Source organism: Bacillus sp. Root131, from assembly GCF_001429475.1.
GTDB lineage: Bacteria > Bacillota > Bacilli > Bacillales > Bacillaceae_G > Bacillus_A > Bacillus_A thuringiensis_S.
On the sequence record NZ_LMJQ01000001.1, the window covers coordinates 1633709 to 1691158 of the forward strand.

The following is a 57450-nucleotide window of genomic DNA, read 5'->3' on the forward strand; positions in this document are numbered from 1 at the left end:
CCTTGAGGTCCAGTGGCACCCGTGTTACCTTGAAGACCTTGAGGTCCAGTAGCGCCAGTAGCACCTGTGTTACCTTGAASACCTTGAGGTCCAGTAGCGCCAGTAGCACCTGTGTTACCTTGAASACCTTGAGGTCCAGTRGCGCCRGTAGCACCCGTGTTACCTTGAACGCCTTGAGGTCCAGTGGCACCCGTGTTACCTTGAASACCTTGAGGTCCAGTAGCGCCAGTAGCACCCGTGTTACCTTGAACACCTTGAGGTCCAGTAGCACCAGTAGCGCCGGTAGCACCCGTGTTACCTTGAASRCCTTGAGGTCCAGTAGCACCTGTGTTACCTTGAACACCTTGAGGTCCAGTRGCACCCGTAGCACCTGTGTTACCTTGAACACCTTGAGGTCCAGTAGCACCGGTAGCGCCTGTGTTACCTTGAGGCCCCTGAGGTCCGGTAGCACCGGTAGCACCCGCAGGTCCTTGAGCGCCTGTATTGCCGGTAGCGCCTGTGTTACCTTGAGGCCCCTGAGATCCAGTAGCGCCGGTAGCACCCGCAGGTCCTTGAGCGCCTGTATTGCCGGTAGCGCCTGTGTTACCTTGAGGYCCCTGAGGTCCAGTAGCGCCGGTAGCACCCGCAGGTCCTTGAGCGCCTGTATTGCCGGTAGCGCCTGTGTTACCTTGAGGTCCCTGAGGTCCAGTAGCGCCCGTGTTACCTCGAGGTCCAGTGGCACCAGTAGCGCCTGCTGGTCCAGTAGGCCCAGTAGGTCCGGTAGGTCCTTGAATGAACGAAGCAGAATTAACTAGAGCAGTTTGTAATGCTGCTATTAATTTAAGAAGCTCTTGAAGTGTGCAAGGGTCAATTCGGAATAATTTTGTAATGTATAGTAAATAGTTAATGAGATTTTGAAGCTCAATAAATACAGCGCTTGCTACAAAGGTTGGATTTCTTAATATAGTTATTAAGTTTTTAATAATAGCTAACCCTTGTGCTTTCAGGGAGGAAGTAGCGTCTAGTGAACAAATAAATTTACTTAGTAGGTTCAATGTATCGATTAGATCTTCAATGTTTTGGGGAGATGGATTTGCGAAAAGTTTTGGGATTATTTTTGTTAAATCAATAATAATCGCACGAAATGTTCTAAGTTGAGCTTTAGTAATTGGGATTGATGGAGTATTTGGGATTCGTCCGGCGCTACTTGGAAAGCATGGTTTGGAGAATTTGTTTTGACTGTCGTTATAACGAGACATTAAATCTCTCCTTTCTCATGAAAATGTGAACGAAACTCATCATAGTAGATGCAGAAATTAGTTAAATGGTCATAGTAAAATCGTTTGTTTAAAGAAAAAATAGAAAAAACGCCTTACAATAAGGCGTTTTTTCTATTTTCTGCGTATTGATAATATCGCTTTAATGAAATTTTTGATTTGAATCCAGCGAGTTTTATAATTTCTGATTCAGGAGTTTCTTTTTTTATTAAGTTTAAAATATAGGTGTTACGAAAATGTTGTCCTGAAATTCCTTTACGTAAATTGGCTCTAGCCACTTCGAGGCGAATCATTTTTTGTATAGCAATTTCCGTTAATGCCTTTGGTGCATCATTTTCATATACCCACCTGTATGTTCCGCGGTTAAAATCAAATGCGACAAACAATGAATCATCACTATGATACTTAGGGCGAACTGGTTCTGGGATACTTTTGTAATAATTATATAGTTGTTTTTTGTCTTCTTTTGCTAATGTAATTGTTCTTTCTACACCTGCGGTTGCTGGGATTGACAATGTGTTAGTTTCAAAGTGAACGTGATGCATTGTTAATGCTGTAAGTTCCTGTAAGGATAAACCGTAGTCGATCAATAGATTTAAAATAGCAATATTGCGATCCATTAATAAAAGGCGCACAGGAAGTTGTTTTTCTGAAAGTCCTTCTAATGAAGTGACTATATACTTTAATCTTTTTTCTTCATCAGGTGAAATGAAATCTTCGTTACGAAGTGTACGGTCTGGTTGAATAGATATTTCCATATTCTTCAATGGATTGGGAATGTTTAGAAAGTGATGCATTCTATTTAATACAGTAAATACACGATGCATCGTTTTTTCTGAGTAATGTCGATTCGTTTTTAAATCGGAAAAGTAATCTTCGTAGTCTTTTGTACAAAGTGTAGCCCATATATTACTGGAAGGGAGCTTTTTGTTTTTTTCTAACCAATGTCCGAAGTCTTCAACGTCATAAACATAACGTTTAATAGTTGAGGGTTTTCGGCCTTTATTCAATAAAAAAATAGAAAAGGCTTGTATTGTATCATGGAATTCCGTTGTCTCCATAGTCCCACCACCTTAATTATTTCTTATATTATAGCAAACTTTTCTGAAAATAGGCATTTACAAGGGGGACAGGAATAATAATATTTGGTGAGTGGATAAAGTGAAACTATAATCAGTGGGGATTTTGTTCATCCTCTGCGATTATTAGTTGAACCAATCGGGCATTTACGGGCGGTTATCTCCCGCTTAAATACCAAACGTTTGCTGAATGTCGAGGTGGGAGTCTTACTGCCCGCAAATAGCGGGATAAAATGAGGTGATTGTATGGAACAATCGATGCGAAAGAAAAACAACAATCAAATTAATATTGTGTTAAACCATCGAAAGAAAATTTCTTTGCCAGCCACAGAAAATAAAACGGTAATTTCAAATGAAACTACAATTAAACATGAAATGCTGCAGAGAATTGAAGAAGAGATGGGGAAGCTTGTTGGGATGGATGATATAAAAAAGATAATAAAAGAAATATATGCTTGGATTTATGTGAATAAAAAAAGACAAGAGAAGGGATTGAAGTCTGAGAAGCAAGTACTTCATATGTTGTTTAAAGGGAATCCGGGTACAGGGAAGACAACTGTTGCTAGAATGATAGGGAAATTGCTGTTTGAGATGAATATTCTATCGAAAGGCCACTTGGTTGAAGCTGAACGTGCTGATCTTGTAGGAGAGTATATCGGCCATACAGCTCAAAAAACAAGAGACTTAATAAAAAAAGCAATGGGAGGTATTTTGTTTATTGATGAGGCTTATTCTTTAGCTCGAGGAGGAGAGAAGGACTTTGGAAAAGAAGCAATTGATACGCTTGTAAAACATATGGAAGATAAACAACATGGTTTTGTATTGATTTTAGCTGGATATTCAAGAGAGATGAATCACTTTCTTTCATTAAATCCAGGGCTGCAATCTCGTTTTCCATTTATTATTGAATTTGCGGATTACTCGGTAAATCAGCTATTGGAAATTGGAAAGAGAATGTATGAAGATCGTGAATATCAGTTATCAAAAGAAGCTGAATGGAAATTTAGGGATCATTTACATGCGGTGAAGTATTCGTCGCAAATTACATCGTTTAGTAATGGGCGGTATGTACGGAATATTGTTGAAAAATCAATTCGTACACAGGCGATGCGGTTGTTGCAAGAAGATACGTATGATAAAAATGATTTAATTGGAATATCGAGTATGGATTTGATGCTCGAAGAGGAGACGCACAGTACATAAACTGTGCGTCTATTTTTGTGTATAAGTTCGTTTACTCTTTTTTTGCTTTTTCTTGGTGCGCTTTATGGAAGCGTTCCATTTTAGCGCTCTTTTCGTGTGCTGAATTAGGGTCGTGTCCAAATTGGTTTACTGAACTTTTTTGAGCTCCTTTATTAACGTGGTTTGTCATTTGTATTCACCTCACTTTAAAAATTAGTATAAACATTATATAAAGAAAAAATCGTTAGAAAAGAAAAACCTCTTTACGATATGTAAAGAGGTTAGATTGCTATTTATGCATTGAACGTTCTTTCGTTTCGATACGTCTGTGCGGTAAATGCCATTTGTAATGAATAGAAACCATGCGGAAGCAAACAATTAAAATGAATAAAATGTAAAGAGCCCAATCGCTAACAATAATTTGAGCGCCAATTAAGAAACCTGCTAAAATTGTCCAAAAGGCATATACTTCAGCTCGAAGAACGAGAGGTTTTCTGCGGGCTAAAAGGTCGCGAATGATACCGCCGCCGATACCAGTTAAAACAGCTGCCACGATTGTGGCGCTAATTGGTAAATTTAATTTTTGAGCATATAATGCTCCTTGTACAGCAAATGCTGATAAGCCGATAGCGTCAGTGATATTTTCCCACTTTTTCCAATGTCTAATTAACTTATTTGGAAAAAGAAAAATAATAGTCATTGATAAAAGTGCGATTTGGAATAACATGTCTTGTTGCCAAAACGCGACAATCGGATAACCGATTAATAAATTACGAAGGGCACCTCCCCCAAATGCGGTTGCCATTCCTAAAATATACACCCCGAAAATATCATAATCCTCTTCCATTGCAACAATGGCTCCGCTTAGTGCGAAAGCGATTGTGCCTATGATGCTAAAAATCTCCCATGCCATGAATTTTCTCCCCCGCTAACTAGATGAAATGTGCTTCCTCTGCTATTATATTAGAAGGTTTAAATTTCGAAAAGGATGAGTGAACATATTTGATGGAAGAAAAAGAAAAAGTCATATTAGTAGGCTGTCAATTGCCGCAAGATGATGATGAAAAATTTATGCATTCCATGAAAGAGCTTGCATCACTAGCTAAGACTGCGAGAGCGGAAGTGTTAGTTTCAACAACGCAAAAACGACCAAAGTTTCATCCGGCAACTTACATAGGTAAAGGGAAATTAGAAGAGCTTACAATGCTAACTGAAGAATTAGAGCCGGATGTTATTGTATTTAATAATGAATTAACGCCGAGTCAAATTCGGAATTTATCCTCAGTATTAGATGCGAGAGTAATTGATCGAACGCAACTAATACTAGATATTTTTGCGCAACGTGCGAAGTCGAGGGAAGGTAAGCTTCAAGTAGAATTAGCTCAGTTGCAATATACAATGCCACGTCTTATGGGTCAAGGGTTGTCCTTATCACGTCTTGGTGGTGGTATTGGAACGAGAGGACCGGGTGAGACGAAACTTGAGACGGATCGTCGTCATATTCGATCGCGTATTGATGAAATAAAGAAACAACTTGCAGTTGTTGTGGAACACCGAAAAAGATATCGTGAGAGAAGAAAAGACAATAAAGTATTTCAAGTTTCATTAATAGGCTATACAAATGCAGGGAAATCGACACTGTTTAATAGATTAACGGAAGCTAATACGTTTGAAGAAAATCTTCTGTTTGCAACACTAGACCCAACGACGAGGAAGATGCCGTTACCTTCTGGTTATACAGTATTACTAACTGATACTGTTGGTTTTATACAAGATTTACCCACTTCATTAATTGCTGCTTTTCGTTCAACACTGGAAGAAGCGGGGGAAGCAGATGTTATTTTACATGTAGTTGATTCTGCGGATCCTAACTACATAGGGCATGAAAGAACAGTAAAACGATTATTATCAGAACTTGAAATTAATCATATTCCTATTATTACGTTATATAATAAAAAAGATGAATTACATCAAAACTTTATTCCGTTTCCGAAAAGTGATTTCTTAATGACTAGTGCTTTTGAAGAAAGTGATTTATTGCGTATAAAAGAAGCGATAGAAATGAAAATGAAGAAAGAAATGGATCGTTATCGAGTAGAAATCCCTCCGAGTGAAGGTAAGTTATTAACGCTTTTAAAGACGGAAACGCTATTAGCAAAGATGGAGTTTCTGGAAGATAAATTTGTATATGATTGTGCAGGGTATATTTTTACTCATTCATCGCTTAATGTGCAATTAAAGAGATTTTTAGTGGAAGAAGGAGAAAATAAAAATGTTTGATCGTTTGAAAAATGGAGAAAAAATTGCTCCAATCGTAAAAGAAGTAGAGAGTCAGATTACAGAAGTACATAAACGTGCGGATGAAGTAATTGAAAGTAATCAGTTTCGTGTATTAGAAAGTTTTCGTAAACATAAAATTAGTGACTCGCATTTTATCCCGACGACAGGTTATGGTTATGATGATATTGGCCGTGATTCGTTAGAAAAAGTGTATGCTGATGTGTTTGGAGCGGAAGCTGGACTTGTTCGTCCGCAAATTATTTCAGGTACTCACGCTATTTCTACAGCGTTATTCGGTATTTTACGTCCAGGAGATGAGTTATTGTACATCACTGGAAAACCGTATGATACGTTAGAGGAAATCGTTGGCGTGCGTGGGAAAGGTGTAGGTTCATTTAAAGAATATAATATTGGTTACAATGCAGTTCCGCTAACTGAAGGTGGGCTTGTTGATTTTGAAGCTGTTGCAGCAGCGATTCATAGTAATACGAAAATGATCGGTATTCAGCGTTCGAAAGGTTATGCTACTCGTCCATCGTTTACTATTTCTCAAATTAAAGAGATGATCGCGTTTGTTAAAGAAATTAAACCTGATGTTGTTGTGTTTGTAGATAACTGTTATGGTGAGTTTATTGAAGAGCAAGAGCCGTGTCATGTTGGTGCAGATTTAATGGCGGGTTCGCTTATTAAAAACCCAGGCGGGGGAATTGTAAAAACTGGTGGTTACATTGTCGGTAAAGAACAGTATGTTGAAGCGTGTGCATATCGTTTAACATCTCCGGGAATTGGTGCGGAAGCTGGAGCGTCTTTATACAGTCTGCAAGAAATGTATCAAGGGTTCTTCTTAGCGCCACATGTTGCAGGACAAGCGCTGAAAGGTGCAATTTTTACAGCTGCGTTTTTAGAAAAGTTAGGAATGAACACGTCACCAGCGTGGAATGCACCAAGAACAGACTTAATTCAATCTGTTCAATTTGATGATAAAGACCGTATGATTGCCTTCTGCCAAGCGATTCAATATGCATCTCCAATTAATTCGCATTTTACTCCGTATGCAAACTATATGCCAGGTTATGAAGATGATGTAATTATGGCGGCGGGAACGTTTATTCAAGGTGCAAGTATTGAATTGTCTGCTGATGGTCCGATTAGACCACCGTATGTTGCATATGTGCAAGGTGGATTAACGTATTCGCATGTTAAAATTGCGATTTGTTCTGCGATTGATGAATTGATTGAAAAGAATTTATTAACAATTTCTTAAAGGGGAGCTGTCGATATCGGCAGCTTTTTTCGTATAAAAGTAACGATTTATGCGATTAGAAAAAAGAATGAAAAAATTTATAAAAAAATCATGTAAGAAAAGCTAACATCTATTGACACTAAACATAACATGTTATAAAATGAGAAGCAGTTAAGGCGAAGGAGGAACTGAAAAATGAAAGAAGATAGACGTTCTGCCCCGCTGTTTCCAATTGGTATTGTTATGGATTTAACACAATTGTCTGCACGTCAAATTCGCTACTATGAAGAGCATAATCTTGTTTCTCCAACCCGTACAAAGGGGAATCGTAGATTATTTTCATTTAACGATGTAGATAAGTTGTTAGAGATTAAAGATTTGTTAGATCAAGGCTTGAATATGGCTGGTATTAAGCAAGTGTTACTAATGAAAGAAAATCAAACAGAAGCAGTGAAAGTAAAAGAAGAAACAAAAGAAATTTCAAAAACTGAGCTTCGCAAAATACTTCGAGATGAACTACAACATACAGGTAGATTCAATCGAACTTCATTGCGACAAGGTGACATTTCAAGATTTTTTCACTAAAGATAACTGATTCTGAAGGCGATTAGAGGGACTAAGGAGGAATTTATAATGTCTAGATACACAAAAGAAGATATTTTCCGTTTGGCGAAAGAAGAGAATGTAAAGTATATCCGTTTACAATTTACGGACCTTTTAGGGGTAATTAAAAACGTAGAGATTCCAGTGAGACAACTAACGAAAGCTCTTGATAACAAAATGATGTTTGATGGATCTTCGATTGAAGGTTTCGTACGTATTGAAGAATCTGATATGTATTTATATCCTGATTTAGACACTTGGGTAATTTTCCCTTGGACAGCTGAAAAAGGTAAAGTAGCTCGACTAATCTGTGATATTTACAATGCAGATGGCACTCCATTTGATGGAGACCCACGTAACAACTTAAAACGTGTGTTAAAAGAAATGGAAGCTTTAGGATTTTCAGACTTCAATCTTGGACCAGAGCCAGAATTCTTCCTATTTAAGGTTGATGAAAAAGGAAATCCAACATTAGAATTAAACGATAACGGTGGATACTTCGACCTTGCGCCGATGGATCTAGGGGAAAACTGTCGTCGTGATATCGTTCTTGAACTTGAAGAAATGGGATTTGAAATTGAAGCATCTCACCATGAGGTTGCTCCAGGACAGCACGAAATTGACTTTAAATATGCAAATGCAATTCGCTCATGTGATGACATTCAAACATTCAAACTTGTTGTAAAAACAATTGCTCGTAAACATGGTTTACACGCAACGTTTATGCCAAAACCACTATACGGTGTGAACGGTTCAGGTATGCACTGTAACTTATCATTATTTAAAAATGGTGAGAACGTATTCTTTGATGCAAACGGTGACTTACAATTAAGTGATGATGCTCGTCACTTCATCGCAGGTATTTTAAAACATGCACCAGCATTTACAGCGATAGCAAACCCAACTGTAAACTCATACAAACGTCTAGTACCTGGATATGAAGCGCCTTGTTACGTAGCGTGGTCTGCACAAAACCGTAGCCCGTTAGTACGTATCCCTGCATCTCGTGGTATTAGTACACGCGTAGAAGTACGTAGTGTTGACCCAGCTGCAAACCCATATTTAGTAATGGCTACATTATTAGCTGCAGGTCTTGATGGAATTAAAAACAAATTAACTCCACCAGCTGCAGTAGACCGTAACATCTATGTAATGACAAAAGAAGAGCGCGAAGAAGCAGGTATCGTTGACTTACCAGCAACATTAGCGCAAGCGTTAGTTACATTACAATCTAATGAAGTAGTATGCGGTGCACTAGGAGAACACTTACTTGAGCACTTCATCGAAGCGAAAGAGATTGAGTGGGATATCTTTAGAACACAAGTTCACCAATGGGAACGCGATCAATATATGTCTCTATACTAAGAGGCTTGAACCCTTGATACAACTCGTATCAAGGGTTTTTTAATTCCCTATTATTACAATTTTATATGGTTGCAAAATGAAAAACAGCCACATAAAAGCCAACAATTAATAACAAGTAGTGATATCATAGAAAAACATTATCAGATAAATGTAAGTTTTATATAATTTGTGAAATGAAAAAGCCTTGATACTACGGTATCAGGGCTTTTTTAGTGAAGTTATTGGATATGTTAACTACTAGATAATGGATTGTTTTTGGTTATTTTGAATCATGTTACTAAGAAAATCTTTTCAAAAGAATCGATCTTATCTTTTTTTAAAATCACTTGTGCTATGACTTAATAATTCTTTACTGCCTGTACAACGCGACCAATGATTTTTACATCTTCAGCTGAAAGATCGTAAGTTTTTGGTTCGTGGATAGGGTCATTACTCAATGGTATTAAAGTAATGATGCTTCCAGATTTTGAAATCTTTTTCACGGTAGCATCATAACCATTGACTTTTACAACAGCAATTTGTCCGTTTTCAACATAAGGAGTTTCCTCTACTAAAACATAAGAACCATCAGGGAATTCGAGATTCATGCTAGTGCCTTTTACAGTAAGGTAAAAATACTTTTTACGCTTGTTTAAAAATGTACTTAGCATTGGTAAATAGCCTTCGATATTTTCTTCAGCGAATATAGGTGTACCAGCTGCTACAGAACCAATGATAGGAATATGAATAATATTTGATTGATCGTTTTGGATGGTTTCATAAATAGAAACTTCTTCTTTAACAGTATTGTCCTCTTGGGTTGCGAGTTTTTCTAAATCATCAGTAGTGATTCCTAATCCCTTACAAACTTTTATTACATTATCAACAGATGCTTTACCAATCCCTCTTGATAACATGGATTGCAGTGTTGTGGGGGGGAGACCTATTTTTTCGGCGAAGGCTCTTTTGCTATAGCCAGCTTCTTTTATTAAGCGTGTTACAACCTCTGCTTTTTTCATTACTTTCACCATCTTTCGTATTAAAATGTATACGATATTGCGTATTTCTGTATATATCATAACCTAACTGAATTTGTTAGTAAATAGAAATATATACGAAATTGAGTTTATATTTAAATGGAAATGAACGCAATATCGTACATAAAATAGGTGGTGAGTCGATGTATCCGGATTTGCGTGCAGAGATGGCGAGAAAAAGAATTATGATTACACAAATTTCTTCGCATCTGAAACTTCGCCACGCAACAGTGAGCGACAAAATAAATGGTAAATTTCGTTTTTATTATGATGAAGCTTTTGAAATTAAGAAAACTTTTTTTCCAGAACATAATTTGGAATATCTTTTTGAATTTGAAGAAAACGAAGCGAATTGAAATCGGAGGAGAATTGCTTAAAATGGATAACCGAATTATTGAATAATGACTTAATAAAAGGGTTCATATTATAGTATTTATATTAAATTTCGATAATTAGTTAATCTGTAAAAAGAAAGCAACGAATTATGCGTAGTGCGAAATTATCTCAATACAATAAAGATAGTTCAAAATTAGTAGTGAGGAGGAGATGAGGATGGGGCAATTAACTGACTCATCAGTACATAGTTCATTAGTATTTGAAGTTAATGGCAAAGTAGTAACGGATAGTTTGGTAATTGCAAAGATATTCAAAAAAGATCACTTCGACGTTTTGAAGGAAGTTCGAAAACAAATTGTATATGTAGATGAAGAGTTTGGAGGAGAAAATTTTCACGAGTCCACTTATGTTAATTCAAAGAACAGGTGGATCCCTAAATATGATTTAACAGAAGAAGCATTCACGTTACTTGTTATGGGATATACCACTAGAGAAGCGGTTGGAATGAAAATTAAATTTATGAAAGAGTTCAAACGAATGAAGCAGTATATACAAAATCAACAAAATGTGCCAAAGGATCCAATGGGGGTTTTAAAGTTAACATTTGCTGCGTTAGAAGGGCATACTCAGGAGATACAAGAGATTAAGTCTGAGGTGAAGGAATTGCGAGAAAATACGCCGCTTTATGCTATTGAGTGTGAAGAGATAATAAGGGCTGTAAAGAGGTTAGGTGTTATGTTATTGGGAGGTAAAAATTCAAATTCTTATCAGGATATCGGCCTTAGAAGAAAGTTATATAGAGATATTTATAGTCAGTTACATCGGGAATTTGGTGTGAATAGTTATAAAGCTATTAAACGTTATCATTTGGATAGAGCGATACAAATTATTAATGAAGAATATTCAATTCCAACTGTTTTAAATGAAGAAATTACAGTTAAAAACTCACAAATAAATATGGCAGAAATTCAGTAGGAGGAAAGAACATGCAAAGAAAGATTTTAGTCATTACTAGCAGTTTAGCAGGACTACCAACTGTCAGTGAATTTAAAACAAAAGAAGATGCAAAAGAGCAGGTTAGAAAGCTTATTCAAAAAGGAGTGAGTCAAAATGTGATTCGTATAACACAAGAAATTCCTATGAATATCGAAATTCAAGTGGATGTTGAATTTGAGGAATAAGAGAGGTTTAGGAGAAAATTGATACGGATAGCATAATTGTTTTGAATGAATGTATAAGAAAAGAATCCGTTGCAGCGGATTCTATAAGAAAAAATATCTCTAGATAAGTATACCATTGAATACCGTTTTTGAGAATTTATGAGGTGGCTAGTATGGGAATTATTCGAGTGAAAAAAGATAGTAATTATTCCGTTATAAATAATACTGGTTTAAAAGATGAAAGGTTGTCTTGGAAAGCGAAAGGAATCTTAGCCTATGCGCTTACATTACCAGACGATTGGACTTTTCATATTAGCGAATTAGCTCGACATGCTAAGGATGGAGAAGATTCGCTCCGTACAGGTTTTAAGGAATTAAAAGAATTAGGTTATGTAAAACGTTATCCTGTTCGTGATGGGAATACCAAAAAAATTACAAGGTGGGATACGGAAATTTACGAAACGCCACAAAGGAACATGCCACAAGTGGAAAACCAAGATGTGGTAAAGCCATATGAGGAAAATCAAGCACTACTAAATACTAATAGAATAACTACTAATAAACGAAATACTAATATACAAAATACTAATCATTATGATGATATTGATAAATTAGATTCTTGTGTATCCAGCAATGAGAAGGTTAAAGTAAGTTGCAACTTTATTAAGGGGACGGGCATTCCGTTAAGTGAAATTGCAATTGCAGAGTTGGGGGATTTTTGTAATTTGTTTAGTGATGAATTAATTCAGCATGCAATTAATAAAGCCGTTGATGAGAATGCACCAAGATGGAACTACATTAAGGCTATATTGAGGAATTGGAAGGAGCAAGAAGTTAAAACATTAGTTGATGTGGCCATACTAGATAGACGTTTCGAAATGAGCAAGAAAAAGAAATATAATGGGATAGGTAGGAAGTATTCAAATAGAAAAGAGATTGTACCTGATTGGTTATACAAAGATGATGAATCAACAAATCAAGAAGAGGAAAGAAAAATCGTGCAATCTACTGATGAAGAGCGTGAGAGATTACAAGAAGTGTTAAATAAATATAAGTCATAAGAAAAAACGTTAGATGATTTTGTTATTTTGAAATATATTACCTTAATAAAAAATAATACATTTATATTCTTTAAAGATTCCCGATGCATAGTGAACAGTATTATAAAGATATTAGTGAATGTTTGGATCAAGTATGAACCATTTGTAATTTCAGTTTATTTCTTAAAGTTCTATGGGAACTGTTAGAAGTTTTTTCAAAAGGATTCAGGAATTAATTACAATATCTGAATTCTAAAGATGTAAGGAACTTATCAATAGAGGGTAAAAAAATGTTAGGAAAGGGTTGTGTTTATAAAATGAAAGATAATTTACAAGTAATAAAGATTGAAAAAGTTAATAAGCATATTCATTCTATTAAATTAGTATTAAGAGACTTTGTAAAAAGAACGGAAGTGGGTGAATCGGTAAGTGTTCGAATGGCTCAAAGATTATAAGAAGTTAGAAGAAGAAATTACTTATTTAGAATACAACTTAGATAAATCAAAAGCCGAATTGAAGCGTTGGATTAGTGGTGATTTGCAAAATGTACGATTAAACGCTGAATCGGAAGGGGCTAAGGTAGAAGGACGAATTGAAGTAATTGAATATGAATTAGCTTATAAGATGAATGAAGAGTATGATTTAAAGCTTTTAATTAATAAGTTTACAGGACTGGATCATCAAATACTTAAAATGAAATATGTTGATGGAATGACTTTAGAACAAATAGCGTTTGAATTACATTATAGTACAGGCTATATCCGCCGAAAACATGCTGAAATAAGAAAGATTGTCAAGTTTTTAGATGGGTTTTAATGTTACCTTTTTGTAGGATACATGCAGTGTACAGAAAGTATTGAAAAAGTGATTTATAGTAGTAATATAAGATTTCGACGAAAGGGCAACTATTTTTATGGTTGCTCTTTTTGTTGTGAAAGAAGGTGAGTAACATGAAGTGATTTTATAGATAAATGGGCATTTGGCTTCCGGTTATATTTAGTAAAGTAGTAGGTTTACAGGCGAAAATAATAGCAAATAAGGAGATGTTTAATGATGAATTTATTAGCTGCTTCAGTCAAAACAAAGAATTTGCCACAACAAGTGTTACGTTGGCAATCAATGGTAGAAAGTGAATGTTCCGCACAAGGAGTACCTGAGTTAGTTCCTTACGTACTTGGAATTATTATGGTGGAAAGTGGAGGGAACTCTGAAACACCCCCCGATATTATGCAGTCCAGTGAATCACAAGGTTGGCCAATGAATACAATTAAAAATCCTAAGGATTCAATTTATTACGGAGTAAAGCATTTAAAGGGAGCTTTTGATGATGCAAAGAAAAATGGTATTACAGATTTAAGTGCCATTGTTCAATCGTATAATTTTGGACGAGCTTACCTTCGCTGGTTAGCTTCTAACAATAAACAGCATTCATTACCGGTAGCAGATTTGTATTCTAAAACAGTTGTTGCTCCATCACTCGGAAATACAACTGGTGCTATGGTGAAATATAGTCACCCTATCGCTGTTGCCTACAATGGTGGTTATCGATATAAAAATGGGGGGAATTTCTTCTACTCTGAAATTGTTAAGCAATATGTTGATTTTAACGGAGGAACTGATGGTGGTGACAATAAACCGTTACAACCAAAAGGACTAGGAATCGCAACGTCTAAATACCCAGAAGGATCGGGTATCAATTTATATAGTGGCCCTGGAAAAGATGCTTGGTTCACAGGTCATGTCATTAATACAAAAATGCCATATTTAATTATAGATGCTGCTTGGTATGGTGGGAATGAAAATATGTTGTGCCTAGGTTGGGAAGCATGGGCAAAAGAAGAACACTTTGAAGTAGAGTGGTTCCATGCTTATTCAAAATNTGGTTCACAGGTCATGTCATTAATACAAAAATGCCATATTTAATTATAGATGCTGCTTGGTATGGTGGGAATGAAAATATGTTGTGCCTAGGTTGGGAAGCATGGGCGAAAGAAGAACACTTTGAAGTAGAGTGGTTCCATGCTTATTCAAAATATCCAGCAGGTTATGGTATTAACACATATGATGGTCCAAATGGAAATTATAAAGGAAATGTAGATGGATCTTATCCATATGGNCCATGCTTATTCAAAATATCCAGCAGGTTATGGTATTAACACATATGATGGTCCAAATGGAAATTATAAAGGAAATGTAGATGGATCTTATCCATATGGCGTTTTTGCGAGAAAAGATGGCTATATCGATATTGGACAAAATACATGGGTAAAAGAAGAACATTTTAATGTAAGGTAATAACAAAGGGTTTCTTATTCTGCGATTATAAATATTAAATTTAAATATAAAGAAAAAATGTTATGAAAGGGTGCTTTTTTAAGTGCCTTTTTATATCACTTATAAATAGGAAGGAAGATTATTATGGCGAAATTTATTTATCCAACCGATACAACGAGAGTAACAAGTGGTTTTAGGGGGAGTAGACCAGATCATCATGGGATAGATCTGGCTGAATCGGGTTATCATCCGATTTATGCAGCGGCTAGCGGACGAGTTAGTCGTTCTTATGTTTCATCTAGTTATGGTGAATGTATTATGATTGTGCACACTATTGATGGGGTTACATGGGAAACAGTATATGCTCATATGCGTAGCGGTTCTCGAACGGTGAAAGAAGGTGATTATGTTACGCAAGGACAAACTATTGGAGTTATGGGTAGCACGGGAGAAGTTACTGGTCAACATCTACATTTTGAATTGCATAAAGGGTCTTGGAACGTTAATAAGAGTAATGCTGTGAATCCATTAGATTACTTAGGAAAAGGAGACGGTGGTGGTACAACAGATCCTTCTAATAAACCACTACAACCAAAAGGGCTAGGTATCGCAACGTCTAAATACCCAGAAGGATCGGGTATCAATTTATATAGTGGCCCTGGAAAAGATGCCTGGTTCACAGGTCATGTCATTAATACAAAAATGCCATATTTAATTATAGATGCTGCTTGGTATGGTGGGAATGAAAATATGTTGTGCCTAGGTTGGGAAGTCATGTCATTAATACAAAAATGCCATATTTAATTATAGATGCTGCTTGGTATGGTGGGAATGAAAATATGTTGTGCCTAGGTTGGGAAGCATGGGCAAAAGAAGAACACTTTGAAGTAGAGTGGTTCCATGCTTATTCAAAATATCCAGCAGGTTATGGTATTAACACATATGATGGTCCAAATGGAAATTATAAAGGAAATGTAGATGGATCTTATCCATATGGGATTTTTGCAAGAAAAGATGGTTATATCGATATTGGACAAAATACATGGGTAAAAGAAGAACATTTTAATGTGAGATAAGGATATTAGAGTAGGGTCACTCGTGTGATTCTTTTTAATTTTTGAAAAGGAGATGAGAACGATGGAAGAACAAATCTTCAATTCAATGATTCAACAAGGAGCATTCGCAGCTTTATTTGTGTGGATGCTGTTTACTACGCAAAAAAAGAATGAACAGCGCGAAGAACAATATCAAAAAGTTATTGAAAAAAATCAACAGGTCATTGAAGAACAAGCAAAAGCATTTAGTTCGTTGTCAAAGGATTTATCAGATGTTAAGCAAAAAATATTGGGAAACGGGGATGAGAAATAAAATATGATATTAAATTATTTGTCGCGTATGTAGGTTCTCAAATAGAAATTCAATTAATATATAATAATGAGAAAAAGCCCTAATACCGATAAGTATTGGGGCTTTTTCTCATTAGCTATAGTGAATAAGGTTGTGGTGGATTCTTCAAGAGGAAAGAGTGAATGAAGTCTAATATTTAATGTAAATGAAATGAAACCTTGAAGGATGCTTAGTTATAACACAGTCTTATTCAGGGATTCGTTAGTTCGCTTTCTAAATTTAGGGAATAAATATAGCTTAGTACCTTGCAATAAATAATACTAAGTGGTATATTATGGATAAATCAGGTACCGTGTATTGAACAGTACTGAGATAGGGAAGGAGGATGGCACTTGAACGTTCAGTTTAAAAAAGGTGTGCTTGAACTTTGTGTATTAGCACTTGTAAAACGTAAAGATAGTTACGGTTATGAACTTGTTCAGCAAATCTCTAATAAATTTTTAATATCGGAAGGGTCAGTATACCCTTTGTTACGTCGTTTGACGAAAGAAGGGTATTTTCAAACGTATTTAAAGGAATCTACGGAAGGGCCACCTCGTAAATATTATCAATTAACAGAACAAGGGGAGACGCAATTTCATTTGTTAGTAACAGAATGGCGTGATTTTGCGAAAGGGGTACAAGAAATTATTGAAGGGGTGGAATGGGATGAGTAAAGAAGGGTTTCTTAAAGAATTATCAAGTTATCTTAGAAAGTTACCAGAGGAAGAGAGGCAAGATATTTTATTGGATTATGAAGAGCACTTTCAGTTTGGACTAGAAGAGGGGAAAACTGAATCAGAAATAATACAGGGCCTTGGTTCTCCGAAAGTAATCGCAAAAGAATTACTTGCGATGTATCGCTTCGATGAAATGAAAAAAAATCCATCGACTTCAAATGTGACAAGAGCTGTTATGGCAGCGATTGGACTTAGTTTGTTTAATTTTATTATTGTGTTAGGCCCGTTAGTCGCAATTATTGCTTTTATATTTTCTTTTTGGATTGGTGGTATTGCTAGTGTAGTAACACCATTTTTCGTTATTGGAAAAGTATTTATGGGTACTTTTATATGGTTGGATCTTTTCGTTAGTATAACGTTTGTTGGAGTAGGTTTGTTGTTATGTATTATCGCTTTTTATAGTACAAAGTGGTTTAAGAGATTGTGTGTACGATACGTAATATGGAACTTCAAAATGATAAAAGGAGAGTAAATGATGAAAAAACTATTTTTAATCGCTATCGCTTGTATCATTATTGGAGTAATAGGAATTTCCCAAACATATGAAAAAGCAGTACAAACTGCTGAAAAAGGCGATAAAGAAGATGTAATTAAAAACGAAACATTAAAAAATATAGAAGTTAAGTTAGATGCCGGAGATATTGTTATCCAAAAATCTCCTGACTCTTCTTTTTATGTAAAGCAATCAGGAGATGTACGTAAACAAGTGATTCGTATTGCAGAAGATGGTGACACATTAAAAATTATTGGGGAAAGAGAAAAAGGTGCTTCATTTGATTTTTCTTTTTACGATTTTAGGTTCCAAACGTCTAAATTGACTCTCCTTGTGCCCGAACGCTCTTATCAAGATGTAAAAGTAAATTCATCTGCTGGACAAATCGAAATGAGTGATGTGAAAAGTGATAGTGTAAGTGTTAGAACACTTGCTGGAGAAGTAGAGCTGAAACAAGTAACGTCTAAGAATGTGGAGGGATCTACAAAAGCTGGTGAGGTGAACTTTAAAAAAGTAATAGGGAAAGTGACCGCAAAAACAACAAGTGGGGAAATAAATATTCAAGATCATGATTCTAAGTATAATCTAGAAGCAAGTTCAACTGCGGGAGATATAGATATTACTTTATCGGAAAAACCACAAGATGCGGTAATTACTGGGCAAAGTGCTGCCGGAGATGTAACAATTTTTAATGAAGAAAATAATAACGTAACAATTGGAAATGGTAGTAAAAAGATTAGCGGTAAAACGGCTGCTGGAGATGTCACGATTGAAACTCGTTAATAAGAAATAGAGTGCATGGAAATCTATCAAAATACAAAAAGAAGATAATTACCGTATATAAATAAGGTAATTATCTTCTTTTTGTTATTTTTAATGTAAATCACGATATACGCCAATTACTTTCCCGATAACTGACACTTGTTTTAAAATGATAGGTTCTAATGAAGAGTTTTCTGGTTGTAGACGGAAATGGTCTTTTTCTTTATAGAAACGTTTAACAGTTGCTTCGTTATCTTCTGTTAAAGCGACTACAATTTCACCATTATATGCAGACTGTTGTTGGCGAACAACAACTAAATCTCCATCGAAAATACCAGCTTCAATCATACTATCTCCAGAAATACGTAACATGAACACTTGGTCTGCTCCGGAAACAATGCTAGCTGGAAGTGGGAAATGTTCCTCTACGCTTTCGACCGCTGTAATTGGTAAACCAGCAGTAACTTTTCCGACAATTGGAACTTGAATAACAGATTGTGTTTCCGTATCCATTCGGTCTTCGCCTAAAATTTCAATGGCACGTGGTTTTGTTGGATCGCGTCGAATGTATCCTTTTTCTTCTAATCGTGATAAATGTCCGTGCACTGTAGAACTAGAAGCGAGGCCGACTGCTTGACCAATTTCACGTACGGAAGGTGGATATCCTTTTTCTTGTACTTTTAGCTTAATAAAGTCGAGAATGTCTTGCTGGCGTTTCGTTAACTTTTCCATGTTTTCTAACACCTCGTTTTCTTTCATTTTTCTTATTAATAAGTATAACATGTGAAAAAACATTCTACAAACATAAGTTCGAACAAATGGCAGATTTATGTTACACTATAGGGAAATGATAGGGAGAAAGAGGGGTTCAAAATGAATGCAATTATTTATGCACGTGTGAGTACAACGAAAGAAGCGCAAGAAACATCATTATTACGTCAAAAAGATGAATTATTGCATTTAGCTGAGCGCTATCAAATGAATGTTACTAAGGTGATTGAAGAGCAGGCTAGTGGGTATACAATTGAACGTGACGGTATATTAGAGGTGTTAGATACAATTCGGGACGAACAAATTGATGTGTTACTTATACAAGATGAAACGCGCCTTGGTAGAGGGAATGCGAAGATTGCATTAATGCATTGTTTACATAAAGAAGGCATAAAAGTATATACACATACACATAATGGTGAATTACAATTGTCGGATTCTGATTCGATGGTATTAGATATTATTGGTATTGTTGAAGAATATCAAAGGAAGATTCATAACTTGAAAATTAAACGAGGTATGCAACGTGCAGTAGAAAAAGGTTATCGTCCAGAAAAAAATTTAAAAAATCGTCATTTAAGTGTAGGAAGAGAGAAAAAAGAAGTGCCAATTGAGGAAATTGTACGTTTGCGAAAAAGTGAACTCACGTTTGAAGAAATTGCAGCAACACTACGTGGATTTGGTCATAATGTTTCAAAGGCGACTGTACATCGTAGATATGTAGAGTATACGAAGCAATTGCTTGATAAAGAAGAGTAACTATTGTATGATAATAATCAGTTTTGATTAGAAGGGGGATTCGAGATGATTAATCACGAACTCGTTGAACGCATTAACTTCTTAGCGAAAAAAGCAAAAGCTGAAGGTTTAACTGAAGAAGAGCAACGTGAGCGTCAATCGCTACGTGAACAATATTTAAAAGGATTTCGTCAAAATATGTTAAACGAACTTAAAGGTATTAAAGTTGTTAACGAAGAAGGTACAGATGTTACACCGACGAAATTAAAAGCTTTAAAAAAGCAAGATAATGCAAAATTAAATTAAAAGATGGGCGAAGCCCATCTTTTTTATTTGTAAAAATCCTTATTTAATAACTTTCCAGTTGTTATTAACGGTTGCTTCTATCGTTCTATGTTCCAATATATAATTAGCGATAAGTTCAGACATATCAGTGGGTATATCTTTTACTATCGGTTTGTTTTGAAACATAAAGAAATTTCCCCCGCCACTTGCACGATAATTATTCATTACAACGTCATATTCGTCATTCATATTAAGAGGAGCACTTTTATGCTGTAAAGATTCTACTCTTTCACCAATTGGTTTTGAAATGTTTAATACATATGAAATCCCTTCCCACATATCATAATTATAATGTTGTGGCTTTGGTTCTATGTAGGTAGGGCTTACGATGATGGATCCATCTGTTTTTAATGTGAAATAAGAAGCAGAGAGTTCAAGAGCATCTTTTATATCTGCTCCAGTTATTCTAATTACTTTTAATGTGTTTGGATAAATATAATTAGAAACGATGTCACGCATTGTTACATGTTCTGGGAAGCCTGGAGATGTATTATGGAACAAACTTGTACAAGAAATTGATACATTAGCTATATCCATCTGTATTTTATTTATGAACTCGATAAAAGGATGATCATGCAAACGAGTTTGCATAGCATCTGAAATTTGCATGTCCCCCTCAATAATTCCAATAGGTTGATCAAGCCACTTTTGTGTTTTCTCTTCGTAATCGGCTACCAATGAAAGTACATCTTGGTCCGCTGCAACCCCTTGTACAGATAATAATTCAGAAGAACTCTCTTTTTTCACCCATTTATGTTTCATTTTTTCGAATGTTACTTTTACTTTTCCAACTGAGTGTCCATTGCATCCGGTCTGTAAAATTGTTACACCGTTAGCCATTGTGTGAGAAATGTCTCGGTGTTGATGACCTGTTAGTAAAAGATCTATGCCTTCAATTTCCTGGCACATTGCATATCCTTGGTTTTCACCTGTTAACACTTCAGTCGGTTCCCCGGTTTGTAAATCACTTTCAAATCCACCGTGATAGGCTACGACTAATAAATCTGGTTTCTCGTGTTCGTGAATATAAGAAACCCATTTTTTTGTAGTCTCTAATGCATCTTCAAATAGTAAATCTTTAATATGATGGGCCTGTTCCCAATTTGGGATGTAATGTGTTGTTACCCCTAAAATAGCAATTTTTATATTTGATTCAATCTGTTTGATTATATAAGGTTTTCCGAAATAGGGTTTCTTTATGTTTTTATCTAAAATGTTTGCTGATAGGTACGGGAAGTTCGCAGTAGTCACAGCATTATTTAATATGTCCATCCCGTAATTAAATTCATGATTGCCGATAACTGCAGCATCATACTGTAGGTAATTCGCTAATAAGGACATTGGGTTTTTTTTGTTTTTTTCGTATGTAACATAATGATAAGTAAATGGTGTTCCTTGAATGAAGTCACCATTATCAATTAAAAGAACGTTTGTATTTTGGGAACGTTCTTTTTTTATAAGAGTAGAAATTTTAGCTAAACCAAGTTCTGCCGGGGAGTTATCTTGGTAGTAAATGGGATAAACAGTGCTATGTATATCGCTTGTTAATAAGATGTTTAAAGTTACAGTTTGATTTTGTTCCAATATGACTCACCTTTTCTATTGTTATCTTCCAATTCATCATATCAAATATGTGAAGTGAATTTTGATGTGAATGTATAGAATGTGTAAAGATTCTGTAAATAACAAATTGTGCATCAAAATATGTGATATATTTCTTCATGTTTACGGAAGCTTATTTCATAACAAGAAAAATGGAGGCATTAATATGTTGAAAAAAGTTTTTGCAATGAGTACAACAGTTGTACTAGCGGCGGGATTATTAAGTGGCTGCGGAGCGAAAGAATCAAGTGCAAGTAAAAATGAAGATACGAAAAAAGGTTATGTACCAAAGACCTTAAATGTTCAATTTGTTCCTTCTCAAAATGCGGATACGCTAGAGGCGAAGGCAAAACCATTGGAAAAGCTATTAAGCGATAAATTAAATATTCCGGTAAAAGTTAGTATTTCAACTAACTACAATACAATTGTAGAAGCGATGGCATCTAAACAAGTAGATGTAGGGTTTTTACCGCCAACAGCGTACGTGTTAGCACATGAAAAGAAGGCTGCTAATGTAATTTTGCAAGCACAACGTTTTGGAGTAGAGGATGAAACAGGAGCTCCTACAAAAGATTTAGTAGACTATTATAAATCTGAGTTTGTTGTTAAAAAAGACTCTAATATAAATAGTGTAAAAGATTTAAAAGGTAAAAAAATTGGTTATCAAGATGTAACATCATCAGCAGGATATGTATGGCCTGCAGCTGTTCTATTAAAAGAGGGAATTGATCCGCTAAAGGATGTGAAACCTGTTACATTAAAAGGCCATGATCAGTCACTTATTGCACTTTTAAATGGTGATGTAGATGCAGCTGTTGTATTCCAAGATGCTCGTAATATTGTAAAAAAAGATTATCCGAATATATTTGATCAAACGAAAATAGTGAAATTTACTGAGAAAATTCCGAACGATACAATTTCTGTACGCTCGGATTTAGATGCAGAGTGGAGTAAGAAATTACAAGATGCTTTCATTGAAATTGGAAAAAATGAGGAAGGCCGTAAAATCATTAAAGAAGTATATTCCCATGAAGGATATATTAAATCTGATGATAGTAAATTTGATATTGTTCGTGAATATGGAAAGACAGTGAAGACGCAATAATACATAGTGAAATGGCGGCTAGCTGGAAGGTGTGAGATTTCAGTTAGTTTGCCGTTTTTTAGTTATTGATAATACATTGAAAGTAGGTAAGATGTGTGATAGAGTTTCGAAATGTTTCCAAAATGTATCCGAATGGCACAAAGGGATTGAATAATATAAATTTAAAGATTCAAAAAGGTGAGTTTATTGTAATGGTCGGATTATCCGGAGCCGGAAAATCTACACTTCTCAGATCCGTAAATCGTCTTCATGAGATTACCGAAGGAGAAATCATTATTGAAGGTGAGTCTATTACTTCTGCGAAAGGAAAAGGATTAAGGCGTATGCGCCGGGATATCGGTATGATCTTCCAAAGTTTTAACCTTGTAAAGCGATCAACAGTATTAAAAAATGTATTAGCTGGTCGTGTTGGATATCATTCCACACTACGTACAACGTTAGGTTTGTTTCCGAAAGAAGATGTGGAGCTCGCATTTCAAGCATTAAAAAGAGTGAATATTTTAGAAAAAGCATATGCACGTGCTGATGAATTATCAGGAGGACAACAGCAACGTGTATCGATAGCTAGAGCATTGGCGCAAGAAGCAAAAATCATATTGGCAGATGAGCCTGTTGCATCGTTAGATCCACTTACGACAAAGCAAGTGCTAGATGATTTGAAAAAAATTAATGAAGATTTTGGAATCACGACAATTGTAAATTTACATTCTATTGATTTGGCTAGACAATATGCGACACGCATTATCGGATTACATGCAGGAGAAATTGTTTTTGACGGTTTAGTAGAAGAAGCAACGGATGAAAAATTTGCTGAAATTTATGGGGACGTTGCTCAGAAAAGCGAATTATTAGAGGTGGCAGTAAAATGAATGACATGACGATATATTCAAATGAAATACCGAAGCCGCCGAGTAAATTGAAACATATGTTAACGTTTATTTTAGTTATTTTAATGCTGTGGAGTAGTAGTGTACAAGTAGATGCATCATTTTCAAAACTGGTAGACGGTTTTCCAAATATGGTAGATCTATTGAAAGAAATGGTGCCACCTGATTGGAGTTATTTTCAAGTTATTACAACAGCGATGTTAGATACAATACGTATGGCGATTATTGGGACGACCTTAGGAGCGATTTTAGCTATTCCACTTGCATTGTTTGCAGCAAGTAATGTGTTTACTAACACATTTTTATATAGTCCAGCTCGAATGATTTTAAATTTTATACGAACGATACCAGATTTATTATTGGCGGCTATTTTCGTAGCGATTTTTGGAATTGGGCCACTTCCAGGTATTTTGGCTCTTACTTTTTTTTCAATTGGACTTGTAGCGAAATTGTTGTATGAATCAATTGAATCAATTGACCCTAGCCCACTAGAAGCGATGACAGCTGTAGGGGCTACTAAGGTGCAATGGATTGTTTATGGAGTCATTCCACAAGTAAAAGCACACTTTGTTTCCTATGTACTATATACATTTGAGGTGAATGTACGTGCAGCGGCTGTCCTAGGTTTAGTAGGAGCAGGTGGTATTGGACTATATTATGATCGTACACTTGGATTTTTACAATATCAACAAACTGCTTCTATAATTATTTATACCCTTATTGTTGTTTTGTTAATTGACTACATTAGTACATTGTTGCGGGAGAAACTATAATGAATAGAACGACGATGATTGTGCCAAAACCGAAGAAACTGAGTGTATATCGCTGGGTTATTTTTATAGCAATTACATTTGTTTATGTTTGGGCCTTTTCAGGAGTACCATTAGAAGGGATAAAGGACACAGCAGGTGAAATCACGAAAGCAATTATGACAGGGGTATTGAATCCAGACTGGTCGTATGTATCTTTGCCAGATGGTGAAGATTTATTGCATGGATTAATTGATACGTTGGCAATTGCGATATTAGGTACATTTATTTCTGCATTTTTATCTGTTCCGTTTGCCTTTTGGGCGGCAACGAATATGAGTAGTGGAAAATTAACTTCAGGATCTGGAAAATTTGTACTTAGTTTTGTTCGTACGTTTCCTGAATTAGTTATGGCTCTTTTATTTATAAAAGCTGTTGGTCCAGGCTCTTTTGCAGGAGTATTAGCCTTAGGATTACATTCTATTGGAATGTTAGGAAAACTATATTCAGAAGGAATTGAAAACATAGATAAAGGACCGACGGAAGCGTTACTAGCAACAGGAGCAAACCGTTTTCAAATACTTTGGTATGCAGTGTTACCACAAGTGTTACCAGACTTTCTATCGTATACGTTATACAGATTTGAAATTAATGTACGATCCGCTGCGATTTTAGGGGTTATCGGAGCAGGAGGGATTGGTACACCTTTAATTTTTGCGCTGAGTTCACGGAATTGGTCTCGTGTTGGGATTATTTTATTAGGTATTATTTTAATGGTAATTATAATTGATTTGATTTCAAGTTCGATTCGCAAACGGATTGTTTAACTTATTTGAAAAGCATCGAAGTTAGATGCTTTTTATATTTTTAAAAACGTATTTAAAAACGTAAGTATAGAAGAAATTTGTATAAATATACAGATAATTCTCTTTCTTTTTAAAATAAAAATAATGAAAAAGTATGTCATATTGAATGCCCATACATTCCCGGAAACATTGATTTTTTTATAAAAAATCAAAAAAATATCAACATATTTGTCGATACATGTTGTATAATCTTGCGTGGGAAGCTATCATATAAATGTATAAAACGTTTACTAATATAAGCGAAGGGAAGAATAGCATGTCACATTCAATCGAACAACTTTCTATCAACACGATTCGCACATTATCCATCGATGCGATTGAAAAAGCAAACTCTGGTCACCCAGGAATGCCAATGGGTGCAGCACCAATGGCTTATACATTATGGACTCAATTTATGAAACACAATCCAAATAACCCAACGTGGTTTAACCGTGATCGTTTCGTATTATCTGCAGGTCATGGTTCAATGTTATTATACAGCCTACTTCATCTATCTGGTTATGATGTAACAATGGATGACTTAAAGAACTTCCGTCAATGGGGAAGCAAAACTCCAGGACATCCTGAGTACGGTCATACAGCTGGTGTAGATGCAACGACTGGTCCACTTGGACAAGGTATTGCAACTGCTGTAGGTATGGCAATGGCTGAAAGACATTTAGCTGCTAAATATAACCGTGATGCGTATAATGTAGTAGATCATTATACATACGCTATTTGTGGTGATGGAGATTTAATGGAGGGCGTTTCTGCTGAAGCATCTTCATTAGCTGCTCATTTACAATTAGGTCGTCTTGTTGTGCTTTATGATTCAAACGATATTTCATTAGATGGCGATTTAAATCGTTCATTCTCTGAAAGTGTAGAAGATCGTTACAAAGCATACGGATGGCAAGTGATCCGTGTTGAGGATGGAAACGATATTGAAGCAATCGCGAAAGCAATTGAAGAAGCGAAAGCTGACGAAAAACGCCCAACGCTAATTGAAGTAAGAACGACAATTGGTTTCGGTTCTCCAAACAAATCAGGAAAATCAGCTTCACATGGTTCTCCACTTGGTGTAGAAGAAACAAAATTAACGAAAGAAGCATATGCTTGGACTGCTGAACAAGACTTCCACGTAGCAGAAGAGGTATACGACAACTTCCGTAAAACAGTACAAGATGTTGGTGAAACTACGCAAGCAGAGTGGAACACTATGCTAGGTGAATATGCGCAAGCATACCCAGAATTAGCAAACGAATTCCAAGCAGCAATGAACGGTCAACTTCCAGAAGGTTGGGAGCAAAACTTACCAACTTATGAATTAGGATCAAAAGCAGCAACTCGTAATTCTTCTGGTGCTGTAATTAATGCAATTGCAGAGTCTGTACCATCATTCTTCGGTGGATCTGCTGACCTTGCTGGTTCTAACAAAACATACATGAATAACGAAAAAGACTTTACAAGAGACGATTACAGCGGTAAAAACATTTGGTACGGTGTACGTGAGTTCGCAATGGGTGCAGCAATGAACGGTATTGCATTACATGGCGGTTTAAAAACTTACGGTGGTACGTTCTTCGTATTCTCTGATTACTTACGTCCAGCAATTCGCCTTGCAGCATTAATGCAATTGCCAGTAACGTATGTATTCACACATGACAGTATCGCTGTTGGTGAAGATGGTCCAACACATGAACCAGTCGAACAATTAGCAGCGCTTCGTGCAATGCCGAACGTTTCTGTTATCCGTCCAGCTGATGGTAACGAATCTGTTGCAGCTTGGAGACTGGCTTTAGAATCTACAAACAAACCAACTGCTTTAGTATTAACTCGTCAAGACCTTCCAACATTAGAAGGTGCAAAAGATGATACGTATGAAAAAGTAGCAAAAGGTGCATATGTAGTTTCTGCAAGCAAGAAAGAAACGGCTGATGTTATCTTACTTGCAACTGGGTCTGAAGTAAGCCTAGCTGTTGAAGCTCAAAAAGCATTAGCAGCGGACGGCGTTGACGCAGCTGTTGTCAGCATGCCATCTATGGATCGTTTTGAAGCTCAACCTGCAGAGTACAAAGAATCTGTATTACCAAAAGCAGTAACAAAACGTTTCGCAATCGAAATGGGTGCTACATTCGGATGGCACCGTTACGTAGGTCTTGAAGGAGATGTGTTAGGTATCGATACATTCGGTGCTTCTGCTCCTGGTGAGAAGATTATGGAAGAGTATGGATTTACTGTAGAGAACGTTGTTCGTAAAGTAAAAGAAATGCTTTAATGATTTCAGAAAAATCTCTCCGGCATGGAGAGATTTTTCTATGTAAATGAGTTTTTTCGACAGAAAAAGTTTTTTATCTCTCCGCAGTCAGACAATCATTGCAAATTTTCTTATATATAATGAAGGGAAAAGGTTGTCCAGATTGGGAGGGGAAAAATGAAAACGTATGAATTGTATTTAATTCAAGAGGATATTGCGAAATCTTATTTTGGTCGTGAATATTTGTTTTTTGATTTATTTGCTCGATTTTCAGAATCTGGGTCCCTTTCGGAGAAAAAAGTGTTATATAAACAAATGATGTATATAACGAAACCATTGCAAGTAATGAAAATTCATCATAAATTAGAACAAGCTTTGCGCGTTCTTGGTAAATATGATAGAACACATCATACACATACACTTTATACGGGAGCGGAGTACGGTGAAATAATGGTGAAACCGCACTATATTCGTATGAATACCTCTGGAAATGTCTCTATGGAAACGACTTTCTTTGAGGTGTTAAGAAAGTGTGAATTAACATTTTTAGCTATGGATTATGAAAATACAAAGTACGGATGGCTGAATCCTCTAAAACAAGTACGAACATATGTGTAAAAAATGTCGAATTGTATCTTGTCTTATTGAAAAGGTTTTAGTACACTGTAAGGTAGACAACATGAAGGAGGAAAATATATGCCAATTTGGTTAGGTATTCTAGTGGGCGTAGTAGCACTAGTAGCAGGCGTGGCGTTAGGATTTTTCATTGCCCGCAAATACATGATGAATTACTTACAAAAAAATCCACCAATTAACGAACAAATGTTAAAAATGATGATGATGCAAATGGGACAAAAACCTTCCCAAAAGAAAATCAATCAAATGATGAGCGCGATGAACAAGCAACAAATGAAATAAGCGCTAAAAGACACTCACTAAGAGTGTCTTTCTTTTTGTTAGTTACAGTTTTTAAAACTTTTAAAAATTCTGTATTTTTGGTAAACTGAAAACATCGCTCATTTTAAGGGAGGAGGAAAAAAATGAAAGTGTTTATGAATTTAGCGTGGTTTTTTAAACAAGAAAAACGAGCGTACATAACCGGAATTATTTTATTATTTGGCGTTGCACTTTTAGAGCTCGTAGCACCAAAAGTAATTGGAATCGTTGTAGATGAAATTAATGATGAAACATTGACGACCGATAAGTTACTAAAATGGGTTGTACTATTAGTAATTGTAGGTATTACGATGTACATATTGCGTTACATATGGCGTATTATGATTTTCGGGTCTTCGTTAAAATTAGCTCGCCAATTACGAAAAAATTTATATGAATATTTTACAAAGATGAGTCCATCTTTCTATCAGTCAAATCGAACAGGTGATTTAATGGCACATGCGACTAATGATATTCAAGCAATCCAGCAAACTGCTGGAGCGGGTGTTTTAACGCTTGTTGATTCATTAGCTGTTGGGGGATGTGTACTCGTAGCGATGGGTTTTACAATTAGTTGGAAGTTAACATTGTTAAGTTTAATTCCGATGCCGATTGTAGCCATTTCGACAAATTATTATGGAACGTTATTACATAAAAGGTTTCATAAAGCACAGCAATCGTTTTCGGAAATTAATGATAAAGTGCAAGAGAGTATGAGTGGAATGAAAGTGATTCGATCGCTTGGACAAGAGAAAGAAGATTTGCAGGCGTTTCGAAAAAAATCAGAAGATGTTGTGCATAAAAATGTGTTAGTTGCACGTATTGATTCGTTATTTGATCCGACAATCGCTCTTATCGTTGGATTTTCTTTTTTAATTGCAGTATGTTACGGATCGGTATTAGTTGTAAGAGGTGAATTAACAGTAGGTGATCTCGTTACATTTACGACATATTTAGGTACCCTCGTTTGGCCAATGTTAGCGTTTGGATGGTTGTTCAATATTATGGAGCGTGGGCGTGCTTCATATGACCGTGTAGAAAAAATTCTTTCACAAAAATCAGATGTAGTAAATAGAGAAAATGCTGTACATACGATAGCGAGCGGTAATGTTTCATTTGCCATTGATTCATTTTCGTATAAGAAAAATGAACTGTTACATTTAAACGATATTCACTTTGATTTGAAGAAGGGCGAAACGCTAGGAGTTGTAGGACGTACAGGTGCAGGGAAAACGACTTTATTAAAATGTTTAATCCGTGAGTATGATCATTTTAATGGTGAATTAAAAGTTGGGGAGCGAGATATTCGAGATTTAACACTTCATGGTGTCCGTTCTGCCATTTCATATGTGCCGCAAGATCATTTTTTATTTTCAGCAAGTATTGGTGAGAATATTGCCTTTGGAAAGGCGGATGCTACATATAATGAAATTACCCAAGCTGCAGAGATTGCTTGTATTCATAATGATATCCTCCAATTTTCAGAAGGATATGAAACAGTAGTAGGGGAAAGAGGCGTTTCGTTATCTGGTGGTCAAAAACAGCGAATCTCTATTGCTCGTGCTTTATTAACAAATGCTGAAATTTTAATTTTGGATGATTGTTTATCAGCGGTAGATGCAAAAACAGAAGAGACAATTTTAAGTGCCTTAAAGAGGGAAAGAGCAGGGAAAACGACGATTATTACTGCACACCGATTAAGTGCAATTCAGCATGCTAATCTTATTCTTGTTGTTGATGAAGGTAGAATTGTACAAAGAGGTACACATGAGGAATTAATGAAGGAAAACGGCTGGTATAAGGAAATGTATGAAAGCCAGCAATTAGAAGCTTTAGTCGAGAAAGGAGGCGTATGATGGTAGAGAAGAAGCGAAGTGATTTAAGTAGATTGCTTTCTTATATGAAGCCATATAAAGGGTTGCTATCTTTAGCATTTATCTTTTTAGTTGGTGCGACAGTAACGGAAATGATGGGGCCTTTTTTAATTAAACAATTCCTTGATGAACACCTAGTACCGCGTGATTTTGAACGATCAGCACTCGTTACTTTATTTGTAATTTACATAGTTGCTCATTTATTAAAAGTATTATTTACGTATTTAAATCTATTGTACTTTCAGAACATTGCTTTTAAGATTGTTCAAGATATGCGAGTTGAAGTATATGAACATGTTCAAAAGCTGTCATTAAGTTTCTTTGATCGTACGCCAATTGGTACGCTCGTATCTCGTATAACGAATGATACGGAAGCGATTAAAGATTTTTATGTCAGTGTATTATCAACATTTGTGAAAAATGTAGTCTTTTTAGTAGGTATTTTAATAGCGATGTTTTTATTAGATGTAAAATTAGCGTTATTTTCTCTCATATTAATTCCGATAATGTTCGCGATTATGGTATTATATCGCCGGAAAAGTGCAGCTTTTTATTTAGAAGTACGTAATCAACTAAGCGTGTTAAATGCAAAATTGAACGAGTCCATACAAGGAATGAATATTGTTCAAGTGTTCAGACAAGAAAAACGTATGAGAAAAGAGTTTGAAGAAGTGAATAATAAACATTATAGTGCAGGGCGACGTACTTTGAAGTTAGACGCATTACTTTTACGACCAGCTACGGATTTAGTACATATTGTAGCTATTGCGTTAGTACTAGGTTTATTTGGGATTGATGCTTTAAAGAGCCCTGTTGAAGTAGGAGTTTTATATGCTTTTGTTAACTATATACATCGTTTCTTCCAACCTGTAAATGAGATGATGATGAAATTGTCCTTTTTCCAACAGGCACTTGTTTCGTCATCACGTGTATTTCATTTAATGGACGAGAAAGATTTAGCACCGGTTCAAAAAGGCAATGAGAATCCTCAAGTTGTCGATGGAGATATTGAATTTAAAAATGTTACTTTTTCATATGATGGAAAGCGTGACGTTTTAAAAAATGTATCATTTCACGTGAAACAAGGGCAAACGGTTGCTTTTGTTGGGCATACTGGTAGCGGAAAAAGTACGATTATGAATTTGTTAATGCGATTTTATAATATTAAGTCGGGAAATATTGTAATAGACTGTGTAGATTTAGAAAAATTTGAAGAACGAGAAATTAGAAAGAAAATAGGACTCGTATTGCAAGATGCATTTTTATTTGCTGGAAATGTAAAGCAAAATATTCGTATGTATAATGAAGAAATTACGGATGAAGAAGTAAAAGAAGCTGCTCGATTTGTGCAAGCGAATACGTTTATTGAAAAGTTACCAGAGCAGTATGAAACAGAAGTAGTAGAAAGAGGTGCAGCATTTTCAAGCGGTCAACGACAATTAATTGCTTTTGCTAGAACGATAGCAACGAATCCGAAAGTATTAGTATTAGATGAAGCAACAGCTAATATCGATACAGAAACAGAAGAGGCTATTCAAACAGCGTTGCAACAAATGCGAAAAGGTAGAACTACGATAGCCATTGCGCATAGGTTATCTACAATTCAAGATGCAGATCAAATTTTTGTGATGCATGATGGAGAGATAGTAGAAAGAGGAACACATCAAGAATTACTAAGTGAGCAAGGTTTGTATTATAATATGTACTTGTTACAAAATAAAGGGAGTTTGCAAAAGGCCTTGTAAATACAAGGTCTTTTTTATTTTGTATACAAAATATATTTACTCTTTGTTTCTATAGCATAAATGTCGTGTCCTCTTATGAAATTTGTACATATTGTATGTATACGAAGTAAAAAAATTAATAGGAGATTTTATATGCAAAACAGATCGAGTTCAAATGTTACGTTAATTGATGTGTCTCATTGGGAAGGGAATATTGATTGGAATGCAGTGAAGGCATCTGGAATTCCAGCAGCGTATGCAAAAGCGACAGAAGGTGTAAATTACATTGATCCTACTTTTACTAAAAATGTACAAGCAGCCCGAAGTGCGAATGTATTAATTGGTGCATACCATTTTGCACGTCCAGAACAAAATGATGCAATTTCAGAGGCGAAATATTTTGTGAGTATATTACAAAGTAACCAGACAGACTTAATGCCAGTTCTGGATTTAGAATCACCAAAAGATCCGAGTAATAGTAATTTAACTGGTAGCGCTATATCGAATTGGGCAAGAAGCTTCATAAATTATGTGAAACAGGCTACTGGAAAAGATGTAATGTTATATACAGGAGTTTGGTATATTAATGAGTTCGGAATTAGCGGATTAAGTGATATTCCACTTTGGATTGCTAAATACTCGAGTACACCGCCTGCTGATGCTGGTGGATGGACAGCGTGGACAGCATGGCAGTACACAGATTCTGGACAAATTTCAGGTGTAGGAAATTGTGATGTATCAGCTGCAGTTTCACTAGAAGCTTTACAAGGGAATGGAGCAAGTGGTGGAGGGAATGTTTCTCCGCCTAATAATGCAACTCCAGTGTACGGGGTTGCTATAATTAATGGAGATAATGTGAATTTGAGAAGTGGACCATCTTTGCAGTCTAGTGTAATTCGCCAATTGAATCGTGGCGAAACATATGAAGTTTGGGGAGAACAAGATGGATGGCTTTGTTTAGGGACAAATCAGTGGGTATATAATGATCCGAGTTATATTCAGTATAAACATTATGTGGCGACTATTACTGGTGATAATGTAAATTTGCGTGATGCTCCATCATTAAAAGGAAATGTTATAAGACAGTTACATCATGGTGAATCGTATCGAGTATGGAGTAAGCAAGATGGATGGCTTTGCTTAGGGACAAATCAATGGATATACTACGATCCAAGTTATATTCAGTATGGTGTACAATAGAGTGAAAATAAAAGGTGCCCCGTCAGAGGTGCCTTTTATTAAAAATATACAACTTTTACAAAGTCTGTATCGAAACCATAGTATACTATAGTAGATATATTTATAAAAAATAATCGAAAATGAAATAAAGGGGTAAAAATATGAATTATGTGCTAATAGGTGCGGTTTTAATATTATTAGCTGTAGTATTTGTGCTGTTTTATAAAAATAAACAGTTAGAATCAGAGAGTCAGCAAGTAGAATTTGAAAAGAAACAAGCGATTGAAACGTATAAAAATGAAATTGCAGCTACGGTGATAGAGCATACAGAACAACAAAATAATTTGAAAAATATGGAGCAGAAAAAATACAATGATTTACAAGTAAGTGCAAATAGAGAAATTGAAAATATGCGTATGATGAAAAATCAATTAGCTGTGCAGCATAGTAAAGAACGTAGTGAAATACAAAATAAACATAATAATGAAATACATATGTTTCAAAAATTAATTGCAAATTTACGAGAATATACTAAAAACGGCGCTGAAATGAATACGTACGAAACATTACATTATATGAAGCGAGGATTCATAGAGCAAGGCATCATATTAGATGCTGAAATTCAAATCATGCCGAATGTTTTTATTAAAAATAATAGTGAAATAAACGATAATCGAATCCATCATCTCATCTTGTGCAAAACTGGTATTTATCTACTTGAGACGAAAGAATGGGAAGAGAAATTAGTTCATGGTTTAACGAAAGAAAATGCTGGTATATATTCATTTATGATTGATGAAATGGGTAAGTATCAACAAGAAGTTGAAAAAGAAGAGACATTTGAATATATAGTAGGTAAAGATTCGTCAACTATACAAGTGAAAAATGAAGGGAATCCAGTATATAAGGCGAAGAAACTATCTCAAATTTTATACAATTGTTTGAAAGAAATGCAGACTAATAGTATAAAAGAAAAGGTAAAACCAGTTGTATATTTTTATAATGAAAATGGAAAAGAAATAATAGATCTTTCTAGTGAGGAAACACCTAGATTAAAAGATCGGGAGCAAATTGTAACGTTCTTCAGAAATGAAATCTTAGCAGGGAAAATAGTATATACAGTGCAAGAATTAGAACAGATTCGAGAAATGATTAGCAGGATGAATTATATAGTGAGTTAAAAGGGGGGATCTTTCTGAGCGCTATGCTACGTGGCATTTTGTATGTCTATTTTTGTTTGTATATAGTAATGTACATTCTATTTATATTCGTCATCGATATGATCCATATGCCCTTAAGTGTAAGGAGCATTTTTGTAGTATTCATACCATTTGTTTTATTAGTCATGGTTCAAAGGGTTATTTTATATGCTTCTAAAAATCGTAATGAAGAAAAGAAGCAAATGTCTGGGGTTTTAATAGTAGCACTCATACCATTAATAGTATGCACTGTACAACTAAGTGTAAATGAATATACGTCAAAGTTTAATCAAAATAGATGGTTAAATCATGCAGAGAAACGGATACATATGGTAGATGATCTATTACAAAAATATAAATTAATAGGGAAATCAAATGAAGAAATTACACAATTGTTAGGCGCTTCAACGGACACGAGAAGTGGGGAAGAAGGAGTTATCACTTTGTATTATCTTGGGACTGAACGTGGCTTTATTCCAATAGATAGCGAACAGCTTGTTTTCCAATTTGATAGAGATGGAAAAGTCATGGAATATACGGTGCATAAAGATTAAAGAAATGTAGAGGGAAGCTATATGTTATAGCTTCTTTTTTATTTTTCAATATGTCACGGAAGGGGGAGAAGGTTTTTGAGTGGAATAAGGAATGAAAGCGGAGGTGATGCATATATATAGATGCATTGGGTGATTATTAGTCCGATTGGTGAGGGGTAATAATTAATAAGTACGGAAAAAACCCCCACTGATTAAAGTTTCATTTTATCATATTGTATAAATGAAAAGGAGGTAAGACGGTGAAAGCAATCCCGACTGATGTCCTGAGTAAAGAATTGATGGAAAGAGAAGGAGTTATCTCTATTACAGTAAAGGAATTTGAAAAGATAGAAGTAGCTGGAGTGGTGGTCGCTGGTCCAGCAGTTATTTTGATTAATCAAATTAAGTACATATCATTGAAATAAAAAGCATCCGTCTAGGATGCTTTTTATTTGTATGTAAGGATAAATATGATGGATAATTGTGTTACTGGAGGGAAAGTCTGTGGCAATTATTATAACAATGTTAGTAATGGGTATTTTATTAGGATTTGTTGGAGCTGGAGGAGCTGGATTTATTATCGCGATACTCACTTTGGTATTCCAAATTCCTATTCATGTTGCTCTTGCAACATCTTTAACTGCAATGGCATTTACGACATTATCAGGTGTTGTAAGTCATTACCGTGAAGGCAATGTTGCACTTATTATAGGTGGGATTGTTGGGGGATTTGGCGCAATTGGCTCTTATATTGGTTCTAAATTTGGTTCACTTATACCAGCACATCTTCTTCATTGGTTTACAGCTGGGATGTTATTTTTATCGGCAATTTTTATGTTTATTAAATTAATTATGTTCCAAAAAAAAGAACAGTCGTCTTTATATAAACATAAAGAGTTTTCCGTGAAATACTTGTTGAAATGTGTATGCCTTGGATTAGTTACTGGAATGATGGCTGGTTCATTTGGGATTGGTTCTGCACCGTTTATTCAACTTGGATTAATGGTTCTATTGGGACTTACGATTCAGCAATCTGTAGGGACAACAATGCTTGTTATATTACCGATTGCAATTGGAGGCGGGCTAGGATATAGTTCGGAAGGATATTTAGATTATATATTGTTATTGCAAGTATTGATTGGGACCATGTTAGGGGCATACATTGGTGCGAAGTTTACAAATTATGCACCGCGAACGCTTTTGAGGTTTTCGATGATTATGACACCGGTTTTAGCTGGATGTATGCTATTGATGGAATAAAGTGAAATTATAATCAGCAGGGGGTTACTGCCTACAAATAGCGGGATAAAATTAATATAGCAAACTATTAATATATTTTACGAATGAATTATATAGGTAATTCATATTTCCCATATAAAAGGATTTGTTTTAATATTATGAGTGTAAAGTTCGAGTATTCGAAGTACTACTTGAATTATATCCCTATCCCTTTTCTAAAAATGCGAACAAGTTTTGCCCTATTCTATTCAATAGTTAATTGCATAGAAATATATTGTTCGATGACCATTATGGAACGTACATAATGGGAAAATCCCGATCCTTAAAGAGGATGCCCCTAATCTTCATGTGAAAATATGATCGGATATGAAAGCTGACCAATTTATGGTCAGCTTTCTTTTTGTTCGAAAATTATTTCTTCTTTAATTTCTGTTTGCAATAATACAGTTTTTCCGAAGCGACGTTTGCATTCCGCGCGCACTTTTTCAAGGGCTAGTAGCTGAGTAGTGGCGGGAACTGTGACAATAGCTTGGCGAGGTTTTCGATTTTCTTCACAAAAGACACATTCCACAACATAATTAGAAATCATATTTTCATCCTTCCAGTTTTAATTTCTAAGAAGGGATTGTCTATGAAGTTGATGTAACTTTTCGTCGTTGTTTTATTATTTTCCTCTTTTTTTCAAGGGGAAAATAATAAAGAAGGCGAATTTTAGTAGGGGAGGGATGTTTATGGAGAGATGGATAGGTAGTGCAGCGGTATGTGTAAATGAAAAAAATGAAGTTTTAATGGTATTGCAGGGCAAAGAGGGAGAAGAAAAAAGGTGGTCTGTCCCAAGTGGAGGACTTGAAAAGGGAGAGACACTAGAAGAATGTTGTATCAGGGAAGTTTGGGAAGAAACGGGTTACAATGTGGAAGTTGTAAATAAAATATATGAAAAAGAGGGTATTACATACGGAATTCCAGTGTATGTCCATTATTATTTTGTTAAACAAATAGGCGGTAATATGAAAATCCAAGATCCTGATGAGTTAATACATGAAATTGCTTGGAAAGGGATACATGAAGTTGAACAATTGTGTTTAGCTTTTCCAGAGGATTATGAATTGCTGTGCCAATATATAAATAAAGAAGCAAGTATGTAAATACTTGCTTCTTTAATGTATCCAAGACAAGAAAAGCGGAACGATAACCAAACTAGCGCCTGCTGTTAAAAGCATGGATAAACTTGCAATTGTTCCTTCCACAGGACCGATTTCGAATGCTTTTGATGTACCGGTTCCATTTGCGCTCGTTCCTAACATAATACCTTTTGCGATTGCTGTTTTAATACGGCAAATACGTATGAGAGAAGGACCGAGCAATGCTCCTGTTAAGGCAGTTAAAACGACAAATACAGCAGTTAATTGTGACATACCACCAATCATTTCTGAAATAGCCATTGCGATTGGTGTTGTTACGATATGTGGCGCTAAACTATGTTCTAGTGATGAATCAATTTGAAAATAATTTGCTAGTAGTGCTGAAGTAATGACTGATAAAAACGAACCGACAATGACATTAAGTAAGATAGCCATTCCATGTTTCTTTAATAAATCAAAGTATTTATAGATTGGCCATGCAAAAGCAACTGTTGCGGGTTTTAATAATTCAGTTAACCAGTGACCACCAGATTCATATGTTTCATAAGGTGTATCTAATCCGAGCAATAAAGCAATTAAAATAATGGGACAGACGAGAAGAGGAGAAAGTAGACTCCAATTCCAGCGTTGATACATTTTTTTTGATATCCAATATGTGAATAGTGTTAATAGTAAACAAAGAAATCCGATCATTGCGTTGATCCTTTCCGCTTTAGTAGCAATTCTGTTAAAAGTCCTGTAACTAAGGTAACGCAAAGAGTGCTAATCATAATAATTAAAATGAGATCGATTCCATATTGTGTTAGTGTATCTCTGTAACGTATGACAGCGACTGCAGAAGGGATGAAAAATAAAATAAGTTCTTTTAATAAAAAATCTGCTCCGTCCTGTATCCATTCTTTTTTAACTAGGTTAAATTTTAATGAAATTAATAATAAAAAAATACCGATTATACTTCCTGGAACTGGGAGGTGTGCCTGTTTTGCAATCCATTCACCTGTCCAAGCGAAACAAAATAGTAACAAAATTTGTCCGCTTAACTTCCACCATTTCATACAGTAACCACCTCTTTCTTTTTTTACATAAAAATTGTAAAAAAGAATTAACAATTTCTACTATACGTTCATTCAAAATATTTGTCTAATATATAAATTATATGTTATTAATATATTAGACATATTAATCGAAAGTGAAAAGGGTGTCCAAAAATGGAATTACGGCATTTGCAATATTTTGTTGTTGTGGCAGAAGAGTTACACTTTGGACGGGCGGCTGCTCGTTTACAAATGACACAGCCACCACTTAGTCAACAAATACAGCAATTAGAAAAAGAAATGGGAGTTACATTATTTTCAAGAACGAAAAGAAAGGTTGAACTAACAGAAGCAGGAGAAATGTTTTTAAAAGAAGTAAAAAAAGCGTTTGAACAAATTGAAAAAGCAGTAGAAGTTGCACAAAGTGCGCAAAGGGGAGAAGTGGGATCACTTTCAATTGGTTTTGTAGGTGCAGCGATATACGATATTTTACCATCAATTGTTAGGGAATATAGAAAGAAATTTCCGAGAGTGTCTGTTGCATTACATGAATTGTCAACACCAGATCAAGTTCATGCACTTCATGATAACCGTATTGATATTGGCTTTTTACGTCCGCCAATTCCAACACAATTATTAGAATTAGAGCCAATTCAAAGGTTATCTTGCACCTTATGTTTACCAAAGGCACATCCGCTTGCAGAGAAAGATGAAATACATATAGAAGATTTACGAGATGAGCCGTTTGTATTTATTACGAGACCAGTATGGCCAGCTTTATATGATACAATTTTATCTCTTTGCAGAGAAGTTGGATTTAGTCCGCGTATTGTACAAGAAGCAACAGAGTATCAAACAGTTATGGGGCTTGTAGCAGCAGGAATTGGAATTACAGTAATACCCGTGTCGGCAAATAAGTTATATAAAACAGAAGTTGTATATAAAGAGTTATATGATTCTAATTTTGTTGCAGAAATGTCAGTGGCTTACAAAAAAATGAATAGTAATCCAGAGCTACTAGAGTTTTTAAAAATTGCAAGAGAGAAGAAAAGAATAGAAGTAGAAGATGAGTAATAGTAGTAACAGAAAATGGATTTAATTCAGATTCATAAAAGTACACCTTATTAAACAATAAAGCGGAAATGCAACTTAAGTTGCATTTCCGCTTTATTGTTCTTTTTTTAGCTCGATACTAAATAGATAAACGTGTTCATTTTCTTTTAAGAGTAGATCAATGCCTGTTTCTTCATCAATGATAGGAACGATTACAGTTTCTTTACTGGTTTGGATTACAGCAGCTAAAATCGTTTTTTGATTGTATTTTAAATTTTTTATAGATTGGATTGTAGTAGTTGCAGAGCTATTTACGATTGGTGGCGCTTCTTCAGGAACAAGTGTTGCACCACCATTAATATTAATATACCATTGCCCTTTTTCTGGTACATCTTCATTAAAGTAGGGGTATGGCGATATGAAAGAGAGTTTTATTTTCTTTTCTAGAAAATGTGAGGTAGCAATGTAAGCAATTTCTTTTGTTTTTTTACCATTGTTATAATAATCAATTGTAGCATTTATTTCATCTTTATCATTTTTAAGCGTAATGTTATAAAACATGCTATTTCCTTCTTGAAAAGGAGTCATTTGTAAAATAGAAGCTTGCTCTTTTGTTAATTTGTATGGCTCAACAATGGCAACTTCATTGTTTTTTAGTGGGCTACAACTTGTGAGTAATAATAAAGACAAGATTGATAGTAATTTTATACGCATGCAATCTCCTCCTTTTTACAATTATATTCTAAATGTGATTTTTTTATCATTTCGTTTTCTAGGACTAAAGACTTAGAAGAAATTCCGATTGTAGTGCGATGTTTAAAATGTCATATTTTTATACACTAGTAGTATAGAATGCGTATGTAATAAGGTAGGGGAAGAATTTTATGTCTTTATGTCGGCTAGCGAGAAAAAATATTAGAACATTTGCTACCAAAAGGATGAAGCAATTTATTTGGATTGCTATGAGTACTATGATTTTGTTTTTTATGATATCGTTACAATTTAATGAAGGAGCCATTTGGAAAGTAGGGGATACATTTGTATTTCAAATGTATTTTTACACGCTGTTTATTGTACTAATTTTCATATGTATTTTTACTACATATCAAATGATGTACTCCCTTTTGCATGTGAGGAGAGAGGAGTTTACATCTTATGTAGCAGAAAATATGAAAAGAAAAGAAGTGCTATGTTTATTATTTCAGGAGCAATTATTCATTTATGGAGCAGCATTTGTTTTCGGATTAATTAATGGGATGCTATTTTTAAAATTATTTACGGTTATCTTTATGAAAATCGCAGGGATACAAGGAGTAAATAGTGCGCCAATTACAATATATGCAATAGTAGTAGTGAGTATAATTATGATTGTTATCCTTCTATTATCGATGGTGCAATGTTTTCGATTTGTTCAAAGTTTACAAGATAAAAATTCGTTGCATTTCAAGAAAAAGGCATGAGAAATCATGCCTTTTTCTTGAAATGCCTTTTGAGAGGACTCCCACCTCTAAACGTAAATGAAGGTGGTGAGGTGAATCGAAAGAAATATTTTATTTTCAAGAAAAACAGAAACGTACGTTCTTTTTTGCTATAATATCCTTAACAAGGAGGTGAATAAAATGACAAAGGAAAATCCATCAAACTATAAAACTCTTCAAATTTGGATTAAAAAAGGGCATCGTATGTATTCTTATTTTCAAGAATGTTGTCATAACGCTAAGAATATGTATAACACCACAAACTTTTATATACGCCAGGTGTACACTGGATTAACACAAGAAAAAGAGTTGCAGCCTTTGCAAAAAGAAGTTCTGGATAATATTCATAAAAATATTGATAAGATGAATGACACACAACTTCTTGCCTATCGGAAGAAATTGAAAAAAGAGAAATTAAAGCCTAAAGAAGAACAGAAAGAGATTACATGTAATTTGTTTTCAGAACCTAATTTTGAAAAACCTTATGTAGATTACAACTTTCTAGATGCACTATTTAAGGCTATGATTCAAAATGATTATCGAGCTTTGCCTACGCAATGTAGCCAGTCAATCATGAAGGGTTTGTTCCAAAATTGGAAATCTTTTTTTGCTAGTTTAAAAGACTATAAAAAGAATCCAAACAAATATGCTGGAACGCCTAGGATTCCAAAGTATATTCGTTCTTCTGAAAAAGAGATTCTGTATACAAACCAAGATTGTATCATTAAAAACGGTAGATTTTTAAAGTTTCCAAAGACGAAATTACAATTAAATATTGGGAAACTAGGTTTCACTGAAGGTAAACTGAAACAAGTTCGTGTGATTCCAAAATACAATGAATATGTAGTGGAATTGGTAATTGATGTTCCTTCTGAACAACAAATGATTGAAGAGAATGCTCGTTATATGAGTATTGATTTAGGGATTGATAACCTTGCAACCATCGTAACAAACACAGGTATGAAACCTGTCCTTGTTAAGGGCAAACATGTCAAAAGCATAAATCAATATTACAACAAAATGAAGAGTCATTTTACAAGCATTCTTAGAAATGGAAAACAAACGAATGAAGGACCTTTTACTTCTAAAAGGATAGAAAAACTTCATCAAAAACGTTACTTGAAAATAAAAGACGTCTTCCATAAAGTTAGTCACCATATCGTAAAACTAGCTCAAGAAGAAGAAGTTTGTAAAATCGTTATTGGTCAAAACAAAAGTTGGAAACAAGAAACGAATATGGGAAAAAGAAATAACCAATCGTTTTGTCATATCCCGCACAATTTACTGATTCAAATGATTACATACAAAGCAAATGCTGTAGGCATTCAAGTTGTTGTAACTGAAGAATCATATACATCGAAAGCAAGTTTTCTGGATAACGACTTCATTCCAACGTATGGAGAAAATGACCAAAATACAACTTTTTCAGGAAAACGAATAGAGCGCGGCATATATCGTTCAGCAAATAAAACTTTAATTAATGCTGATGTAAATGCTGCGGCTAACATTTTACGAAAAGTAATCCCAAATGCATGGACAAATGGGATAGAGGGGTTAGGCGTGAAACAGCTCGCTAATGTGTTAACTCCTCTGACGTTAATCGTCCGTTAGGTCGAAACGTTAGAAACCCCCACTTCAAGCTTTGCTAAGTGGGGGAGTGTTCATTTTACACATAAAAATAATCATGTTACAGTGAAAAGACCTGACAAAGAATGGGAAGGAAAGGTTGTATAGAATGACAAATGAACAATCAATTGTAAAAGTCGATCGGTTAACGAAGCGAATTGGCTCAAAGACACTTGTACAAAATATTAGTTTTGAAGTGAAAAAAGGCGAGGTTGTCGGTTTACTCGGACCAAACGGTGCTGGAAAAACGACTTTAATGAGAATGATGGTTGGTATGATCCGTATGACAGAAGGTGAAGTATGGATTGATGGTCAATCTGTGAAACAGCAATTTGAAAAAACCGCTGCGAAAATTGGGGCGGTAATTGAGACACCCGAATTTTATCCTTTTTTGAGCGGGTATGAAAATTTAACATATTTCGGACGAATGAATGGTAATGTGACCGAAGAACGTATCGATGAAGTAGTGAAATTGTTAGGAATGGGACAAGTAATTAATCGTAAAGTAAAAGCATATTCACTTGGCATGAGACAACGTTTAGGAATCGCTCAGGCGCTTATTCACGATCCGGATGTGTTGGTACTAGATGAACCGACGAATGGATTAGACCCTAGTGGAATACATGAAATGAGAATGTACATAAAAAAAATTGCACATGAACAAGGAAAAGCTGTACTTGTATCGAGTCACTTACTTTCAGAAGTTGAATTAATGTGTGACAGAGTTATCATTATTCAGCACGGGGAATATGTGGCTACGCAAAACATTCAGCATAGTCAAAGTGAAGAGATGGAGACGATCCGTATACGTGTAGATGATGCGAATAAAGCAGCGGAAATGTTAGGGCATGATGTTTTAGTAAAAGATAATGAATTAATTATTAACGTAAAAGATGAAGAAATCCCAAATGTTATTCGTACATTGCTTGAGAAAAACATTCAAGTGTATCGTGTATATGAAGAAAGAAAAACGTTAGAAGAGCAATTTTTAGAATTAACAGGGGGAAAAGATATTGTTTAATTTAGTATATAACGAACTGTATAAAATATTTAAGCGGAAGCGAACGATTATTCCATTTGCGGTTATTGCAGTATTAATAATCGGATTAGGGTGGGTTACGGTAAAGTATTTTGAACCGGAAACAAAAGGATGGAAAGTAGATTATACAGAACGTACTGTAGAAATTGAGAAAAAGCTTGGCATGAAAAAAGAAGCTATTTTAGCAGAAAAATCAGGGGATGAGCTTGTAAAAGAATACCAGCTTAAGATGAAGCATTTAGATACGGATACAGCACCGGCAAGCAGTTCTCCACTTTCTTTCATGAGAGATACAGGTTTTATCGTATTTCCAATTTTGCTCCCATTTATCCTCGTGTATGCAAGTACAATTTTTGCGAATGAATATAGCTGGGGAACATATAAATTTTTAACAATCCGTCCGGCGAGTCGATTTAAAATTTTAACAGCAAAGTTTTTAGCAATCGTTATATTTGCAGCTTTATTGTTTATATTTAATATGATTTTCTCCGCTTTATGTGGACTTGTTATTTATAAATTCCAACAGCCTGCATGGAGTGAGTTTATTTTCCAAGATGGAAATATAATAAAACAAAATATTTTTGTGGAAGCAAGTAAATATTATGTTTTATCGTGGTTACCAACGGTTGTGTATGCATCGTTTGCATTTATGATTTCTGTGTTAACGAGATCTAGTGGAGGTGCAATTGGTATTTCACTATTCCTTGCTTTATCAGGCAATATTGCGTTATTAGCAGCCACTAGATATAACTGGGCGAAATATTTATTGCCAGCAAACACAGATTTATATAGTATTTCAAAGAATGGAAGTTTTATTGATGGAGTAACATTCCCGTTTGCATCATGTATGTTACTACTTTATTTGTTCGTATTTTTATGTATTTCATATACTGTGTTTTTAAAACGTGATTTAACTTAATAAGAAAAGCCGTTCAGGGTGCTGAGATGCACTTTGAACGGCTTTTTTTATGAGAATTGTTTAAGTGCTCTTTCGGCTAGTAAAGCAAAGTATTCGGCACTTATAGGCAGTGCCTCTTCATTAATTGTAAAAGCAGGATGATGCCATTCATGTGTACCGCTCGTTCCCATAAAGACGAATGAACCTGGTATTTCCTGTTGGTAAAATGAAAAATCTTCTCCAGCCATTGACGGACTAGGCGAGATGATATTAAGATTCATCTTTGTGGCAACGTGAGTAGATAAGTCTGTAAGAGCTTTATCGTTGTGAACAGCAGGAGGACCTGAATAAAAACGAAATTCGGTTTTTACACCTAATGCATCAGATACACCTTTAATAATACGCTCCATGAGTGCTGGGATCTTTTCACGTGTTTCAGCTTGGAACGTGCGAATAGTTCCTTCTAACGTAGCTTTTGCAGGAATCACGTTCCACGTATTTCCCGCATGAATATTTGTAACACTAACAACTGCATTATGAGATGAACTTATATTTCGGCTTACAATTGTTTGCAGTGCCATCACAATTTGAGAGGATGCGACAATAGGATCTACGCCAGCATCTGGTACAGCCGCGTGTGTACCAACTCCGTGAATTTCAATTTCAAATCGATCAACTCCGGCCATCAGTGGACCATCTTTAATGCCAATTGTACCTACTGATAAATCAGGTTTATTATGCATGCCGAAAATCGCTTGCACATTACGTAAATGTCCAGCATTAATAACTTTGCAAGCGCCATTACTACTTTCTTCAGCTGGTTGGAATATGAAGCGAACCGTTCCATTTAGGGAAGATTCTCTTTCTTTTAATAAGAAAGCAGTACCTAAAATAGCAGCTGTATGAAAATCGTGTCCACAAGCATGCATTTTCCCTGGTACTTTAGATGCATAGGACAAATGTGTTTCTTCTTGAATAGGAAGGGCATCAATATCAGCACGAACTGCTACAATTGGTCCGTTTTTATTACCAGACACTTCAGCGATAATTCCTGTTTCTAAATTGGAATCAATGATAGTAATGTTTTTTTCTTCTAACCAATTTTTTATTGCTTTTGTTGTTTCGAACTCTTCATATGATAGTTCTGGATACTCATGTAAATGTCGACGGATGGAAATAAGTTTTTCTTTTAGTTGATTTGAAATAGATACCATGTAGTATGCCTTCTTTCTTCAGCAAAATCTTTACTATAAGTATACAACAATAAAAGAGAGGATTTTCAAATGAAAATCCTCTCTCGTTCATGCTGCTATTTTTTTATGCGTATGATGTTTACGATAACGTCCGCGTCCACGCATTGCGTATGCAATTTGCGGGATTGCAATCCCGATTAAAATAAGTGATACACCGAACCATTGTGAAGATAGTACAGCCTCTTTTAAAACGAATACTGACATAATTGTTGTAACCGGTAGTTCCGCTGCACCAAGAATAGTCGCTAAGCCAGAACCGATTTTTGGAATTCCGATTGTAAAGGCAATAGATGGAATTACGATACTAAATGTTCCTAATCCTAAACCGTATTTCCAAAGACCTTGAGAAATGGCACCATTAAAAATAAATGTTGGTGGAAATACAATCATGACTAAAGTTAAAGCACCAGTCATTAAGAGAACACCGCGCGGTAATGAAGGTACTTCAACAGCAACTTTTCCGCTCACGAAAATGTATGTTGCGAATGTAACAGCAGATAATAAACCTAAAATGATTCCAGTCGTATCGAAAGCACCTGCTGATTGTTCTAGTAAACCACTGGATAAAAATGTCCCTACAAGTAAGAAAATAACAGAAATAACTTTTTCTCTTGAAGGTAATGTTTTTGTTGCGACTGCTTCAATGATAATTCCGACCCAAACGAATTGGAATAAAAGAATAATTGCAATAGAAGCTGGTACAGTTTTTAATGAAGCATAATAAAAAATTCCGGTAAAACTTGCAGATGTTCCTGCAACGAATAAAAGTAATGCTTGCTTTAAAGGAACGCGATGTCTAGAAAATAGAAGTGTAATAGCAAGCAAAATAATCCAACCGAACAAATATTGGCTGCCAATTACTTCTCCAAGTGAAAATCCTTCTGCATATGCAAGCTTAACAAAAATAGCTAAAATTCCATAACTACACGCTCCTAATAAAACTAAAAGAGAATAACGAAGCATGAAAAATTCCTCCCATCTATATGAAGTTGTTCCGTATCGAAAATATATAACTAGAGGGAAGTATACAAAATTAGAAATAAAGGGTCAAATGAAAGAAAAGTATGACATTTTATAGAATAATAATAAAAGTATGATATTTATGCATAATCTTGAAATTATTAATAGTAGAAGTATTATAAAATCAACTTTGCATTGTATAGAGACAGCATTTGAAAAAAATATTTTTTAAACCAATATGTAAATAGGCGTACTAGTAGCGTGCTAATTATTTGAGAAACTATGTTACCTTTGTTATGTTAATAACAATTAAAGGAGTTTCATAATCCATTTGAGTTTTTTCTATATAATAGAAGGAAATGAAAACGTTTTATTAGAAACTGTGGGGAAGTGTGGTTTTTCTTATTGCCACGTTGTAAAAGTGATTTCACGAATTGTTCATAGTATTTTTATGTGTTTTTGTTACAATATTTAGGGAGAGGAGTGGAATGATGCAAGATATTAGTATTTTTTTAGCGTTTGGCGCCGGGTTCTTATCATTTATTTCCCCATGTTGCTTACCGCTTTATCCGGCATTTTTATCGTACATAACAGGTATGTCGGTTTCTGAATTGAAAGAAGAAAATGCAATGCTTCGCAAAAGAAGTATGATACATACAGCGTTTTTCTTACTTGGATTTTCAATTATATTTATTGCAATTGGATTTGGTACAAGTTTTATTGGAGGAATCTTTACTGACTATAAAGATTTAATCAGACAGTTAGGTGGTATCTTTATCATCGTGTTCGGCTTAATTATTGTCGGGGTGTTTAAGCCGAAATTTTTAATGCAAGACCGTAAATTTACATTTAAAAATCGTCCAAGTGGCTATTTTGGATCAGTACTAATTGGATTAGCCTTTGCAGCAGGATGGACGCCATGTACCGGACCAATTCTAGTGTCCGTAATTGGATTAGCAGCAACAAACCCAGAATCTGCAATGATTTACATGATTGCTTACATACTTGGATTTGCTATCCCGTTTTTCGTACTGTCATTCTTTATTACGAAAATGTCTTGGATTAAAAGAAATAGTATGGCCTTCATGAAAATCGGAGGATATATTATGATTGTTATGGGTGTCTTCTTATACTTTAACTGGATGACGAAAATTATCGTATATTTCTCAAGTTTATTTGGTGGTTTTACCGGTTTTTAGTATTATTCTGCGAAAATGTTGGAAATACTAACGGAAAAGCATATAATGAAAGTATATTTTGCATATAGCCACAAAAAAGGATGAGAAAATATGAACATAGTTGTTTTATCCAGTATCGTTGCTGTTTGTATGGCTGTCGGTGCGATGTTTATTCGTTTAAAAGCAGCTAAGAAACCTGCAACATTGAAAAAAATTATACTTCCACCATTTTTTATGAGTACGGGCGCATTGATGTATGTTTTTCCTGAATTTCGATTAACTCCAGCAGAAATGTTAGAAGCAATTGGTGTCGGTTTGATTTTCTCTATTTTTCTTATTAAAACATCTAAATTTGAAATTAGAGGACAAGAGATTTATTTGAAGCGTTCAAAAGCCTTTGTTTTTATATTAATTGGATTACTTGTAGTGCGGATTGTATTTAAAACATACTTAAGCCAATCTCTTGATTTAGGACAACTTAGTGGCATGTTCTTCTTACTTGCGTTTGCGATGATTGTGTCATGGAGAATTGCAATGTATCGTTCCTTTACGAAATTACAGAAGGAAATGGAAAAAGAAGATGGTTTTTATAATGAAAAAGATATGAAGCTAACTTAAAAACTGTATATGTACCAAATAAAAAGACAGCGTCAAAGGCGCTGTCTTTTTTATCGAAAATAATATGAAGTTACTTTGCGAGTAAAGATTGATAGTTAGAATAATCAATCTTTTTTTCTTGTAGTTTTTTAATTAAAAATTTATGATCACGCTTTGGTGTGGCAATGATATATCCTTTAATAATTAAGTCTTGTGTAATTTGAGAGGCATTTTCTTGTAATGCAAGTTCCCCAATTTTGCCAGCGATTTTTGATTTTGCAACATCGCGAAATAGTTCTGGAACAGGACTTACAAGCTCTTCTAACAATTGTTTTTGTTCGTCAGCCCATAAATGTCTCGTTTTATTTATGTAGTGTTCTTCCCAATCCAAAATGGACATGCCGTCTTCTTTTGGTAATCGTTTTAAAAATTTTCTGAACATAAAGTATCCACCGATAGACATAAGTCCTAATAAAATAACCGTCCACAATACAATGAACCAACTGAACCATCCTTCGAGCAAGCATATCCCCCCTTAATGATTACGGTTTTCTTTTATTCATATTATATACAGTGAGATTAATAGAAAGCAAGAACGCTTGGTCATTTTGACCAAGCGTTATAGTTTAAACGAAGTATAGTTGTTCAACACATAAATTATTATTATCGTCTTCAACATACTCAATAATAAGTGTGCCAACTTTACGATCTTTATCTTCAGTTGTGAAAATAGAGTAAGAAGTAAAACGTGTTTTTGATAGGCCGCTTATATGTGTAGGTAAAGAAATGTAGTCGTTATCGCGGAAGAATTCCATCAGTTCAATATCCTCAAATTCTTTTCGGTCAACTTGTTTGTTTGTATAGCGGCGTTGAAGTTGTTTTAAAGATTCATTCCAAGAAATTGCTTTTGTGTCGTATACCATTGTTCTATCTCCTTACTGTATGTAATTATTAAGAACATACGTTCCGATCTAGTATACTCTTTTTATTAGAAAAGGGAAAGCAAAAAATAATGTAAGCTTGGATTTCCAAGCTTACATTATTGATGCGTCCGTCATAATCTCTATTTTTCATTATAAGTTAGATAAGAATAAGAAACAAGATGATATATATAATGTTGAGAGTTTTCAAATTTCTGTATATTATAGGTGTACTAAAGTGTAAGGGAATGAGAGGCATGGCATACGTAATTTCACTGCAAGGGCCGATGGCAAGCGGAAAAACAACATTGGCTAAAAGATTAGAAGAGAGAGGATATTCGGTTATATATGAAAATCCTTATCCAATTGTAGAAAAGCGAAAGCAATTAAATTTGGATGTGAATTCAAAAGAAGGGTTTATCATAAATCAAAAAATGTTTATCGAAGTAAAAATAAAGGAGTTTCAAAATGTGAAAGATTCAGTTGTTATTTTTGATCGTGGACCTGAAGATATTGAATTTTATACACTTTTTTATCCAATGATTATAGGGAAAGAGTGGGATATAGAAACTGGATTGAAAGATGAATTATATAAATTAAGAGAATGTCGTTCAGATGCTATTTTTTATTTAGATGTGACGAAAAAGAATGTATATGATAGAAAAAATAACGATAGGACAAGAAAACGAAGTACATTTGATGAGCAATTTAAATTAGTAGAAACGGAAAAAGATTGGTATAGACAATTTCCTGTAACTTATTTGGACACGAATAGATTAACAGTGGACGAATTAGAGGCATATTTTATGAGATGGTTGAAGGAGAAAGCGTTATGAAAAAAATACTTTTATTCGTATATCCAACATTTGCGGAGTTTGAAATAACGGTAGCTACAGCATTGCTGAAAAAGAAATATGACATCATTACAGTAGGTTTAACTAAGGAATTGGTTATAAGTGAAACTGGGTTGCAAGTGCAGCCGCATATAGAAGTAAGTGAAGTACGTGTAGATGAGTATGAGGGGATACTTATTCCAGGTGGAGAAGAAGTACAGTTAAAAGATGCAAAAACTCTTTTTTCAATCATTCGGCAATTTCATGAACAAGAAAAATTAGTGGCGGCAATTTGCGCTGGACCGTATGCGCTAGCAAAAGCAGGCTTATTTAAGGGGATTTCTTATACTGCGACTATAGATTATCAAAAATTCGATTGTTTTCCAGTAAAAAATTTTGTGTATGAAGAAGTTGTGAAACATTCAAATATTATTACAGCACAGGGGCATGCATTTGTAGCATTTGGAATAGTGATTGCCTCTTATTTTGGAGTGGCAGACGAACATAATACAAATTTTTATTGTGGTAAAGGTAATGTAGTAATGGAGAAACTTTTACGAGAAAACGTGTAAAAGCTAGCAAATGCTAGCTTTTTTCTTTTTTACACCGATAAATTACTAACGTTTTTGGATCGCGCCATATACCGTTATGGAGAGATAATTCCTTGTTGATTTCTTCTGTTAGCCATTCTTTCATCTCGGCTTGAAGATACATATTATCGGGTATATTTAGCGATGGAAACATGCTAGAAATATAGTTTACTATTGGGGTAGCATGATGAAAAACGAGCGCCTTATGAATAACTGTTTCTTCAACAGTTGGAAAAACGGATTGTAATATCTCTTTACCGTTTTCTAAACAAAATGGAGTGACTGATGATGTTGTTTTCGGTAAATCAAATGCGTCTAACATGCGGTTACACATTTCAATTATACGAGGTAGTGTATCGTTAGAATTTGTTGTAGCTAAAAGTGAGCCGCCGGGACGAATTACTTTATGTAATCCTTGAATTGTTGTTTCAACGTCTTTCACATGGTATAACATATGTCTTGCAATTATTAGGTCATAACAATTTGTTTCAAAAGGAAGTTTATTAGCATCCCCTCGTTTCCATTCTATTAAGTTATTCGTCTTAGCAGCTTGAGCAAGCATAGCTTCGGATTGATCCAACCCGGTTAATGGGCCTTTATGACCATTTGTTTGTAAAAGGGAAAGGAATTTTCCACTAGCGCACCCAACCTCTAATATGCTTTCTTCCCCTTGAAGTTGTAAATGTTCAATAACGATTTCATCTAAATTCACTTGTTTTTCTTCGTAATGTTTATGCGTATCGATACGTGTTTGTAAATTGTTACTGACGCTATATTGCCGTTTTACATCATTCATTTTTTCACATTCCACCTTCGTGCAAAATTGCTGAATCGCATGTGTTAATACGTCGGTTTTCTTTAAACCTTCATATTGAAGTGCAGATTCAAACCTTTCAAGTAATTTTTCTTCAATTCGAAAATGAATATCTTTTCGCTTCGTCATTGAAATATCGCCCCTTTGCATCTGTTAGTGAGACTATAGCACGTCTGAAAAATTTGTGTAAATCATTTGTGTACACAAATGGAGGAGATGAAAAAAATGTTTGAATGTGAGTTTAAACTATTGACGATTTAACCGTTTTCATATATTCTTAAATTAAGAAATATTCAAATAATTAAAAGAAATGAGAGAGTCACATGCTTCTCCAAGGAACACATCGAATTGGTCGTATGGCCATGTTGTTGGCACTTGCGCATGAGAATGAAAGCCCTGTATTATCTATTCCAAAAGGTTGGAAGTATTGTACGGGGAAAGTGGGTTCGATGAATTCGCAAAAAGTTGTAGCAGCAATGGAAACAGCGGCTAAGAGCAACCAAGTTATTGAAACAGATGTTTACAGAGAAACACATGCACTTTATCATGCAATTATGGAAGCATTGTACGGAGTGACGAGAGGTCAAATTCAGTTAGCAGACGTTCTTCGTACAGTAGGACTTCGATTTGCGATTGTGCGCGGTAGACCATACGACGGAAAAAAAGAAGGCGAATGGGTTGCTGTTGCGCTATATGGAACGATTGGTGCACCTGTAAAAGGATCTGAGCATGAGGCGATTGGTTTAGGAATTAATCACATATGATTTGCCCATAGTCTATTAGTTAGAAGGGGGCCTTACTTTTTTAGGACAGAAGTCTGTCTTAAAAAGATAAGGTCCCCTTTTGCCTTTTTAAGGAGGAAAAAAAGAATGATTACGTTAACAGGACACACATTGACAATTGAAGAAATGAAGAGATTGTTACTTGAAGGGGAAGGTGTAACAGCCTGTCCAACTAGTATGCAAAAGGTGGCGGAGTGCCGCGAAGTTGTTGAGAAAATTGTCGAGGACGGAAAAGTCGTTTATGGTATTACAACTGGATTTGGAAAGTTCAGTGATGTGCTTATTCAAAAAGATGATGTAAAGGCACTTCAACACAATTTAATTCAGTCACATGCATGCGGTATAGGCGATCCATTCCCTGAAGAAGTATCACGCGGTATGTTAATTTTACGAGCGAACACGATGCTTAAAGGAGTATCTGGTGTTAGACCGCTTGTTGTAAATATGCTTCTTGAGTTTGTAAATCGTAAAATTCACCCAGTTGTCCCGCAACAAGGTTCACTTGGTGCAAGTGGAGATTTAGCACCTTTATCTCATCTCGCTCTCGTATTATTAGGCGAAGGTGAAGTGTTCTATAAAGGGAAACGCGTTCATGCAATGGTTGCTCTTACAGAAGAAGGGCTTGAGCCAATTGAACTTGAAGCGAAAGAAGGTCTTGCGTTAATTAATGGTACGCAGGCGATGACAGCACAAGGAGTTCTTTCTTATATAGAGGCAGAAGCAACGGCGTATCAAGCTGAACTAATTGCTTCGATGACAATTGAAGGGTTACAAGGCATTATTGATGCATTTGATGAAAATGTTCATAAAGCACGTGGTTATAAAGAGCAAGTAGATGTAGCAAGCAGAATTCGTGACATTCTTCATGATAGTAAGTTAACAACAAAACAAGGAGAACTACGTGTACAGGATGCCTATTCACTTCGCTGTATCCCGCAAGTACACGGTGCTTCTTGGCAAGTTTTGAATTATGTGAAAGAAAAATTAGAAATTGAAATGAATGCAGCAACGGATAATCCGCTAATCTTTGATGGCGGAGAAAAAGTAATTTCGGGCGGGAATTTCCATGGTCAACCGATTGCGTTTGCGATGGACTTCTTAAAAGTAGGAATGGCGGAACTTGCAAATATTTCGGAGCGTCGTATTGAGCGTTTAGTAAATCCGCAATTAAATGATTTACCTCCATTTTTAAGTCCAGAACCAGGACTTCAGTCTGGTGCAATGATTATGCAGTATGCAGCAGCATCACTTGTTTCTGAGAATAAAACGTTAGCACATCCAGCGAGTGTAGATTCAATCCCGTCGTCAGCTAACCAAGAAGATCATGTAAGTATGGGAACAATTGCTTCACGCCATGCACATCAAATTATTCAAAATGCAAGACGTGTTCTTTCAATTGAGATGATTTGTGCAATGCAAGCAGCAGAATATCGTGGTATTGAAAACATGAGTACAGTGACGAAGAGCTTCTACCATCAAGGTCGTCAGCAAGTACCTTCTATTACAAATGACCGTATATTCTCAACGGATATTGAAAATATTGCGCATTGGTTAAAAACGAATTATTCGATAAAAGAAAGATTAGATGTAAACGCAGCACTATAAAATGAGAAAAGGGAGAGATTGAAATGGAAAAAGTACAACAAACAATTCGCGCGCCAAGAGGTACAGAGTTACAAACGAAAGGGTGGGTGCAAGAAGCTGCACTTCGTATGTTAATGAACAATTTAGATCCTGAAGTTGCTGAAAAACCAGAAGAATTAGTTGTATATGGCGGAATTGGCCGTGCAGCTCGTAACTGGGAAAGCTACAATGCAATTGTAGATTCATTAAAAACGTTAGAAAGCGATGAAACGTTACTTGTTCAATCAGGAAAACCAGTTGCCATTTTTAAATCACATGAAGATGCACCGCGCGTTCTGTTAGCGAACTCAAACTTAGTACCAAAATGGGCGAATTGGGATCACTTCCGAGAACTAGAGAAAAAAGGACTTATGATGTACGGACAAATGACAGCTGGTAGCTGGATTTACATTGGAACACAAGGGATTCTACAAGGAACATATGAAACATTTGGTGAGGCAGCTCGTCAACATTTCGATGGTTCATTAAAAGGTACATTAACACTTACTGCTGGTTTAGGTGGTATGGGTGGTGCACAACCTCTTGCTGTAACGATGAATGGCGGTGTTGTCATTGCTATTGATGTAGATAAGCGCAGCATCGATCGTCGTATTGAAAAGAGATATTGTGATAAGTATACAGAATCATTAGAAGAAGCATTGGCTATTGCAAACGAGTATAAAGAGAAGAAAGAGCCTATTTCAATTGGATTATTAGGTAATGCAGCAGAAATTTTACCTGAGTTAGTAAATCGTAATATTATCCCTGACTTAGTTACGGACCAAACATCTGCTCATGATCCATTAAACGGTTATATTCCAGTAGGTTATACGTTAGAAGAGGCAGCGAAACTTCGTGAAGAAGACCCAGAACGTTACGTACAATTATCAAAAGAAAGTATGACAAAGCACGTAGAAGCAATGCTTGCGATGCAAGAAAAAGGCGCAATTACATTTGATTATGGAAATAACATTCGCCAAGTTGCTTTCGATGAAGGTTTGAAAAATGCTTTCGATTTCCCAGGATTTGTTCCAGCATTTATTCGTCCATTATTCTGTGAAGGAAAAGGACCATTCCGCTGGGTAGCTCTTTCTGGTGATCCAGAAGATATTTATAAAACAGATGAAGTAATTTTACGAGAATTCGCTGACAATGAGCATTTATGTAACTGGATTCGTATGGCGCGTCAACAAGTGGAGTTCCAAGGGCTTCCATCACGTATTTGTTGGCTAGGTTACGGTGAGCGTGCGAAGTTTGGCCGCATCATTAATGAAATGGTGGCAAATGGTGAATTATCAGCACCGATCGTTATTGGTCGTGACCATTTAGATTGCGGTTCAGTAGCATCTCCAAACCGTGAAACAGAAGCGATGAAAGACGGTAGTGATGCAGTAGCAGACTGGCCAATTTTAAATGCATTAATTAATAGTGTAAACGGTGCGAGTTGGGTATCTGTTCACCACGGTGGCGGCGTTGGTATGGGTTATTCACTTCACGCTGGAATGGTTATTGTTGCAGATGGAACAGAAGCAGCAGCAAAACGTATTGAGCGCGTATTAACTTCTGACCCTGGTATGGGTGTTGTTCGTCACGTTGATGCAGGATATGACTTAGCAGTGGAAACTGCGAAAGAAAAAGGCGTTAACATTCCAATGATGAAATAAGGGGGAGAAAACATGCTGGACACTTTACTAATAAATATCGGTCAATTACTAACAATGGATCAAGAAGATGGCTTGTTAAGGCGGGAAGCGATGAACATGCTTCCTGTTATCGAAAACGGTGTGGTTGGAATTGAAAATGATGTAATCACTTTCGTTGGAACAGCGGAAGAAGCGAAAGGACTTCAGGCGAAAGAAGTTATTGATTGCGGCGGGAAAATGGTTTCTCCTGGTCTTGTTGATCCGCATACTCATCTTGTATTTGGTGGATCTCGCGAAAATGAAATCGCACTAAAATTACAAGGAGTTCCGTACTTAGAAATTTTAGAACAAGGCGGAGGTATTCTTTCAACTGTAAATGCAACGAAACAGGCGTCGAAGGAAGAACTTGTTCAAAAAGCGAAATTCCATTTAGACCGTATGCTATCTTTCGGAGTTACTACTGTAGAAGCGAAGAGCGGTTACGGATTAGATGATGAGACGGAATGGAAACAATTAGAGGCAACAGCACAATTACAAAAAGAGCATCCGATCGATTTAGTTTCCACATTTTTAGGTGCTCATGCAGTTCCGAAAGAATATAAAGGTAGATCGAAAGAATTTTTACAATGGATGTTAGACTTATTGCCAGAAATGAAAGAGAAGCAATTAGCGGAGTTCGTTGATATTTTCTGTGAAACAGGTGTGTTCTCTGTCGAAGAATCAAAAGAGTTTTTATTAAAAGCGAAAGAGCTTGGCTTTGATGTGAAAATTCATGCGGATGAAATAGACCCTCTTGGTGGTGCGGAAGCAGCGGCAGAAATTGGTGCAGCATCAGCGGACCATTTAGTTGGCGCTTCTGATAAAGGGATTGAAATGCTTGCAAACTCGAATACAGTAGCAACATTATTACCAGGAACAACTTTCTATTTAAATAAAGAAAGCTTTGCTCGTGGTCGTAAAATGATTGATGAAGGTGTTGCAGTTGCGTTAGCTACAGACTTTAACCCAGGTAGCTGTCCAACTGAAAATATTCAGCTTATTATGAGCATTGCGATGCTAAAACTGAAAATGACACCAGAAGAAGTGTGGAATGCCGTAACGGTTAACTCATCATATGCCATTAACCGTGGTGATGTAGCTGGGAAAATTAGAGTTGGTCGTAAGGCAGATTTAGTTTTATGGGATGCTTATAATTATGCTTACGTACCGTATCATTACGGCGTAAGTCATGTGAATACAGTATGGAAGAATGGTAATATTGCATATACAAGAGGTGAACAATCGTGGAGCACGGCCACTATTTAAAGAAGAATGCAAAGTTTATTGATCGTGAAGTGACAAAATGGAGTGAGATAATTAAAGATTGGGAGGAAGGCGTAGAAATATTCGGTGCTGCCTTAATTGGAGCACCCCTTTCTAAGCCATCTATTAGTCATTCAGGAGCAAGTTTTGCTCCAAAAACAATTCGTGCGATGTTAGATGCATATAGTACGTACGCAATTACAGAAGAACACGATATGAAAGAAAGTGTCTTATATGATTGCGGCGATATCACGATGCATGTGACGGATATAAAAGAAAGTCATAACCGAATTGCGAAAACAGTTGGTCATGTAACGAAAGTAAATCCGAACATGATACCAATCGTTCTTGGTGGTGACCACTCGATTAGTTTTCCGAGTATAACAGGCTTTACAAACAGTAAAGGAAAGGTCGGGATTATTCAATTTGATGCTCATCATGATTTACGTAATTTAGATGGTGGAGGCCCGTCAAATGGTACACCATT

The 57450-nt window shown here is 35.5% G+C and carries 63 protein-coding genes and 3 pseudogenes (1 of these 66 running past the window's edge); 50 read left to right on the plus strand and 16 right to left on the minus strand.

Going from position 1 to position 57450, the window contains the following annotated elements:
* Both ASE54_RS37360 and ASE54_RS08170 read right to left on the minus strand, forming a co-directional pair.
* Positions 1–1238 (minus strand): annotated as a pseudogene (locus tag ASE54_RS37360) (collagen-like repeat preface domain-containing protein); the annotation flags it as partial.
* A gap of 113 nt (positions 1239–1351) precedes the next feature.
* Entirely contained in the window at positions 1352–2317 is a 966-nt protein-coding gene (locus ASE54_RS08170) for a site-specific integrase (RefSeq protein WP_000450329.1), read from the minus strand.
* Between the two features lie 264 nt (positions 2318–2581).
* Between ASE54_RS08170 and spoVK the strand changes: the two genes are divergently transcribed.
* Positions 2582–3538, plus strand: coding sequence for a stage V sporulation protein K (spoVK, locus tag ASE54_RS08175; RefSeq protein WP_000438196.1), 957 nt, complete (start codon positions 2582–2584; stop codon positions 3536–3538).
* A 31-nt stretch (positions 3539–3569) separates the two neighbouring features.
* On the opposite strand, the gene ASE54_RS36245 is transcribed toward spoVK, so the two are convergent.
* Positions 3570–3707: a hypothetical protein gene (locus tag ASE54_RS36245; RefSeq protein ID WP_000181505.1), complete on the minus strand. Its 138-nt coding sequence runs from the start codon at positions 3705–3707 to the stop codon at positions 3570–3572.
* A gap of 99 nt (positions 3708–3806) precedes the next feature.
* Positions 3807–4430, minus strand: a complete 624-nt coding sequence (locus tag ASE54_RS08180; RefSeq protein ID WP_000312267.1) for a trimeric intracellular cation channel family protein — start codon at positions 4428–4430, stop codon at positions 3807–3809.
* Positions 4431–4522: 92 nt separating this feature from the next.
* Between ASE54_RS08180 and hflX the strand changes: the two genes are divergently transcribed.
* The 4 genes from hflX (at position 4523) to glnA (ending at position 9008) form a co-directional block, all read left to right on the plus strand.
* Positions 4523–5797, plus strand: coding sequence for a GTPase HflX (hflX, locus tag ASE54_RS08185; protein WP_000391414.1), 1275 nt, complete (start codon positions 4523–4525; stop codon positions 5795–5797).
* Positions 5790–7061, plus strand: a complete 1272-nt coding sequence (locus tag ASE54_RS08190; RefSeq protein WP_000460287.1) for a methionine gamma-lyase family protein — start codon at positions 5790–5792, stop codon at positions 7059–7061. Before hflX ends, ASE54_RS08190 begins: the two co-directional genes overlap by 8 nt.
* A gap of 174 nt (positions 7062–7235) precedes the next feature.
* The gene (gene glnR / locus ASE54_RS08195; RefSeq protein ID WP_000656783.1) at positions 7236–7625 is read left to right on the plus strand and encodes a transcriptional repressor GlnR; all 390 of its coding nucleotides are present in this window, start codon (positions 7236–7238) and stop codon (positions 7623–7625) included.
* Between the two features lie 48 nt (positions 7626–7673).
* Positions 7674–9008, plus strand: a complete 1335-nt coding sequence (glnA, locus tag ASE54_RS08200) for a type I glutamate--ammonia ligase (protein WP_000092763.1) — start codon at positions 7674–7676, stop codon at positions 9006–9008.
* 338 nt (positions 9009–9346) lie between these two features.
* Here glnA and ASE54_RS08205 read toward each other — a convergent pair whose 3' ends face one another.
* A complete protein-coding gene (locus ASE54_RS08205) occupies positions 9347–10006 on the minus strand; it encodes an XRE family transcriptional regulator (RefSeq protein ID WP_000708856.1) in 660 nt (219 codons plus the stop codon).
* 161 nt (positions 10007–10167) lie between these two features.
* Here ASE54_RS08205 and ASE54_RS08210 point away from each other — a divergent pair, with 161 nt between their 5' ends.
* The 13 genes and pseudogenes from ASE54_RS08210 to ASE54_RS08265 all read left to right on the plus strand — a co-directional run bounded on the left by ASE54_RS08210 (position 10168) and on the right by ASE54_RS08265 (position 18236).
* Positions 10168–10380: a hypothetical protein gene (locus ASE54_RS08210; protein WP_000283161.1), complete on the plus strand. Its 213-nt coding sequence runs from the start codon at positions 10168–10170 to the stop codon at positions 10378–10380.
* Between the two features lie 196 nt (positions 10381–10576).
* Entirely contained in the window at positions 10577–11335 is a 759-nt protein-coding gene (locus ASE54_RS08215; protein WP_000531298.1) for a phage regulatory protein, read from the plus strand.
* An 11-nt stretch (positions 11336–11346) separates the two neighbouring features.
* Entirely contained in the window at positions 11347–11541 is a 195-nt protein-coding gene (locus tag ASE54_RS08220) for a hypothetical protein (RefSeq protein ID WP_001189066.1), read from the plus strand.
* Positions 11542–11693: 152 nt separating this feature from the next.
* Positions 11694–12581: a DnaD domain protein gene (locus tag ASE54_RS08225; RefSeq protein WP_000511422.1), complete on the plus strand. Its 888-nt coding sequence runs from the start codon at positions 11694–11696 to the stop codon at positions 12579–12581.
* Between the two features lie 269 nt (positions 12582–12850).
* On the plus strand, positions 12851–13015 hold the full coding sequence (locus ASE54_RS36250) for a hypothetical protein (RefSeq protein WP_000900737.1): 165 nt from the start codon (positions 12851–12853) through the stop codon (positions 13013–13015).
* A complete protein-coding gene (locus tag ASE54_RS08230; RefSeq protein ID WP_000464432.1) occupies positions 12990–13376 on the plus strand; it encodes a hypothetical protein in 387 nt (128 codons plus the stop codon). Before ASE54_RS36250 ends, ASE54_RS08230 begins: the two co-directional genes overlap by 26 nt.
* 237 nt (positions 13377–13613) lie before the next feature.
* Positions 13614–14439, plus strand: an 826-nt coding sequence (locus tag ASE54_RS08235; protein ID WP_235567809.1) for a lysozyme family protein, incomplete at its 3' end; no start/stop codon positions are given.
* A gap of 238 nt (positions 14440–14677) precedes the next feature.
* Positions 14678–14855: pseudogene (locus ASE54_RS35650) on the plus strand (lysozyme family protein); the annotation flags it as partial.
* Positions 14856–14978: 123 nt separating this feature from the next.
* Positions 14979–15910: pseudogene (locus ASE54_RS08245) on the plus strand (M23 family metallopeptidase).
* A 61-nt stretch (positions 15911–15971) separates the two neighbouring features.
* A complete protein-coding gene (locus ASE54_RS08250) occupies positions 15972–16202 on the plus strand; it encodes a BhlA/UviB family holin-like peptide (protein ID WP_000392443.1) in 231 nt (76 codons plus the stop codon).
* Between the two features lie 371 nt (positions 16203–16573).
* Complete coding sequence (locus tag ASE54_RS08255; RefSeq protein WP_001102628.1) at positions 16574–16897, plus strand: PadR family transcriptional regulator; 324 nt, start codon at positions 16574–16576, stop codon at positions 16895–16897.
* Positions 16890–17432, plus strand: coding sequence for a DUF1700 domain-containing protein (locus ASE54_RS08260; RefSeq protein ID WP_000031383.1), 543 nt, complete (start codon positions 16890–16892; stop codon positions 17430–17432). The genes ASE54_RS08255 and ASE54_RS08260 overlap by 8 nt, the downstream gene beginning before the upstream one ends.
* Positions 17433–18236: a DUF4097 family beta strand repeat-containing protein gene (locus tag ASE54_RS08265; protein ID WP_000976234.1), complete on the plus strand. Its 804-nt coding sequence runs from the start codon at positions 17433–17435 to the stop codon at positions 18234–18236.
* 90 nt (positions 18237–18326) lie between these two features.
* On the opposite strand, the gene lexA is transcribed toward ASE54_RS08265, so the two are convergent.
* Entirely contained in the window at positions 18327–18947 is a 621-nt protein-coding gene (lexA, locus tag ASE54_RS08270) for a transcriptional repressor LexA (RefSeq protein ID WP_000413739.1), read from the minus strand.
* Positions 18948–19088: 141 nt separating this feature from the next.
* On the opposite strand from lexA, the gene ASE54_RS08275 reads away from it, so the two are divergent.
* Positions 19089–19745 (plus strand): recombinase family protein, encoded by a 657-nt coding sequence (locus tag ASE54_RS08275; protein WP_000991469.1) that lies wholly within the window; start codon positions 19089–19091, stop codon positions 19743–19745.
* A 45-nt stretch (positions 19746–19790) separates the two neighbouring features.
* Positions 19791–20030 (plus strand): DUF896 domain-containing protein, encoded by a 240-nt coding sequence (locus tag ASE54_RS08280; protein ID WP_000607015.1) that lies wholly within the window; start codon positions 19791–19793, stop codon positions 20028–20030.
* A gap of 39 nt (positions 20031–20069) precedes the next feature.
* Here the strand turns inward: ASE54_RS08280 and ASE54_RS08285 are convergent, their stop codons facing one another.
* Complete coding sequence (locus tag ASE54_RS08285) at positions 20070–21653, minus strand: bifunctional metallophosphatase/5'-nucleotidase (protein ID WP_000437466.1); 1584 nt, start codon at positions 21651–21653, stop codon at positions 20070–20072.
* Positions 21654–21837: 184 nt separating this feature from the next.
* Between ASE54_RS08285 and ASE54_RS08290 the strand changes: the two genes are divergently transcribed.
* From ASE54_RS08290 to ASE54_RS08350, 14 genes are all read left to right on the plus strand, one after another.
* On the plus strand, positions 21838–22776 hold the full coding sequence (locus ASE54_RS08290) for a phosphate/phosphite/phosphonate ABC transporter substrate-binding protein (protein ID WP_000915042.1): 939 nt from the start codon (positions 21838–21840) through the stop codon (positions 22774–22776).
* 95 nt (positions 22777–22871) lie between these two features.
* Positions 22872–23645 carry a phosphonate ABC transporter ATP-binding protein gene (gene phnC / locus ASE54_RS08295; RefSeq protein WP_000569232.1) on the plus strand — a complete coding sequence of 258 codons (774 nt, stop codon included), beginning with the start codon at positions 22872–22874 and terminating at the stop codon, positions 23643–23645.
* On the plus strand, positions 23642–24436 hold the full coding sequence (phnE, locus tag ASE54_RS08300) for a phosphonate ABC transporter, permease protein PhnE (RefSeq protein ID WP_000999244.1): 795 nt from the start codon (positions 23642–23644) through the stop codon (positions 24434–24436). The genes phnC and phnE (ASE54_RS08300) overlap by 4 nt, the downstream gene beginning before the upstream one ends.
* Positions 24436–25239 (plus strand): phosphonate ABC transporter, permease protein PhnE, encoded by an 804-nt coding sequence (gene phnE / locus ASE54_RS08305; RefSeq protein ID WP_001082385.1) that lies wholly within the window; start codon positions 24436–24438, stop codon positions 25237–25239. Before phnE (ASE54_RS08300) ends, phnE (ASE54_RS08305) begins: the two co-directional genes overlap by 1 nt.
* Positions 25240–25534: 295 nt before the next feature.
* Complete coding sequence (tkt, locus tag ASE54_RS08310) at positions 25535–27535, plus strand: transketolase (RefSeq protein ID WP_000019774.1); 2001 nt, start codon at positions 25535–25537, stop codon at positions 27533–27535.
* 156 nt (positions 27536–27691) lie between these two features.
* Positions 27692–28132, plus strand: coding sequence for a sporulation inhibitor of replication protein SirA (gene sirA / locus ASE54_RS08315; RefSeq protein ID WP_000860652.1), 441 nt, complete (start codon positions 27692–27694; stop codon positions 28130–28132).
* A gap of 78 nt (positions 28133–28210) precedes the next feature.
* Positions 28211–28432 (plus strand): YneF family protein, encoded by a 222-nt coding sequence (locus ASE54_RS08320; protein WP_001123317.1) that lies wholly within the window; start codon positions 28211–28213, stop codon positions 28430–28432.
* A gap of 122 nt (positions 28433–28554) precedes the next feature.
* Entirely contained in the window at positions 28555–30306 is a 1752-nt protein-coding gene (locus tag ASE54_RS08325) for an ABC transporter transmembrane domain-containing protein (protein ID WP_000862449.1), read from the plus strand.
* The gene (locus ASE54_RS08330) at positions 30306–32069 is read left to right on the plus strand and encodes an ABC transporter ATP-binding protein (RefSeq protein ID WP_000229515.1); all 1764 of its coding nucleotides are present in this window, start codon (positions 30306–30308) and stop codon (positions 32067–32069) included. The genes ASE54_RS08325 and ASE54_RS08330 overlap by 1 nt, the downstream gene beginning before the upstream one ends.
* Before the next feature lie 132 nt (positions 32070–32201).
* Positions 32202–33248: a GH25 family lysozyme gene (locus ASE54_RS08335; RefSeq protein WP_001181414.1), complete on the plus strand. Its 1047-nt coding sequence runs from the start codon at positions 32202–32204 to the stop codon at positions 33246–33248.
* 140 nt (positions 33249–33388) lie between these two features.
* Positions 33389–34408 carry an NERD domain-containing protein gene (locus ASE54_RS08340; protein ID WP_001110282.1) on the plus strand — a complete coding sequence of 340 codons (1020 nt, stop codon included), beginning with the start codon at positions 33389–33391 and terminating at the stop codon, positions 34406–34408.
* A 23-nt stretch (positions 34409–34431) separates the two neighbouring features.
* Positions 34432–34980, plus strand: a complete 549-nt coding sequence (locus ASE54_RS08345) for a hypothetical protein (RefSeq protein ID WP_000943748.1) — start codon at positions 34432–34434, stop codon at positions 34978–34980.
* Positions 34981–35219: 239 nt separating this feature from the next.
* Complete coding sequence (locus ASE54_RS33830) at positions 35220–35384, plus strand: BC1881 family protein (protein ID WP_000644412.1); 165 nt, start codon at positions 35220–35222, stop codon at positions 35382–35384.
* A 79-nt stretch (positions 35385–35463) separates the two neighbouring features.
* Entirely contained in the window at positions 35464–36219 is a 756-nt protein-coding gene (locus ASE54_RS08350; protein ID WP_000974664.1) for a sulfite exporter TauE/SafE family protein, read from the plus strand.
* A gap of 367 nt (positions 36220–36586) precedes the next feature.
* Here ASE54_RS08350 and ASE54_RS08355 read toward each other — a convergent pair whose 3' ends face one another.
* Positions 36587–36787, minus strand: a complete 201-nt coding sequence (locus ASE54_RS08355; RefSeq protein ID WP_000625226.1) for a DUF3903 domain-containing protein — start codon at positions 36785–36787, stop codon at positions 36587–36589.
* Between the two features lie 142 nt (positions 36788–36929).
* On the opposite strand from ASE54_RS08355, the gene ASE54_RS08360 reads away from it, so the two are divergent.
* Positions 36930–37343: an NUDIX hydrolase gene (locus ASE54_RS08360; RefSeq protein WP_000442973.1), complete on the plus strand. Its 414-nt coding sequence runs from the start codon at positions 36930–36932 to the stop codon at positions 37341–37343.
* Between the two features lie 12 nt (positions 37344–37355).
* On the opposite strand, the gene ASE54_RS08365 is transcribed toward ASE54_RS08360, so the two are convergent.
* Both ASE54_RS08365 and ASE54_RS08370 read right to left on the minus strand, forming a co-directional pair.
* Positions 37356–38033 (minus strand): LrgB family protein, encoded by a 678-nt coding sequence (locus tag ASE54_RS08365; RefSeq protein WP_000578954.1) that lies wholly within the window; start codon positions 38031–38033, stop codon positions 37356–37358.
* Positions 38030–38395 carry a CidA/LrgA family holin-like protein gene (locus tag ASE54_RS08370; RefSeq protein ID WP_000872365.1) on the minus strand — a complete coding sequence of 122 codons (366 nt, stop codon included), beginning with the start codon at positions 38393–38395 and terminating at the stop codon, positions 38030–38032. The genes ASE54_RS08365 and ASE54_RS08370 overlap by 4 nt, the downstream gene beginning before the upstream one ends.
* Positions 38396–38548: 153 nt before the next feature.
* Between ASE54_RS08370 and alsR the strand changes: the two genes are divergently transcribed.
* A complete protein-coding gene (gene alsR, locus ASE54_RS08375; RefSeq protein WP_000423234.1) occupies positions 38549–39448 on the plus strand; it encodes an acetoin biosynthesis transcriptional regulator AlsR in 900 nt (299 codons plus the stop codon).
* Positions 39449–39541: 93 nt separating this feature from the next.
* Here the strand turns inward: alsR and ASE54_RS08380 are convergent, their stop codons facing one another.
* On the minus strand, positions 39542–40141 hold the full coding sequence (locus ASE54_RS08380) for a hypothetical protein (protein WP_001220622.1): 600 nt from the start codon (positions 40139–40141) through the stop codon (positions 39542–39544).
* A gap of 170 nt (positions 40142–40311) precedes the next feature.
* Between ASE54_RS08380 and ASE54_RS08385 the strand changes: the two genes are divergently transcribed.
* From ASE54_RS08385 to ASE54_RS08400, 4 genes are all read left to right on the plus strand, one after another.
* Complete coding sequence (locus tag ASE54_RS08385) at positions 40312–40887, plus strand: FtsX-like permease family protein (RefSeq protein WP_000050614.1); 576 nt, start codon at positions 40312–40314, stop codon at positions 40885–40887.
* A 159-nt stretch (positions 40888–41046) separates the two neighbouring features.
* Complete coding sequence (locus tag ASE54_RS08390; RefSeq protein ID WP_000159710.1) at positions 41047–42516, plus strand: RNA-guided endonuclease TnpB family protein; 1470 nt, start codon at positions 41047–41049, stop codon at positions 42514–42516.
* 124 nt (positions 42517–42640) lie between these two features.
* Entirely contained in the window at positions 42641–43552 is a 912-nt protein-coding gene (locus ASE54_RS08395; RefSeq protein ID WP_000180626.1) for an ABC transporter ATP-binding protein, read from the plus strand.
* On the plus strand, positions 43545–44489 hold the full coding sequence (locus ASE54_RS08400) for an ABC transporter permease subunit (protein WP_000482759.1): 945 nt from the start codon (positions 43545–43547) through the stop codon (positions 44487–44489). Before ASE54_RS08395 ends, ASE54_RS08400 begins: the two co-directional genes overlap by 8 nt.
* Before the next feature lie 47 nt (positions 44490–44536).
* On the opposite strand, the gene ASE54_RS08405 is transcribed toward ASE54_RS08400, so the two are convergent.
* Together ASE54_RS08405 and ASE54_RS08410 are read right to left on the minus strand one after the other, a co-directional pair.
* Positions 44537–45682 carry a M20 peptidase aminoacylase family protein gene (locus ASE54_RS08405; RefSeq protein ID WP_000253664.1) on the minus strand — a complete coding sequence of 382 codons (1146 nt, stop codon included), beginning with the start codon at positions 45680–45682 and terminating at the stop codon, positions 44537–44539.
* A gap of 87 nt (positions 45683–45769) precedes the next feature.
* Positions 45770–46684: a DMT family transporter gene (locus ASE54_RS08410; RefSeq protein ID WP_000947042.1), complete on the minus strand. Its 915-nt coding sequence runs from the start codon at positions 46682–46684 to the stop codon at positions 45770–45772.
* Positions 46685–47006: 322 nt separating this feature from the next.
* On the opposite strand from ASE54_RS08410, the gene ASE54_RS37515 reads away from it, so the two are divergent.
* The 3 genes from ASE54_RS37515 to ASE54_RS08420 all read left to right on the plus strand — a co-directional run bounded on the left by ASE54_RS37515 (position 47007) and on the right by ASE54_RS08420 (position 48477).
* Positions 47007–47156: a peptidase T gene (locus ASE54_RS37515; protein ID WP_074790237.1), complete on the plus strand. Its 150-nt coding sequence runs from the start codon at positions 47007–47009 to the stop codon at positions 47154–47156.
* A gap of 16 nt (positions 47157–47172) precedes the next feature.
* Positions 47173–47880, plus strand: coding sequence for a cytochrome c-type biogenesis protein CcdA (gene ccdA, locus ASE54_RS08415; protein WP_001152674.1), 708 nt, complete (start codon positions 47173–47175; stop codon positions 47878–47880).
* 90 nt (positions 47881–47970) lie between these two features.
* Positions 47971–48477, plus strand: coding sequence for a cytochrome c biogenesis protein CcdC (locus tag ASE54_RS08420; protein ID WP_001028640.1), 507 nt, complete (start codon positions 47971–47973; stop codon positions 48475–48477).
* 70 nt (positions 48478–48547) lie between these two features.
* Here the strand turns inward: ASE54_RS08420 and ASE54_RS08425 are convergent, their stop codons facing one another.
* Positions 48548–48979 carry a DUF2621 domain-containing protein gene (locus ASE54_RS08425; RefSeq protein WP_000889371.1) on the minus strand — a complete coding sequence of 144 codons (432 nt, stop codon included), beginning with the start codon at positions 48977–48979 and terminating at the stop codon, positions 48548–48550.
* Positions 48980–49082: 103 nt separating this feature from the next.
* Positions 49083–49379: a hypothetical protein gene (locus ASE54_RS08430; protein ID WP_000262400.1), complete on the minus strand. Its 297-nt coding sequence runs from the start codon at positions 49377–49379 to the stop codon at positions 49083–49085.
* Positions 49380–49633: 254 nt separating this feature from the next.
* On the opposite strand from ASE54_RS08430, the gene ASE54_RS08435 reads away from it, so the two are divergent.
* Together ASE54_RS08435 and ASE54_RS08440 are read left to right on the plus strand one after the other, a co-directional pair.
* Complete coding sequence (locus ASE54_RS08435; protein WP_000332115.1) at positions 49634–50212, plus strand: AAA family ATPase; 579 nt, start codon at positions 49634–49636, stop codon at positions 50210–50212.
* Positions 50209–50781 carry a DJ-1/PfpI family protein gene (locus tag ASE54_RS08440; RefSeq protein WP_000722190.1) on the plus strand — a complete coding sequence of 191 codons (573 nt, stop codon included), beginning with the start codon at positions 50209–50211 and terminating at the stop codon, positions 50779–50781. Before ASE54_RS08435 ends, ASE54_RS08440 begins: the two co-directional genes overlap by 4 nt.
* Before the next feature lie 13 nt (positions 50782–50794).
* Here ASE54_RS08440 and ASE54_RS08445 read toward each other — a convergent pair whose 3' ends face one another.
* Positions 50795–51742 carry a class I SAM-dependent methyltransferase gene (locus tag ASE54_RS08445; RefSeq protein WP_000166774.1) on the minus strand — a complete coding sequence of 316 codons (948 nt, stop codon included), beginning with the start codon at positions 51740–51742 and terminating at the stop codon, positions 50795–50797.
* A 194-nt stretch (positions 51743–51936) separates the two neighbouring features.
* Here ASE54_RS08445 and hutP point away from each other — a divergent pair, with 194 nt between their 5' ends.
* The 5 genes from hutP to hutG all read left to right on the plus strand — a co-directional run.
* On the plus strand, positions 51937–52377 hold the full coding sequence (gene hutP, locus ASE54_RS08450) for a hut operon transcriptional regulator HutP (protein WP_000926524.1): 441 nt from the start codon (positions 51937–51939) through the stop codon (positions 52375–52377).
* Between the two features lie 105 nt (positions 52378–52482).
* Positions 52483–54000, plus strand: a complete 1518-nt coding sequence (gene hutH, locus ASE54_RS08455; RefSeq protein ID WP_000631844.1) for a histidine ammonia-lyase — start codon at positions 52483–52485, stop codon at positions 53998–54000.
* 23 nt (positions 54001–54023) lie between these two features.
* Positions 54024–55682, plus strand: a complete 1659-nt coding sequence (gene hutU / locus ASE54_RS08460) for a urocanate hydratase (RefSeq protein ID WP_000416938.1) — start codon at positions 54024–54026, stop codon at positions 55680–55682.
* Positions 55683–55694: 12 nt separating this feature from the next.
* Entirely contained in the window at positions 55695–56966 is a 1272-nt protein-coding gene (hutI, locus tag ASE54_RS08465; protein WP_000887515.1) for an imidazolonepropionase, read from the plus strand.
* Positions 56945–57450 carry the 5' portion of a formimidoylglutamase gene (gene hutG / locus ASE54_RS08470; RefSeq protein ID WP_000399815.1) on the plus strand. It continues 466 nt past the right edge of the window, so only the first 506 of its 972 coding nucleotides appear in the window; the start codon lies at positions 56945–56947; its stop codon lies off the right edge, out of view. Before hutI ends, hutG begins: the two co-directional genes overlap by 22 nt.

What these genes read in the sequence shown, in the direction of transcription:
- ASE54_RS08330 (WP_000229515.1), top strand. Translation starts at nt 30,306, where the DNA reads ATGGTAGAGAAGAAGCGAAGTGATTTAAGTAGATTGCTTTCTTATATG.
- ASE54_RS08410 (WP_000947042.1), bottom strand. Translation starts at nt 46,684, where the DNA reads ATGCTTCGTTATTCTCTTTTAGTTTTATTAGGAGCGTGTAGTTATGGA.
- ASE54_RS08220 (WP_001189066.1), top strand. Translation starts at nt 11,347, where the DNA reads ATGCAAAGAAAGATTTTAGTCATTACTAGCAGTTTAGCAGGACTACCA.
- sirA (WP_000860652.1), top strand. Translation starts at nt 27,692, where the DNA reads ATGAAAACGTATGAATTGTATTTAATTCAAGAGGATATTGCGAAATCT.
- ASE54_RS08380 (WP_001220622.1), bottom strand. Translation starts at nt 40,141, where the DNA reads ATGCGTATAAAATTACTATCAATCTTGTCTTTATTATTACTCACAAGT.
- ASE54_RS08370 (WP_000872365.1), bottom strand. Translation starts at nt 38,395, where the DNA reads ATGAAATGGTGGAAGTTAAGCGGACAAATTTTGTTACTATTTTGTTTC.
- ASE54_RS36250 (WP_000900737.1), top strand. Translation starts at nt 12,851, where the DNA reads ATGTTAGGAAAGGGTTGTGTTTATAAAATGAAAGATAATTTACAAGTA.
- ASE54_RS08395 (WP_000180626.1), top strand. Translation starts at nt 42,641, where the DNA reads ATGACAAATGAACAATCAATTGTAAAAGTCGATCGGTTAACGAAGCGA.
- ASE54_RS08210 (WP_000283161.1), top strand. Translation starts at nt 10,168, where the DNA reads ATGTATCCGGATTTGCGTGCAGAGATGGCGAGAAAAAGAATTATGATT.
- ASE54_RS08360 (WP_000442973.1), top strand. Translation starts at nt 36,930, where the DNA reads ATGGAGAGATGGATAGGTAGTGCAGCGGTATGTGTAAATGAAAAAAAT.
- ASE54_RS08170 (WP_000450329.1), bottom strand. Translation starts at nt 2,317, where the DNA reads ATGGAGACAACGGAATTCCATGATACAATACAAGCCTTTTCTATTTTT.
- ASE54_RS08420 (WP_001028640.1), top strand. Translation starts at nt 47,971, where the DNA reads ATGAACATAGTTGTTTTATCCAGTATCGTTGCTGTTTGTATGGCTGTC.
- ASE54_RS08390 (WP_000159710.1), top strand. Translation starts at nt 41,047, where the DNA reads ATGACAAAGGAAAATCCATCAAACTATAAAACTCTTCAAATTTGGATT.
- ASE54_RS08325 (WP_000862449.1), top strand. Translation starts at nt 28,555, where the DNA reads ATGAAAGTGTTTATGAATTTAGCGTGGTTTTTTAAACAAGAAAAACGA.
- hutU (WP_000416938.1), top strand. Translation starts at nt 54,024, where the DNA reads ATGGAAAAAGTACAACAAACAATTCGCGCGCCAAGAGGTACAGAGTTA.
- ASE54_RS08250 (WP_000392443.1), top strand. Translation starts at nt 15,972, where the DNA reads ATGGAAGAACAAATCTTCAATTCAATGATTCAACAAGGAGCATTCGCA.
- ASE54_RS08440 (WP_000722190.1), top strand. Translation starts at nt 50,209, where the DNA reads ATGAAAAAAATACTTTTATTCGTATATCCAACATTTGCGGAGTTTGAA.
- ASE54_RS08345 (WP_000943748.1), top strand. Translation starts at nt 34,432, where the DNA reads ATGCTACGTGGCATTTTGTATGTCTATTTTTGTTTGTATATAGTAATG.
- hutI (WP_000887515.1), top strand. Translation starts at nt 55,695, where the DNA reads ATGCTGGACACTTTACTAATAAATATCGGTCAATTACTAACAATGGAT.
- ASE54_RS08445 (WP_000166774.1), bottom strand. Translation starts at nt 51,742, where the DNA reads ATGACGAAGCGAAAAGATATTCATTTTCGAATTGAAGAAAAATTACTT.
- ASE54_RS08265 (WP_000976234.1), top strand. Translation starts at nt 17,433, where the DNA reads ATGATGAAAAAACTATTTTTAATCGCTATCGCTTGTATCATTATTGGA.
- ASE54_RS08365 (WP_000578954.1), bottom strand. Translation starts at nt 38,033, where the DNA reads ATGATCGGATTTCTTTGTTTACTATTAACACTATTCACATATTGGATA.
- hutH (WP_000631844.1), top strand. Translation starts at nt 52,483, where the DNA reads ATGATTACGTTAACAGGACACACATTGACAATTGAAGAAATGAAGAGA.
- ccdA (WP_001152674.1), top strand. Translation starts at nt 47,173, where the DNA reads ATGCAAGATATTAGTATTTTTTTAGCGTTTGGCGCCGGGTTCTTATCA.
- ASE54_RS36245 (WP_000181505.1), bottom strand. Translation starts at nt 3,707, where the DNA reads ATGACAAACCACGTTAATAAAGGAGCTCAAAAAAGTTCAGTAAACCAA.
- ASE54_RS08205 (WP_000708856.1), bottom strand. Translation starts at nt 10,006, where the DNA reads ATGAAAAAAGCAGAGGTTGTAACACGCTTAATAAAAGAAGCTGGCTAT.
- hutP (WP_000926524.1), top strand. Translation starts at nt 51,937, where the DNA reads ATGCTTCTCCAAGGAACACATCGAATTGGTCGTATGGCCATGTTGTTG.
- phnE (WP_000999244.1), top strand. Translation starts at nt 23,642, where the DNA reads ATGAATGACATGACGATATATTCAAATGAAATACCGAAGCCGCCGAGT.
- ASE54_RS08430 (WP_000262400.1), bottom strand. Translation starts at nt 49,379, where the DNA reads ATGGTATACGACACAAAAGCAATTTCTTGGAATGAATCTTTAAAACAA.
- ASE54_RS08335 (WP_001181414.1), top strand. Translation starts at nt 32,202, where the DNA reads ATGCAAAACAGATCGAGTTCAAATGTTACGTTAATTGATGTGTCTCAT.
- ASE54_RS08290 (WP_000915042.1), top strand. Translation starts at nt 21,838, where the DNA reads ATGTTGAAAAAAGTTTTTGCAATGAGTACAACAGTTGTACTAGCGGCG.
- alsR (WP_000423234.1), top strand. Translation starts at nt 38,549, where the DNA reads ATGGAATTACGGCATTTGCAATATTTTGTTGTTGTGGCAGAAGAGTTA.
- ASE54_RS08275 (WP_000991469.1), top strand. Translation starts at nt 19,089, where the DNA reads ATGAATGCAATTATTTATGCACGTGTGAGTACAACGAAAGAAGCGCAA.
- ASE54_RS08190 (WP_000460287.1), top strand. Translation starts at nt 5,790, where the DNA reads ATGTTTGATCGTTTGAAAAATGGAGAAAAAATTGCTCCAATCGTAAAA.
- ASE54_RS08385 (WP_000050614.1), top strand. Translation starts at nt 40,312, where the DNA reads ATGTCTTTATGTCGGCTAGCGAGAAAAAATATTAGAACATTTGCTACC.
- spoVK (WP_000438196.1), top strand. Translation starts at nt 2,582, where the DNA reads ATGGAACAATCGATGCGAAAGAAAAACAACAATCAAATTAATATTGTG.
- ASE54_RS08355 (WP_000625226.1), bottom strand. Translation starts at nt 36,787, where the DNA reads ATGATTTCTAATTATGTTGTGGAATGTGTCTTTTGTGAAGAAAATCGA.
- ASE54_RS08340 (WP_001110282.1), top strand. Translation starts at nt 33,389, where the DNA reads ATGAATTATGTGCTAATAGGTGCGGTTTTAATATTATTAGCTGTAGTA.
- phnE (WP_001082385.1), top strand. Translation starts at nt 24,436, where the DNA reads ATGAATAGAACGACGATGATTGTGCCAAAACCGAAGAAACTGAGTGTA.
- ASE54_RS08320 (WP_001123317.1), top strand. Translation starts at nt 28,211, where the DNA reads ATGCCAATTTGGTTAGGTATTCTAGTGGGCGTAGTAGCACTAGTAGCA.
- ASE54_RS08260 (WP_000031383.1), top strand. Translation starts at nt 16,890, where the DNA reads ATGAGTAAAGAAGGGTTTCTTAAAGAATTATCAAGTTATCTTAGAAAG.
- ASE54_RS08215 (WP_000531298.1), top strand. Translation starts at nt 10,577, where the DNA reads ATGGGGCAATTAACTGACTCATCAGTACATAGTTCATTAGTATTTGAA.
- ASE54_RS08225 (WP_000511422.1), top strand. Translation starts at nt 11,694, where the DNA reads ATGGGAATTATTCGAGTGAAAAAAGATAGTAATTATTCCGTTATAAAT.
- ASE54_RS08435 (WP_000332115.1), top strand. Translation starts at nt 49,634, where the DNA reads ATGGCATACGTAATTTCACTGCAAGGGCCGATGGCAAGCGGAAAAACA.
- glnR (WP_000656783.1), top strand. Translation starts at nt 7,236, where the DNA reads ATGAAAGAAGATAGACGTTCTGCCCCGCTGTTTCCAATTGGTATTGTT.
- ASE54_RS08280 (WP_000607015.1), top strand. Translation starts at nt 19,791, where the DNA reads ATGATTAATCACGAACTCGTTGAACGCATTAACTTCTTAGCGAAAAAA.
- tkt (WP_000019774.1), top strand. Translation starts at nt 25,535, where the DNA reads ATGTCACATTCAATCGAACAACTTTCTATCAACACGATTCGCACATTA.
- ASE54_RS08405 (WP_000253664.1), bottom strand. Translation starts at nt 45,682, where the DNA reads ATGGTATCTATTTCAAATCAACTAAAAGAAAAACTTATTTCCATCCGT.
- hflX (WP_000391414.1), top strand. Translation starts at nt 4,523, where the DNA reads ATGGAAGAAAAAGAAAAAGTCATATTAGTAGGCTGTCAATTGCCGCAA.
- lexA (WP_000413739.1), bottom strand. Translation starts at nt 18,947, where the DNA reads ATGGAAAAGTTAACGAAACGCCAGCAAGACATTCTCGACTTTATTAAG.
- glnA (WP_000092763.1), top strand. Translation starts at nt 7,674, where the DNA reads ATGTCTAGATACACAAAAGAAGATATTTTCCGTTTGGCGAAAGAAGAG.
- ASE54_RS08180 (WP_000312267.1), bottom strand. Translation starts at nt 4,430, where the DNA reads ATGGCATGGGAGATTTTTAGCATCATAGGCACAATCGCTTTCGCACTA.